This window comes from Ruegeria sp. YTSC192 (assembly GCF_059609705.1).
Map to the genome: position 1 here is coordinate 1 of NZ_JBXWMG010000013.1, position 54,358 is coordinate 54,358.

Below are 54,358 nucleotides of genomic sequence, written 5' to 3' on the forward strand. Positions count from 1 at the left end.
GAGCCGTCTGCTTCCAGACCAAAGACACCGGCCACCACGCCTTTGACTTCGCCGTTTTCGCCGTAGACCAGCTCGGAGCAGGCCATGCCGGGGAAGATTTCCACGCCCAGCTCTTCGGCTTGCTCGGCCATCCAACGGCAGACATTGCCCATCGAGACGATGTAGTTGCCGTGGTTGTTCATCAGTGGCGGCATGGGTGCATTAGGAATGCGCAGCTTTCCGGCCTCACCCAGCATGTAGAAGTTATCTTCGTTCACCGGCGTGTTCAGCGGTGCGCCTTTGTCTTTCCAGTCCGGGATCAGAGCATCCAGACCGCAGGGGTCCAGCACCGCGCCCGACAGAATATGCGCGCCCACTTCCGAGCCCTTTTCCAGAACCACGACATTCAGGTCGGCATCCAGCTGTTTCAGACGAATGGCCGCCGACAGGCCCGCAGGGCCAGCGCCCACGATCACCACATCGTATTCCATCGCTTCGCGTTCAATCTCGGCCATCGCGGGCTCCTTAGCTAACTTTCCGAATTGGCGCTTTTCTCGTGCGGTCCGCGCAATTTTGTTTCCCGGCTGATTACATGGTGAGAAAGACTCAGGTCAATCGAAACACGGCGTAACTATGCCGCTATTCGACACTTCACGCGTTTGGCGAGTCGCCCATAAGGTATCTGGGACCGCTACCATGTGACTTGGCGCGGTCATCAGGGTTGTAAAGGGCGCATTTCGGCAGGCTGAGGCACCCACACCCGATGCAGCCGTCCAGATTGTCGCGCAATCGCGTCAGCGTATTGATTCGCTGGTCCAGATGAGTGCGCAACGTGACGCTAATGTCTTTCCAGTCTTGCGGCGTCGGGGTTCGGTTGCCGGGCAGGCCCGATAGCACTTCACGGATCTCGGGCAGGGTCAGGCCGAATTGCTGGGCGATCATCACAAAGCTCAACCGCCTGATATCGGCCCGCTGATACCGCCGCTGCCCGCCTGCATTGCGCCAGGGCGAGATCAACCCCTGCGCCTCATAATACCGGATCGCCGACACCGCCAACCCGGTACGCCGCGCCAAAGCGCCAATTGCCAGACCTTCGGAAGCTGCCATTTCACCCTCGCAAAAAATACCTTGACCTAAAGTTAGGTTTAGAAATTACGCTGAGTCGTGACAAGCCAGAAAAACGAAAGGACCTGCCATGATGGCCACGCTTGAACACACCAATTTCACCGTCAATGACCCCAAAGCCTCGGCCGCCTGGATGCACGAGGTTTTTGATTGGGACATCCGCTGGGAAGGGGCCGCGATGGCGGGCGGCTATACCGTGCATGTGGGCACCAAACACACCTATCTTGCCCTTTACCGCCCCGAACACCCCGAGCCATCGAACGAAAGCAGCTATGACGTGGTCGGCGGCCTGAACCATGTGGGCGTTCTGGTCGAGGATATCGCAGCGACCGAGGCCAAAGTGCGCGCCGCAGGCTTCACTCCGCATAACCACGCCGACTATGAGCCGGGCAAAAGGTTCTATTTCGACGATGACAACGGGATCGAGTTCGAGGTGGTACAATATGATTGAGATGTTGTGGCTCTGCACCCCGTCCCAGCGGTGGCGCAGAGACAATCCCCCGGATCACCGCCACAGGCGCGAACCGCCCCGGCGGAACGGCGTTAAGTCGCAAATCGACGTGTGACGTCCTCTTGGCCTCTTGCAATTCACGCTCCATTTGGGTCAGGTATTGAACGACCCATCATTCGCCCCGACGCTTTCCCCGCGGCGGGGCGGCTCAATTTATGCGTGGACAACTAGATTATGGAAAAGATTCCAATGACGCCCGCGGGCAATGCCGCGCTCGAGGCGGAGCTGAAAAACCTCAAATCCGTCGAGCGCCCGGCGATCATCGAAGCCATCGCTTCGGCCCGCGAACTGGGCGATTTGAAGGAAAACGCCGAATACCACTCGGCCCGGGAAAAGCAGGGCTTCATCGAAGGCCGCATCAAAGAGCTTGAAGGCATCCTGTCGCTGGCTGACGTGATTGATCCGGCCAAACTGTCGGGTGCGATCAAGTTCGGCGCCAAGGTCACGCTGGTCGATGAAGACACCGACGAGGAAAAGACCTGGCAGATCGTGGGTGAGTACGAGGCCAATATCGAAAAAGGCCTGCTGAACATCAAATCGCCCATGGCCCGTGCCCTGATCGGCAAGGACGAAGGCGACAGTGTCGAGGTGCGCACCCCCGGTGGTGTCCGCTCTTACGAAGTTCTCAACATCGAATTCGCCTGACCCGGAGGGTCTGTCATGTCGGGGCCACAACCTGACCAGGAAAGCGAACGGCCAACTTCGCTGGGCATCTATGATCGCCCTCAGCGCCCGTCTGTAACCTCGATCGAGATTGCCGCCGGGGTGCTGAGTGTCATCTGGCTGGTGGTCTCGGTCCTGTTCCTTGTGCTGCCCGACCAGACACAAGGCGGCGGGTTCATTGTGACCCTGTTGGCGGTTTTCCTTCCGGTGGCCATGATCTGGGTTGCCGCAACGGCGATGCGCGCCAGCCGCGTCATGCGCGAGGAAAGCGCCCGGTTGCAAACCGCGATTGACGCGATCCGTCAGGCCTATGTCGTTCAGCAACAGCGCGCCGCCAGCTCGTATGAGCCGACAGTGTCCAGGAAGCTGGACGAAATCGCCGCTGTGACGAAAAAGGCCGAGGACGCTCTGGCCACTTTCTCCAGCAAGCGACGTGAACCCATGCAGGCCAACCCACCTGCGCCCGGCGGTCAGACCTCACTGGCGCTTGGCACCACCGCCGAAGAGATCACGCCGCCGCTGACCACCGATACTTTCATCCGCGCGCTGAACTTCCCCGAGACCGAGAAAGATATCGAAGGGTTCACCGCGCTGCGGATGGCGTTGAAGGATCGAAAAGCCTCCAAACTGGTGCAGGCCTCGCAGGATGTTCTGACCCTGCTCAGCCAAGAGGGCATCTATATGGATGACCTCCGCCCCGATATGGCACGCCCCGAAATCTGGCGTCAGTTTGCGCAGGGCGCACGTGGACGCTCGGTCGCGACTTTGGGAGGGATTCGGGATCGTTCGTCGCTGGCGCTGACGGCGGCGCGGATGAAACAGGACCCAATCTTCCGGGATGCCGCACACCATTTCCTGCGCCGGTTCGACAATATGATCGTCGAATTCGAAGCCAATGCCAGCGACGCGGAACTGACCGCCCTTGGCGACACAAGGACCGCGCGGGCCTTCATGCTGTTGGGACGTGTAGCCGGTACCTTTGACTAGGTAGCAGGCACAGGCCAGCGCATCTTGGTGGCGCGGCTGAAGCCGAACAGGTGCCGGAACGGGCCGGTCTTCTCGACACCCACGGGTTTGAACCCCTCGCGTTCGTATAGGGCCTGTGCGCGGGGGTTGGTGTCAATCACATCCAGTTGCACCTCGGCCATACCACGGCGCTGCGCCTCGGCCTTGATGGCAGAAAGCAACGTTGTGCCTATGCCCTGCCCTCGGGCCTCAGCCGCGACAAAGATGCCGTCCATCTGGAACACACCGGGCTGCAGATCACGTTCCAACACGCTCAGAACCACTCCGCGCCAGAGCGCCCCAAACCAGCCATAGACGCTTGCGAGGTCTGACAGGCTGCCGCCCGCCAAGCCGCCTTTGTTGGTCTTGAAGCCCGCAAGGCCCAGCATCCGGCCATCGGTGTCGCGCGCAACCAGCGCGAATTCCGGGTCGAGGGCCGTTTCAAAGAAGGCCAGCCCTTTTTCATCGGGGCCCATCACCTTGTGCAGCTTGGCCGCAAAGGCCTGCCAGAACAGGGCTGCGGCTTGGGGCCTTTCAACCTCGCTAAAGCCTTTGGAGACCGTGACCGTCACAGCCCAAAACTGCCGTAAGGGATGAAGCGTACCGGATCACCCGGTTGAATGTGGCGCGCGCCGTCTTCGATCTCGACCAGCCCCTCGGCCCAGCTTAGCCCGCTGATCCGGCCCGAACCTTCCGAGTGGAAAACCTCGACCCGTCCATCGCGTATACGGGCGCGCAGATATTCGCGGCGGCCGGGTTTCTTGCGTTTCTCGAACGCGGCAGGCACTTCGTATCCCTGCGGTTCTGCCCATCCCTGCCCCGACATCTGGCACAAGGCCGGGCGTGCGAAGATCAAGGTACAGACCATTGCGGCCACCGGGTTGCCGGGCAGGCCAAAGACCGGCGTGCCCGACCACATGCCCAACGCCAGAGGGCGACCGGGTTTGAGCGCGATCCGCCATTCCTGCATCGCGCCCGCCGCGCGCAGCAGGGCTGAGACATGGTCCTCATCCCCGGCCGAAGCGCCGCCACTGGTCAGGATCACATCGGCCTGCGTTGAGGCCTCATCCAACCTCGCCCGCAGGGTTTCGCGGTCATCGGCAACACGCCCCAGGTCGACCGGCACAAATCCCATGCGGTTGATCAAAGAAAGAAGCATGGGCCGGTTCGCGTCATATATCTGCCCGATGCCAGCTGTCTCGCCGGGCTCTATAAGTTCATCTCCGGTGGACAGAACGGCCACGCGCAGAGGTTTGCGCACGGCCACCTCGGAAATACCGACCGCCGACAAAAGCGCCATGTCGGCCGGTGTCAGCTTGCGACCGGCTGTCAGGGCCACCTCACCCGCTGCAATATCCTCACCCGCACGGCGCGTATTTGCGCCCTGTTTCAACGGGCCGTGAAAGGCTATGTGGCCGTCCTGAACCGTCACGTCCTCTTCCAAGATGACCGTGTCCACGCCTTCGGGCAGGGCCGCGCCGGTCAGGATGCGCAACGCGCGGCCAGCAGGCACCGTGCCATCGAACGGAATACCCGCCGCGGCGCGCCCTTCGGTCAGCGGCATCACCTGCGCGCCTTCGGCCACGGGGCCTGCGAACCCATAGCCGTCCACTGCCGTGTTGGGCTGCGGCGGGTTCGAACGCTGCGCTACCACGTCCTCGGCCAGAACGCGGCCCATCGACTGCGCAAGCGGCACAACCTCGGCCCCAGTGACAGGGCGCAACCGGTCCCGCAGCAACGCGAGCGCGTCATCTACGGGCGTCCAGTTCACCCCGGCGGGCAAGGCAAAACAATCGTTTCGCAATGGCGGAGGCGATATGTTCGGTTTGTCCTGCGCTACACCCAAGATCCACCCCTCCTCTGAGGCTGAAACGTTCAACTGTCTGTCCAATTCCTGATCCGTCATCCGCGGCAGAGTCAAGGCAACCTGTTCGACCTGCCACGCATCCTTGATCCGATCCGGCGGCGCTGCACCAAGGTTGAGCGAGGGCCAGATCTCGACAAACGCCACCGGCTTGTCCAGCGGCTGAAAGGGCCAAATGGCGATTTTGCCCGCGAAGGCGTGGCGTAGCCGGTTCAACACGGGCAGGCCCATCATCACCTGCCCACCGACGGCCCCCGCCCCGGCCATTTGCCAGCAGGTAAAGCTGCCTTTGGCCAAATCTTCGACCGCGCGTCGATCCGGAAAGGGGTTGTAATAGTCCTGTTTCGTGCGCGGCAGACCAATGATGTCGCGCCGCAGGCCATTCATCCAGAACGGGCCTTTACCGCCAAAGCCCGAATTGATCCGACCGGCGAGGTCAAAGCGGTTGTTGGAGCTCGGAGAGTCCTCAATCCGATCTTCAAACCAGTCCCACAGCGCAAGCGGATCATGTGTTCCGGTGATCGCCTTGGCAAAGCCTGCAGGATAGCCGAAGGGGAAATCAAACCCCAGAATCAGGCGACGACCTGCAGACAGTTCAGTGTCGATCAGACTGTGCAGCCACTCCTCGGCAACCACCCGGTTGCGGAGATAGTCCAACGCCTGCACTGCGCCGTCGCGCACCACGCAGGCCCAGATGGCATCTTTGCGAGGGCGCGGTCCAGTGTCGTTGCCACCGGACCAATCGACCATCGCAAAGCTGTCGAAAAGGCTCACAAACCGACCTCGGAGAGGATGAAATCCGCGATGGACGCCGTATCGTTCAGATCGAACACGGGTCGGTCCAACTCCAGCGGAGTATCACTGGCCACAGCGCGGATCGTGTTATCCGACGGGGCAATCAGGTCATTGCCCGGCTCGGCGCGGAAGGCTTCGACCTTGGGGTGGCGTTCGCGTTTATAGCCCTCGATCAACACCAGATCGACAGGCGAGAGGCGCGCCAGCAGAGAGGCCAGCGTAGGCTCCTGCGCGCCGCGCAGCTCCTGCATGAGGGCGACGCGTTGGCCCGAGGCAAGCAGAACCTCGCTCGCGCCTGCCATTCTGTGACGATGACTGTCGCGGCCCGGCTGGTCGACGTCAAAGGAATGATGCGCGTGTTTGACGGTCGAGACGGTGTAGCCGCGTCCGGTGATCTCGGCGACCAGTCTCTCCATCAGCCCGGTTTTGCCTGCGTTCTTCCAGCCGGTGACGCCGTAAACCCTCATGCCTGGTCCAACAGTTTTTCAGCGCGCGCAAGGTCGTCCGGTGTGTTGACATTGAAGAACGGATCGAACGGGTCTGCAGGAAACAGCGCCTCGCGCCCATCATGCTTGTCGGTCCACAGCACAACCTTGCGCAGCCCATCGCGCAAAGCAGCGCGCAAATCATCGCGCAGCGCCACAGGCCAGAGGCCGAATGTCGGGTGTCGGTTGACCCGTTTGCCGCCTGACTTCAAAGCCTCGTCCCCGGTGCGGGACGTCGTGGCAAGGACCAAAGGGTGCGTTTGACCCTGAGCCGCCTCGGTCAGCCGCGCCACCAGATCACGCGGGAAGAACGGCGTGTCTGCGGCGGCGGTGACGATACTGTCAGCCCCCTGCTCTGCCGCCCAATCCAGCCCGGCCAGAACACCGGCCAGGGGGCCTGCAAACCCCTCAATCGAATCCGGCAGAACGGGCAGATTCAATTCCGCAAACCGCGCGGTGTCTCCGTTGGCGTTCAACGCGAGGTCATCCACCTGCGGGCCGAGCCGGCCGATGACATGAGACAACAAGCTCTGCCCGCCGATCCGCAAAAGCCCTTTGTCGCCACCGCCCATCCGGGTCGCAAGGCCACCTGCAAGGATCACTCCGAGGGGTTTGGTCATAGAGTATCCTCAATTGCTGGCCATTTTTTGAACTTCTCTACTGGAAGAAAAACCAATGCGCAGGAGCAAAGGCCAAACAGAATGTACCACACGCTTGTCGATATCCCTGTACGTTCAGCCAGATCGCTGCTCAAGCTAAGATAGGCTGGCAAAAAAACTACGAGGACACCAACAACAGAAAAGGCGCAAAAGTAACGCCGAAATCTACGCGCCGAAATTCGCGTCTCTTCGGGTAACTCTAAAGCGTCAGGCAATCCTCGGATCAATACGCGCTGAAGGTCCTGCATTTGGCCCTGGTAGTCATGTCCAACAGATTGCCATCCCGGCAACCACACCGCAAACGTTTCCCAAGCTCGAACATATCTACGACTTTGCCAACCCAAAGCCTCCAGCGTTTTTCCATCCTGTGCCCCCACGCTTTCGACCAGTTTTTTCTTGCAATCTTCATATCTGCCATGGATGCGGAACATGAGCCAAAGGAACCCAACTGAGAGGACAAAAGGTGGGATGAAAAGAAGATAAGAAACCGCACTCATCCCGCGCTCTTCCTGCGATGTTTCTTATCCTCGACCGCCACACTTGCCGGGTCCACGTCGCGCAGTAGGCGATCCTCGCCGGACAGGCACACAAAGCGCTGCCCGCGCATGCGGCCGATCAGGGTCAGGCCGACCTCGCGCGCGATCTCGACGCCCCAGGCGGTGAAGCCGGACCTGGAGGCCAGAACCGGAATGCCCATCATCGCCGTCTTGATCACCATTTCCGAGGTCAGCCGCCCCGTGGTGTAAAGGATCTTGTCCTCTGCCGTCTCATTCTCGGACAGCATCCAGCCGGCGATTTTGTCGACGGCGTTATGGCGACCTACGTCTTCCATATACACAAGCGGTCGGTTTTCACGGCACAGAACCGTGCCATGGATCGCACCGGCCTCAAGGTACAAAGACGGCGTGCGGTTGATCTTGGCCGCCAGATCATAGAGCCACGAGGTCCGGACCGACACCTGCGGCAAGCGCACGTCCTCCAACCCCTCCATCATGTCCCCAAAAACCGTGCCAACGGCGCAACCGCTGGTGCGGGTCTTTTTCTTCAGCTTGTCCTCATACGAGGTCTCGCGCGCCGTCCGCACCACCACGGTTTCAAGGTCATCGTCATAGTCGACCCGCGTGATCTGGTCATCCACCAGCAACATGCCCTGATTGCGCAGGAAGCCCAGCGCCAGATACTCGGGATAGTCGCCGATGGTCATCGCGGTCACGATTTCCTGGGAATTGAGGAAGATCGTCAGCGGCCGCTCCTCGACCACCGAAATCTGGCTGACTTCGCCATTCTGGTCCACGCCTTCGACGGCGCGGGTCAGACGGGTCGCGCCAGGATCGGGGGCGATAATGTAGTCCGAGACATCCAATTCTCTCACCAATTGCAACCCCTTCCCAAGACCGCTACTGCTGCTGTGAATACCATAGGATTTAGCCATGGCAGACGCCACATCCAAGTCATACTTCTGGAAAGGGTTTCGCGACGGGACACCCTTCGTTTTTGTCGCAATCCCCTTTGGCACGCTGTTCGGGGTATTCGCCACCGAGGCCGGGCTGGATATCGTTCAGGTCGTCGCCTTCTCGGCCACGGTTTTCGCGGGGGCCGCGCAATTCACCGCATTGCAATTGCTGCAGGAGAACGCGCCGACAGCCATCGTTCTGGCCTCGGCCCTTGCGGTGAATTTGCGGGTGGCGATGTATTCGGCCTCGCTGACGCCATATCTTGGGGCCGCCCCAATGTGGCAGAGGGCCTGCGCCGCCTATCTGACAGTTGATCAATCCTATGCCTGCTCGATCGTGCAGTTCGAGAAAGAGCCAAGGATGACCGTGCCGCAGCGCATGGCCTATTTCGTCGGCTCGGTCACACCGATCACGCCCTGCTGGATTCTGGCGACCTATCTTGGCGCTGTTCTGGGCACTCGAATTCCCGAAAGCTGGGCTTTGGATTTCGCCCTGCCGATTACCTTTCTGGCCATGCTGGGGCCGATGATGCGGACGCTGCCCCATGTGATCGCGGCCTTTGTGGCGCTGGTCGTGTCGTTGCTGGCCGTGAGCGTGCCGTTCAATCTGGGCCTGCTGATCGCCGGAACCGCGGGCATGATCGCGGGCGCTCAGACCGAGGTGATCCTGGATCGCAGAAAGGCACGCGCATGACCCAGATCGACCCCACCACCATGTGGACTGTCATTATCGGTCTGGCCATCGGCAGCTTTGCCCTGCGCTTTGTGTTCATCGGCTTTGTCGGAGACCGCCCGATGCCACCCTGGCTGCTGCGCCACCTGCGCTACACCGCCGTGGCCATCCTGCCCGCGCTGATCGCGCCGCTGGTCGTCTGGCCAGCAGCGACCGAAGGCCAGCCGGACGTGGCCCGAATGGCAGCTGCGGCGGTGGCGCTGTCTGTTGGAGTGTTCACCAAAAACGTACTGGCCGCGATCTTTTCAGGCGCGGCCACACTTTACGGTCTGCTGTATTTACTGGGTTGAAACTGCATCCAGCTGGTTCAGGGTAGCATTGTTGGCCGCCAGACCTTTTTGCAGATCCGCATCGTCATTCTCGCGATACTCTTCGGTGACAACCCCCGGCAATTCGGCGAACTGCTCGGACAGTTTGACCGGAAAGAATGTCACGTCGATCTGCTCCAGCCCCGGAACCTGCTGCAACAGCCGCGAGGTCGAATTCGCGCAATAGGCCCCGGCCACCGGACCCGTCTGCTTGGCCAGTTGCAGCGCGATCTCGGCCTGTTGCGGCGTCACCTGAATGGTCTGGATACGGGCATAATGCGTCTCGCGCGCATGAGAGCTGCGATAGGCACGCTCAACCGCCGGAGTGATGCCATAGAGAACATCATCTCGCATCGGAACAACATCCGCCCTGAACGAACCTGCAGGGTCAAAGATCACCCGCTCACTGCCGCTGATCATCAACGAAGTGTGCGCGCCCGATCCGGTGCGCGTGCTGATCATCGTATAGAGCGTCAGGGTCGATGGCCCCGGATCACGGTAGGACCGCGATACGATCTCGGCCTGATCTGCCTGGGGGCGTTTTGATACCGCGCAGCCAGCCACTGTTGCCGCCAGCAGGCAGGCGATCAAAATTCTGAACAAAATCGACCCCGAAAGATTTAGGACGCGTAAAGCGCCAGCAGGAACGCCAGTATTGCGATAGCGATGCAGCACCAGACAGTGGCCTTGATAAAGCCGTCAAAGGTTTTGGTTTGAACGGTGATGTCCATTTCGCCGTGCTTGTGTTCAGCCATGAGTCTCAGATTCCCAATTCGCGTGTTTATCCGCTGGATAATCGAAATTTGCGGGCCTGTCACCACGTCATTCCAGCGCAGGGGCCCTGTCACCCAACACAAAACACCCCGGATAGCCAAATCCCCACCGCCACGGAAGGCCGCTGCACGGGCCGCCACCGAATCGGACCGCACCGTAGAGGGCATCCGAAGTCAGCGAATGGACCGAGCGGATCTGATCCGGCGTCATGTCATAGCGTTCCGCGTAGGCCTGCGCGTAGGTCTCGCCATGAGTTTCGACACAGGCCTGCAAAGCCTGATCGGCGGCGAGGCGCGCGTCATAGCTGTCGGAGGCCGTCTGCGCACCACCAGCGTCGTGATAGGCGCGGTCATGGGTCACGCAGCAATACTCCCAAGGCGGGTGTTCTTGATACAACTCACCGATCTGTGGGAACGTATCGGCCACCCAGCGCCAGCTTGCCGACAACCCGCCCGAGCATCCGTCAGTTTCGAACGGGATCAGATCGGCATCGCCGCGTTGTGCGATCAGGGCACGGTGCGAGGGCATCTCGACCGCGCGCATCAGGTCTTGAGCCATGGCGGGGCTGGCCAGCAAGAACAGGCCCAAAGCCAGTTTACGGGCTGTCATCGCGCATCGCCTCGGTATCGACGGTCATGCCAAAGGTGGTGGCCAGCCACAGCAGCACGCGTTCCGCCGGGCCCATCTCGGCGCGGACGCGCAGAACCTCGCGTGCCATGGCCGGGCGGTCCGTGATCAGCCCGTCTACCCCCATCGAGGCCATCGCCGACATCTGCAGCGGGTCATTCACCGTCCAGACATAGATCTCCTTACCCGCCGTGTGGACCGAGCGGATCAGACCCGGGGACACGGTTGCCGCGTTCACCGCAACAAAATCGCCCTCAAGCCCCGCCAGATTGCCCACCGCCGTCGCCGCCAACACACCCGCGCGCCAATCCGGGCGCAGCGCCTTCATCTTTTGCACGGCCGGATACTTCAGCGACATGGTGGCGATGTCGTCCTGCATTTCGAACTCTTCGACCAACGCTGCGACCCGGTTTTCCAGATCGACGTCATGGCCATAGTATTTCAGTTCGATGATGACTTTGGATTTGCCTTTGGCGGCCTCCAGCACATCCCGCAGGGTTGGAGTGCGTTGATCGGCATATTCAGGGCCAAACCAGCTGCCTATGTCGATGGTTTCCACATCCTCCATCGTGGCGTCCCAGACCTTGGTCGGCACTCCGGCCAATTTCATGAAATCACTGTCATGGGCCACGATGACAACATCGTCAGCCGTTTCCTGCACGTCGATCTCAACCCAATCGGCACCATCTTCGATCGCTTTCAGAACCGAGGCCATAGTGTTTTCGGGCCGCAGCGCCGCAGCCCCCCGGTGGCCGATAACATCCGCATGATCCGGGGCCTGAACCCGTTCCAGTAAGGTGTGACCAAACCAACCGCCCAGTAGAAGGGCAACCACAGCAAGACCAACTGTCGCAAACAATGGGGCTTGAAGGCGGCGCGGCTCGGGGTGGGGCGGCTCATCCGTCTGAGGTTCAAAGAACTTGTCCAGCAGAACCGCCAATGCGCCCAGCGCAGAAGCCGCCAGAACCAGCCCGGCCAGAGACCACAGCCCTGCGATGGCAAGGCTATAGGTCAGCGCCAATTTCAGGTTACTGCTGCCTTGCAACGGCACCAGTCCAAACAAAAGCCCGGCCAACCATGCAATCGCCGCCGCAATTGCAAGGCGCATCGCCAGCCATGCGACCAAAGCCAGCTTCAGGCGCCCGCGTTTGCCCTCCATCCGGGAGGCGCTGATGTTGAACACATGCGCCGGGTGGACGTTTTCGAACAGCACCAGATGAAGCGACAGCGCCCAGGCCGACAGCTTGCGGATCAACACCCACGCCATGGCCAAAGCCATCACGCCGATCAGGGCCACAGCCACCAAAAAGGCGGGTGGGTGGAAGGTCAGGTAGTAGTTGATGTCGTATTCGGTCAGCGTCCACCATGCGATCAAGGCGGCGACCGCCAGAAATGGCAGCGCCAACAGCAAAACCCGCAGAATGAACCGAGCCGCAAAGCCAAACAGCGATGGCAGGCGCGACAGGACCAAACCGATCGCCGCGCTGCCCGCGCGCCACGGATCGGCCCCTCCCATCCTCAAAGAGGTTGCCATGACCGCGAAAACAAACACCTCGGCCAATAGAAACAGGCTTAGCACCACGATGGCCGCGATGAACCCGGCGGGTGAGAGGATGAAGGCCGCGATATCCTGATCCGTCAGCGCGGTCTGATTGGACAGCGAAACCGCCAGATTGACCGCCAGAGCGACGCCGGGCGCGACCAGCGCGATCAGCAGCAGCCGTACCGCCAGATAGATAGGCATAAAGACCCAGCGTCTTGCCCAGGCCCCGGAATAGGCATTTGTAACGGTTGAGAAAATGGACATGCGAAAACCCTTGAATGACGCACGCATTCAAGGGTGTGCAGGCGTGAATTGCAAGTCAGCTGTCTTCGAGATCTGCGGCCAGACGAAATCCGATGCGATTGGCGGGCTTGTCCTCGACCGATTTGGGCAAGGCGCGCAGCATCACGTTCAACTGGCTGACATGCTGTACCAGCTGCGTGCGCGCACCCGATCCGTCCGAGCCGAAGAAGGTGATGATATCGGGGTCGAAATAGCCCATCCCCTGAATACGCATCACGCCCGCGTCTCCGCCGGTAAAGCCCATTGCAACCTCGTGATCGCCGTCCAGCGTTTTCTCGAAGTTCTGGATATAGAGGATCAGGCGTTCATACGCCCATTGCGCAGCGCTTTTGGTCTCAACCGGTTTTTGCAGCTGCCCCGGCAAGGGTTGAGCGCCGGATTCGGATTCTGAATCCGCGTGAACTTCATAGCACCGCGGCAAGGCATCCGCTTCGGCGGCCTCGGCCGAGGTTTCGATCTTGTCCTGCATTCATCACCCTTTACGCTGAAACGTCCACGCCCCGTCCGCGCGTCGCGTCCGGATCACGGTTCCACTGTGATGAAGATGGTTCATATGTGCAACCGCTTCGACCAGCGCCAGCCCGTATTCGCCTTCGCGAATGGTGCGTTTGAATAGCGGGGCAAAGCACTCGGCGGCGGCTTTGGGTTGGTCCAAATCGGCCAGCAGACGATCCAGCGCGCCGTGGTGGTTCTCGATCAGTTGCCGCATGCGCAGCGGCAGACCGGTGAAGGGCAGCTTGTGGCCTCCCAGAACCAGATGGTCCGGGCGGGCTAGCTTTTGCAGACGCTCGCAGGCTTCGATCCAGTCCGAGACCGGATCGGCCATGGGTTCGGTCGCATAGACCCCCAGATTGGGGCTGATCGAGCTGAGGATTTGATCGCCACTCAGCACCAGATGATCGTCGCGGCTCCAGAGTGTTACATGTTCGGGCGCGTGACCATTGCCCATATGCACGTCCCAGTCGCGTCCACCGATGCGGATCACGTCACCCTGTTTGACCCGCGTGAAGCCAAGCGGCATGGGATAGACCGTATCAGCAAAGTTGAACGGACGATCGGCCTTGCGCTTTTCCAGAAAGGCAGGGTCCATCCCGGCGCTTTGATAGAAATCCAGCGTCTCCTGCGGCCAGTTTTCCTGCACATCCAGCGTCAGCATGCGCGAAAACAGCCATGCGGTGCGGCTGGTCACCAGTTCGACCCCATGTTCGGTTTGAAACCAGCCGGCATTGCCCACGTGGTCGGGGTGGTGATGGGTGACAACAGCGCGCCGAATGGGTTTTCCAGCCAGAGGGCCCGACATCAGCTCAGCCCAGATGCGGCGGGTTTTATTCGATGACATCCCGGTATCAATCACCGTCCACCCGTCACCGTCATCCAACGCATAGATATTCACATGGTCCAGCGCCATCGGCAGGGGCAGGCGCATCCACAAGACGCCCTCGGCTATCTCGATGGCTTCACCGGGGGCGGGCGGATCGGGCCAGGGGTATCTGATGCCCGACGGCTCTATACCGTCCATCACGCGCCCAGATCCTCGGCGCTGAGGGCAAAGAGGTCATCCGCCCCGCTCTGCGCCTGCGCCAGCAGACCGAGATATTCGGGCAGCAAGGCGTTGATGTAGTAGCGCGCCAGTCGCGCCCGTGGGCCGTCCGGGTCGGCAAGGGCTGCGGCCAGATGGTAGTGCCCACCCAAAACCCGCGCAAAGGCGCGCAGATAAGCCGCCGCACCGGCAAAGCGCGCATTCATATTGTCCTGCGCCACCATCCATTCGGTCGCTTCGCGCAGGGATTCCGTGGCCTCCCAGACCGGACCGGCGAGATCGGGCATGCTGGAACGGGCCTGTTCGGCGTGATCTTCGATCTCATCCAGCAGGCTGGCGGCTGCGTCTCCGCCGTCCATCATCTTGCGGGCGACCAGATCCATTGCCTGAATGCCGTTGGTGCCCTCATAGATCGCGGTCACGCGGACATCGCGATAGTACTGCGCCGCCCCTGTTTCTTCGACGAAGCCCATGCCGCCATGAACCTGTACACCGGTCTCGGCGACGCGCATCCCGGTTTGTGTGCCAAAGGCCTTGCCAATCGGGGTCAGCAGAGCAGCCCGCGCGGCCCAGTCGGCATCTCCGGTCGCGTGCGCCATATCAATCGCTGCAGCATTCGCCAGCATGATCGCCCGCGCCGCAAACACATCTGCCCGCATTTCGGTCAGCATCCGGCGCACATCCGCATGGTCGATAATGGTACCCGAGGGCGTCTTGCCCTGTTTCCGCTCCATCGCGTAGGCCAGCGCGTGCTGATACGCACCCTCGGCCGCACCGATGCCCTGACCTCCAACACCCAGACGTGCGTTGTTCATCATGGTGAACATGGCCGCCATACCGCCATGCTCCTGCCCGACCAGCCAGCCCGTGGCCCCGTCATACTGCATCACACAGGTCGGAGAGCCATGGAGGCCCAACTTGTGTTCCAGTGACACGACGCTCAGGTCATTAGCCGCGCCGGGGTTGCCCTGTGCGTCGGGCAGGTATTTCGGCACCAGAAACAGCGAAATCCCCTTGGTGCCCGGCACCGCGTCAGGCAGGCGGGCCAGAACCAGATGGCAGATATTCTCGCAGAAATCATTGTCGCCCCACGAGATATAGATCTTCTGCCCGGTGACCGCATAGGTGCCATCCCCATTGGGTTCTGCCCGCGTCGTCAAGGCACCTACATCCGATCCAGCCTGCGGCTCGGTCAGGTTCATCGTGCCTGAATAAGCGCCAGACATCAGCTTGGGCAGGTACAGAGCCTTGAGCGCGTCACTGGCATGCGCCTCAAGCGCTTCGATCTGTCCCTGTGACATCAAAGGGGCCACCTGCAGTGACAGGCAGGCCGCTCCCATCATCTCATTGACCGCCGAAGTGACGGCCATGGGCAGACCCATGCCGCCATAGTCGGGGCTACCGCTCATCCCGATCCAGCCGCCTTCGGCGATGGCTTTCCAACCCTCAGAATATCCGGGTGAGGTGCGAATGACGCCATTTTCAAGACGCGCCGGTTCAAGATCACCGGGGCGTTGCAGCGGGGCAAGAACCTCTTCGCACATTTTTCCCGCTTCCGTCAGGATCGCGCTGACCACATCGGGGGTCGCATCAGCGAATCTCTCGGTGGCCGTGATCTGATCAAGACCCACCACATGGCGGAACAGGAATTCATAGTCAGAAACTGGGGCGCGGTATGGCATGGCTTCCCTTGCGGTCTGTCGGCACGGCCGCACTTGGAATCTGCGACCAGCGCCGGTATGCATCTTTGCGTATTGGGATTACCTACTCTTCCCCATGTTGCAAGCAACCAAAACGCGGCGTCACCAGATATGATCCCCACCACCCTTGAGCTGACAGCCGACCCCAACGGCATCGCCCGCGCGGCTGATCTTTTGCGTCAGGGCCTTCTGGTCGCCTTCCCGACCGAGACGGTCTATGGCCTGGGAGGAGATGCCAGAGACGGTGAGGCCGTCGCAGGGATTTACGAGGCCAAGGGGCGACCCAGTTTCAATCCGCTGATCGCGCATGTCGCCTCGGTCGAGGCCGCACAGCGATTTGTGCAATGGTCGGATCAGGCCGAGCAATTGGCGAATGCGTTCTGGCCCGGCCCTTTGACGTTGGTTCTGCCGCTCAAACCCGGGCACGGGGTGTCGTCGCTGGTCACAGCAGGGTTGGATACTCTGGCGGTGCGCGTTCCTGCGCATCCGACGGCGCGCGCTTTGCTGGCGGCGGTTGACGGGCCGGTTGCGGCACCCTCGGCCAATCCCTCGGGTCAGATCAGCCCCACGACAGCGGCCCATGTGCATGCGGGCTTGGGCGGTCGGATCGCCGCCGTTCTGGATGACGGCCCCTGTGGTGTCGGGTTGGAATCCACCATCGTCGGACTGGCCGGAGAGCCCAGCCTGCTGCGCCCAGGTGGTGTTGCGTTGGAACAGATCGAGACCGCCCTGAACACCCGCCTTCATCTGCACAAAGCGGGGGATATACTGACCGCGCCGGGGCAGCTGCAATCGCACTACGCGCCGGATGCTCCGGTCCGGCTGAATGCCGCAACCGTGCAGGGGGACGAGGTTTTGCTGGGATTCGGCCCGGTCGCCTGTGACATGAACCTGTCTGAAACAAGCAACCTGACCGAGGCAGCAGCCAATCTGTTCGCCGCGCTGCACAGTTTGAATGAAACAGGGCGTCCGATCGCCGTCTCTCCGATCCCCGATCATGGGCTGGGGGCTGCGATCAATGACCGTCTGCGCCGCGCCGCCGCGCCGCGCGACAGTTAACTAGGCGCGCCCCGCGCTGGCCGATAGGGTCAGCGGGTCAACACCCAGCGTCGCCAAGGCCTTTTCCCATTTGTCGTCATCGGGCACATCGAACACCAATTCCGACGATGCATCCGCTGTCAGCCAGCCATTCATCGCGATCTCATCCTCCAGTTGACCGGGACCCCAGCCGGAATAGCCCAGCGTCAACATCGCATTCAGCGGGCCACGCCCTGCGGCCATATCCTCCAACACGTCCAGCGTGGCCGTCATGCTGAAGTCATCCGTAATCTGCATCGAGTGCAGGTTGGCGTCATAGTCGGAGCTATGCAGAACAAAGCCCCGCGACATCTCGACCGGGCCTCCGAAATGCACCAGACGCTCGCCTATGATGGGAATGCGGCACGGGATGTTGAGCTGCCCCAGCAGGGTTTTGAACCGCAGATCAGAGGGTTTGTTGATGATCAATCCCATCGCGCCATCGTCGCCGTAGCTGCAGATATACACGACCGAGTGATCAAAGCGCGGATCGCCCATTCCCGGCATCGCAATCAACAGTTTTCCGGTCAGATCCATGCGAGGTTTCTCTTGCTCGTTACCCTTCAACAATGACCCTGAGGCACTGGTATTGGCAAGGGAGCAAAGCTGATTTCAGCAGATTTCACATGGGTGACCCGAACGTGACTTGGATTTCAGGGCCGCACAGCGCATGTAATGGGGTATGATGACTCGTATGAAATCCTCGGTTGCCCTTCTGATCGCTTGTCTGGGCCTGTCCGCACCTGCCTCGGCGCAGGGTTTGGATGGGGTTGTTGCACTGGATGTTCTGGACGGAGGGCGCACGGCCAATGGGGCCTATCTGGGCGCGCTGCGCCTGACCCTGAAAGAGGGGTGGAAGACCTATTGGCGCGCGCCGGGCGACGCAGGAATCCCGCCGCAATTCGATTGGAGCGGGTCCGGAAATGTGGGCGACGTACGCATCACCTGGCCCGCGCCCGAGATTTTTGACCAGAACGGCCTGAAATCCATCGGGTACGAGGATCAACTTGTGCTGCCGGTTGAGATTACGCCCAAGAACCCCGCCAAACCTGTGCGCCTGCGCGGCGAGATGGATCTGGGGGTCTGCAAAGACGTCTGCATCCCGCAGCGTCTGGATTTCGACCACAAGGTCGACACAGGTGCCGGGCGCAATCCCGCAATTGCGGCTGCTTTGGCACAGCGTCCTTATTCGGCCCGCGAAGCCCGAGTGGCTAAGGCCAGCTGCCACCTGAGCCCGACCTCAGACGGTATGCAGATCGAAGCGCGGGTGACCATGCCCTCGGCCGGAGGGCAAGAGGTTGCGGTGATCGAGCCGGGGAACCCTGTCCTTTGGGCCTCGCAGCCCGAAACGCAACGGCAGGGCGATACACTGATCGCAAGGTCCGAGGTGATCAGCGCCTCGGGCGCACCCTTTGCGCTGGATCGGTCCGAGATTCGGATCACGGTTCTGGGCGCCAACCACGCTGTGGACATTCAGGGATGCTCTGCAGGCTGACCCTATGACGCAATCCCCCAAGATCGGTGCGCTGGCCGTTGTCCTGCATCAGGAAAACGTTCTGCTAGTGCAACGCAGCAAGGAACCGGATCGAGGCCTGTGGGGGTTTCCCGGCGGCCATGTGGAATGGGGTGAAACCGTCCTTCAGGCCGCAGAACGGGAATTGCTAGAGGAAACATCGGTCACGGCTGAACCGCTGCACTATCTGGACAATCTGGACCTGCTGCGGCGGGATGCGAATGGGCAGGTTCTGTCGCACTATCTGCTGGTCGGGGTGGCCTGTCGGTACCAATCGGGCACGCCTTTGGCCGGGGATGACGCGCTGGACGCGCAATGGTTTCCGATCGAACAGATTCTTAAAGGCGATCTGCCGATGAGCAACCGCGTGGCCAGCCTGTTGCAGCTTGCGCTGAAGGCAGGTTAGGCCCCGACCCGGTTCTTGAACCGGGCATAGAACATCCCGGACAGCAGCACGCTCAGGATCACGATGGGGATGGCGCCAGCCACAAACGCCCCTAGCCCCATGCGCAGAATCTCGGGGGCCTCCGCGCCTCCGTAGAGACCGGCCAGAGGGGCCGCTGGCACACCTGAGACCATCGGCCAGATCAGCGTCAAAGCAAACCAGAACAGCAACGCCAAAGCCGTCGCGCCCAGCGCGGCCTGCACCATGCGGTCCCGCGCATAGATCGCCCGGCGCATCGCAGTCATTGGGCGCGCGAAATCGTTCAGGATCGCCAGCAGCGCGGGCACCAAAACCAGCACCAGCAGCATCCCGAAGCCCAGCCCATAGACCAGCGTGATCACCGTTGGCTTGAGGAACTGCGCCTGTTGCGAGCCTTCATAGAGCAGCGGCGTCAGCCCCAGCACCGTCGTCAGTGTGGTCAGCATCACAGGTCGCAACCGGTCGGCTGTACCTTCGATTATCGAGGGCACCAACCCCCTCTCCTGCTGGTAGCCATCAATGGTGGTCACAAGGACTATCGAGTCGTTGACGATTATACCTGTCATGCCCAACAGGCCGACAACGGTGAACATACTCAGCGGCACGTCCCAGATGTAGTGCCCCCAGATTGCGCCCACCAATCCGAACGGAATGATCGACATCACCACCAGAGGTCGCGACCAGCTGGCGAACACCCAGGCCAGAACAAGATAGATACCGGTCAGGCACAGGATCAGGCCGGTACGCGCTTCAGATAGGAACTCGTCCTCTTGTTCGCTCAGGCCTGCCATGCGCCAGTCGACCTGATATTCACCCGCAATGCGCGGCAGAATCTCTTCGCTCATTGCGCCCCCGATTTCGGCGGCGCGGGCGGGATCATCCTCGGAGATGTCGCCATTCACCGATATCACCCGCAACCCGTTCTCGCGTCGGACGGTCGAGAAGCCTGATTTGCGCTCGACCGAGACGATGTCTGCCAGCGGGACATAGACCCCGTCGGGCGTGCGCATAAGGGTGCGCTCCAGGAAATCTGCGGTCAGCTCGCCCTCGGGCAGTTCCACCCTGATCTCGGCGCTGCGGGGACCATCGGGGAAGGTCGCGGCCTCGATCCCGTTCAACCGATTGCGCAGCACCCGACCCAGTGTTTCGATGCGGAAGCCCAGCGCCTGACCCTGCGCCGTCAGGTCGAGGATGTATTCCTCTTTGTCATAGGCCAGATTGTCCTCAAGCGCCGAGACCTCAGGGTATTTCGACAGTTCGGTCTGCAGCGCTTCGGAGGCGGTTTTCAGCGTGTCTACATCCGCGCCATAGAACTGCACGTCAATCGCATCCCCACCGGGACCCGAGCGCCAACCCCGAAAGCTCAGCAGCTCAACCTTGGGATGGCGGGGGACGAAATCCTGCAACTCACCCACAAATTCGAAGCTGGAATAGGGGCGCAGGTCGGCGTCTATCAGCTCGATCGAGATACCGCCCAGAAGGTCGTCATCCTTGCCCTCGGCGGCGGATAAGCCGAACCCTGCACTGCCGCCAACCTCGGCCAGAACATATTCCAGAGGATTGCGCCCGTGGCGGTCCTCGTAGATCTGGCCCAGCTCTTCGGTGGCGCGCTGCAATTCGCGCATCATGGCGAGAGTATCAGAACGGGTTGCCCCTTCGGCCATGATGAAATTGCCGGTGACCGAGCCGCGTTCGGGCGCGTTGAAAAACCGCCATTTCACATCGCCGCGAATGAACAGGGCGGCCTGGGTCGCCAGGATCACCAGCATCAGTGCAACCACGACATAGCGCGCCCAGATGACCCAGCCGATAAGCGGGCGAAACAGGGTGTCCCGCACCCAACGAAAGCCCCGGTTCACCACCCGGTTGGGCAGGTCATACCAGTGTTCCTTGGCCGAATGCGCAATGGCGTGGGACATATGGTTGGGTAGGATCAGGAAGCATTCGATGAGTGAGGCCGCCAGCACCGCGATCACCGTAAAGGGGATATCACGGATCAACTCTCCGAAACGGCCACCTACGAGGGTCAGGCCAAAAAAGGCGATCACGGTGGTGATCGTGGCAGCAAAAACCGGCATGGCCATGCGGCGGGCGGCGCGTTCAGCGGCCACGATTGGCGGCTCGCCCAGACGCCGGGCGCGGAAATCGGCGTGTTCACCCACGACGATGGCGTCATCCACCACGATCCCCAGCGTGATAATCAGACCGAACAGAGACACCATGTTCAGCGACAGACCACCGATATACATCAACGCAATCGCCGCCGACATCGCAACCGGAATACCCGCTGCAACCCAGAAAGCAATGCGCGCGTTCAGGAACAGGAACAGTAGACACACGACAAGGCCAAGACCAACCAGCCCATTGTCGATCAGAATATCCAGACGATCGGTGATGGCCTGCGCGCGGGTACGGATCATTTCGACCGAGACACCTTCGGGCAGGCTGGCCTGCATCTCGGTCACCACGTCCTCGACCGTGTGCTGGATCGCGATGGCATCCCCCAGATTGGACCGGTCCACCCGAATCGACATGGCCGGGTGTTCGTCTACAAAGTAGCTGCGGTTGCGATTGACCCCTTCGACACTGATCTGCGCCACGTCGCCGACAAACAGTTTCGATCCGTCCGCAAATGTCCGCAGAGCGATGGTCTCGATCTCTTCCGGAGTGCGCTTTTCCGCACCGGTCCGGATGCGTGCATTGGCACCTGTTACATCCCCCGCAGGGCTGGCATTGACCTCAGCCGAAATGGCCGAGGCGATGTCGGCCAAAGCCACATCATTGGCAATCAGCTGCGCGGTCGGCACCTCGACCACCACACGCGGGGCGGCGAGACCGCGGATTGTGGTGCGGGTCACGCCAGCGGCAAACAGGCGGTTGATCAGTTCATCGGTGAACTTGGCCAGCTGGTCCGGATCAACCGGGCCGGTGACGACTACATCTGTCACCCGATCGCGCCAAGCCCCCCTTCGGATCGTGGGTTCTTCGGCATCTTCGGGCAGGCTGGTGACGCTGTCGACGGCGGTGCGCACCTCTTCCACGGCGCGGGACATGTCCCAGTTCGGCTCGAACTCCAGCCGGATTCTGGCAGAGCCCTCGCGAGAGGTCGCCGTGGTGCTTGCCACACCTTCAACGGCCAGCAATTCAGGTTCGAGAAGTTGGACGATACCATTGTCGACATCTTCGGGGCCGGCGCCTTCCCATTCGACATTCACGTCGACCCGTTCCAGAACCACATCCGGAAAGAACTGTGCCCGCATATTCGGAATGGCCGCCGCGCCCAAAACCAGCATCACCAGTAATAGCAGATTGGCCACGGTTCTGTGCCGGGTGAAATAGCTCAGGATACCACCGGCGGCGCTAGGGATGTCGCGCATCATGGCGCTTAGCCCCCGGCCCGGTTTTCAATGCGACGCACCAGCGAGGCCGGAACTTTCGCCTCCTCCAACTGGCCGAGCATGCGTGTTTTCTCGGCCTCGGGCATATCCTCGCTGGCCTCGACATGAGTGATCAGTTCAGCCCGTTTCGCATCGGTCAATTCAACCAGATCGGGATCAGCGCTGGCCTCGGCACGCAAGGGGCGCACGCGAACCCCGGACCCCAGTAGCGGCGTGCGGCCTATCACAACCTCGCGCCCTTCCAGCCCTTCGCCGCGCAGCAGCACCTCATCGCCCTGACGGCGGATCAACTGCACAGGCAGGGCCTCAAGACGATCATCCGCACCCAGCACCAGAACCGTTCCGGCAGCACCCAGAACCGAGGAGGGCAGGCGAACGACCTGCGCCAGGGGCTGTTCCTGAACCGTCACTGTCACGAAGTCGCCGGGCTTGAACCCCGATGCATCCTCGAGCCGCGCATAGATCAACCGCCCGGTCTGCCCCTCACCCGCCGAGCCGCTGTCGCGGCTGATCCGGCCCGTCGCGGTCAGGTCAGTTCCCGTGACCTCAAGTGAGATGGTGACGGGGGCGCTGATCAGCTCTCCGTCCTCGTCCAACAAGCGCACAAATTGCGCGGTTGAAACGCGAAAAGCGACCTCTAACGCGTTGGGGTCCACCAGTTCGGCCAGCTTTTCATTTGCAGAAACCAAACGCCCTTCGACCAGTGTGACATCTGTCAAAGTGCCTCCGAACCGGGCGCGGATGGTCATGTCCTGCAAGTCACGCTCGGCGGCTTCCTGCGCGATCCGCGCGCGGGCCAGCAGGGTCGTGGCCTGATCCACCCGCGATTCTGCCTGCGCCAGCGCAATGCGGCGGGCCAGAACCGATTGCTGAGCGGCAGCGGCAGTCAATTCGGCCTCTTCCACACTGGCGGTTGCCCCAACGCCACGAGATTCAAGATCGCGCTGGCGCTGCAGGGCCCTTTCGCGCAGCTCTGCCTGCGCCTCGGCCGATTTCAATTCATCCTGCGCCAGCAGCAATGACCGTTCGGCGTCGCGTTCTTCGAATTGGGCATCCAAAACGTCCGATTTGGCACGATCCAGCGCCGATTGCGCATCCGCCGGATCAAGCTCGACCAAAACCTCACCAGTGGTAACAGTGCCGCCATCCTCGAAATCATCCGCCAATGCGATCACGCGTCCGCCCAGCGCTGCGCGCAACTCAAGACGGCGACGGCTTTGCACCTCGCCGAAGGCTTCGAGGTTGGGCGTGACGGTCTCAAAAACAGCCGGACGAACGGTCACCGCAAAGACCCGCTCACGCGCTTTGGGTTGCTCATTCTCGCGGGTCAGAACCTCTTGCACGGCCCCCGTGACGATCTGAATGGCGACAAACAGCAAGGCCAGCGTCAGCGACGCCAGAAACACACCGACCAGACTCTGCCTTAAGAAACGCATCTATTATTCATCCCGGTTGCAAATGGGCTGCCCTGCGGAAAATGTAGCGGAGGCACGAAATATGCCAAGCCACAAAGCGGTTATAAGGTGTTGAACGTGCGACCAGTCTACTTCCGTCGCAGATGTTCGTCCAATCTGGGCATTATTTCCACGAAATTGCAGGGTCGGTGGCGATAGTCGAGCTGTTTCTCGAGAATACCGTCCCAAGCGTCCTTACACGCCCCGGGGCTGCCCGGAAGTGCAAACAGGTAGGTTCCGCCCGCCACGCCGCCTGTGGCGCGCGACTGCACAGCCGAGGTTCCGATTTTTTCCATCGAGATGATGGTGAAAACGGTCCCGAAGGCGTCGATCTCTTTTTCATAGACGTCGCGATGCGCCTCGACCGTCACGTCCCGCCCGGTCAGCCCGGTGCCACCGGTCGAGATCACCACGTCGATCCCGTCATCCGCAACCCAAGCGCGCAGTTGATCGGCGATCTGGGCGCGTTCGTCCCGAATGATCTTGCGATCTGCAACCACGTGCCCCGCCTTTTCGATGCGGTCCACCAATGTCTGGCCCGAACGATCCTCATCAACCGAACGCGTATCCGAGACGGTCAGAACCGCGATGCGGATGGGAATGAACTCAATCGTTTCGTCGATACGTGACATCAGGTGTCAGGCCCTTTCCATGATAGCAAGCCGCAGCGCGAGCGCGGAGAAAATCCCGCCTGTCACCCATCCCATGATGCGCGAGGCACGCGGGTTTCCGATCAGCAACCGACCGGCCCCTCCGGCGAACACGCCGACCAATCCGTTCACGACAAAACCACCCAAAGCGATGATCACGCCAAAGATCAGAAATTGCCCAAGGATCTGGCCCGCAGCGGGATCAACAAACTGAGGGATAAAGGCCAGAACGAACAGGATGACTTTGGGGTTTGTCAGATTCACCACCATCCCATCCCGAAACGCCATGCGCGCTGGCCTTGCTGGTCCTTCGGTCGAGACCGATCCGTTGCGGATCGCGCTCCAGGCCAGGTACAGCAGATAAGCAACACCCAACCAGCGGATGACATCAAACAGCCATGGCATCGAATTGACCAAGGCCCCAAGGCCCAGCCCTGCCAGCAGGACATGCACCATCAGACCCAGCGATATCCCAGCGCTTGCCACCAGAGCAGGTCGGGGTCCGGATTTCAGGCCTTGACCAAAGCAGAACATCATATCCGCGCCGGGTGTGAAGTTCAGCACCATCGCGGCAGGGATAAAGGCCAGCAAGGTAACGGCTTCGATCATATCGCGACCTCAAACCAATTTGCCCTGGGGCCAAGATTGGCGATTTCTGAACGACCCAATGAACCGCGATAGCCCCAGCTATCGTGGATATGCCCACAAAAGACCAGTTCCGGCTGAAGCCGTTCCACCGCATCGCGCACGGCGACCGATCCGACGGACATACCCAGTGACGTGGTATCGCCAAACCCTTTGGGCGGAGAGTGAACGACCAGCACATCCGCCCCATCGCAACGGTCCAGCATCTCAGTTGCTTCGGCCTCGCTCAGGTCGCAGGACCAGTCGCCAAACGGTGTGACCGGCACGCCGTAGCCCAAGCCAAACAGGCGCAGCCCGTCGACCGTCATCCCGGTTCCGTGCAGCACATGGACCCCCTCGGAGGCCGCGTCCGTCAATTCAGCCGCGCTTTCGGCATTGCCGGGGACCAGAACCACCGGTGCGGCAATACCCGAGAGCATCTGCATCGCCTCATCCAGCCCCTGCCGCATGTTGCAATAGTCTCCGGCCCCAACCACCAAATCCGCATCGGCGCTGGCGGCCACAAGATCAGCCGCCCGGTTGCGTGCCATGTGCAGGTCCGAGAACGCCAGGATACGCATCACCCGGCCCCCAGTCGTGCCTTCAGGTCGAGCAAATCCGCCCAGGCCTGCCGTTTCATCAGTGGCTGACGCAGCAGGTAGGCGGGGTGGAACATCGGGATGACGGGCAGGTCCAGCGCCTGATCCCAGTTCCCGCGCAGGCGCGTGATGCCGCGTTTGCCCAAAACCGCCTGACAACTGATATTGCCCATCACCACCAGCACCTCGGGCTTGGCCAGCGCCACGTGACGCTCCAGAAACGGCTTCAGCATGCCGATCTCTTCTGGTTTGGGGTCACGGTTCTGCGGAGGACGCCAGGGCAGAACATTGGTGATGTAGACATCCCTTGCCCGGTCCAGATCAATCGCCGCCAACATCCGGTCCAATAGTTGCCCGGCCCGACCCACAAAGGGTTTGCCTTCGCGATCCTCATCCCGGCCCGGAGCCTCGCCAATGATCATCACCCGCGCGCCCGGAGTGCCATCGGCAAAGACCAACTGGCGCGCGCCGCGCTTCAACTCACAATGATCGAACGCCTCCATCACCGCGCGCAGCTGGTCGAGGGATCCGGCGCCTTGGGCGGCAGCTTTGGCAATCGCCACCGGATCAACCTGTTTGGGCTTTTCCGGCGCGGCTTGCGGCGTTGCGGGCTTCTTCGCCTTGGGCGTCGTATCCGGCAAGGCATAGCGATCAACCGGCGCGTCCCCGATCGCCTCGGTCGCGCCCAGTTCGATCTGCCATTCCAGCAGCGCCTTTGCGGTATGATAGTCCAAGCCCGATTCCATGCCCCTCAATCTAACCAGCTTTTGCCTGAGGGAAAGCGAATAGACCTTGCCTAAGCACCGGGACAGACCGACCATGCGGGCGTGATGCTGTCTTTTCTGCGATTCCTTCTGGTTGGTCTGGTGTTTGCCCTTTGTGCCGAACCGGCCTCGGCCCAGTTGCTTGGCGGGACGGATCAATGCCGCGCGGGTCAGTTCGCCTGCGGCAGCCGGTGCTGCTCGGGCGGGCAGAGGTGCAGCTTTGATGGTCACTGCATCCCTTTGGGCGGAACCTATTGCGGCGGCGGGCGCAGCTGTGGCGCGTTCGAGCGCTGCGTCGCCGGTGGCACACGATGTGCGCCTGCTGGGGCAAACGCCTGCACCTCAAGCCTCGATTGTCCCTCAGGCAGCTTTTGCAGTGCGCGTGGCCAATGTGAAAAAACCATACCAGACCTGAACCCCAGCTTGCCCGAGGCCCTTGACCCGCCGCAGATATGCGATGATGGCCTGACCTGCGCGCGCGGGTCGTCGTGCCTGCCGGGGGGCGGGTGCTCGCGCCCCGGATGGTTCTTGTGCGAGGAAACCGGATCGCAATGCCGCCCCGGCTTCAAATGCTCGGAACATCAGGGGTGCGTTCCGATCAAGGCCATCGATTGTGGTTATGGCAAGTGGTGCAAACCCGGCGAGCAATGCCTGCCCGAAGGCGGGTGCGAAAAACTGCCCTCAGGATCAGAACCATAGAGCGTTTCGCGTTTAACTTGAGACACGAATACCCTGCCACGCCTGCGGCGTTCGGGGGCACATTCGTGTCGCAGAGTAATTCAGATAAAACCCGAAACGCTTTAGGTTGCCTCTGCGCGCGCGGCTTTCTATAAGCGGCTCGATTGTCAGACAGGAGCCCGCCATGCGTTTTGCCCATCGTCACCTTCTTGGCATCGAGCATCTGTCGCAATCCGATATCACCGCCATTCTGGATCTGGCCGAAAAATACGTCGACCTGAACCGGCAATCGACCAAGCATTCGGACGTGCTGTCGGGGCTGACGCAGATCAACATGTTCTTCGAAAACTCAACCCGCACGCAGGCCAGTTTCGAACTGGCGGGCAAGCGATTGGGCGCGGACGTGATGAATATGGCGATGCAGGCCAGCTCGATCAAAAAGGGCGAGACGCTGATCGACACCGCCATGACGCTGAACGCGATGCATCCCGATCTGCTGGTGGTGCGGCATCCGCATTCCGGGGCCGTGGATCTACTGGCGCAAAAAGTGAATTGCGCGGTTCTGAACGCAGGCGACGGGCGGCACGAACACCCGACACAGGCCTTGCTGGACGCGCTGACGATCCGCCGGGCCAAGGGCCGGTTGCATCGCCTGAACATCGCGATCTGCGGCGACGTTGCACATTCCCGCGTGGCGCGATCGAACCTGATCCTGCTGGGCAAGATGGAGAACCGCATCCGCCTGATCGGCCCGCCCACTCTGGTCCCCTCGCAATTTGCCGAGTTCGGCGCCGAGATTTATGACGACATGAACGAGGGCCTAAAAGACGTCGACGTGGTCATGATGCTGCGCCTTCAGAAAGAGCGGATGGATGGCGGCTTCATCCCCTCAGAGCGTGAATATTATCACCGCTACGGGCTGGACATCGCCAAACTGGCGCAGGCCAAGCCCGATGCCATCGTCATGCACCCCGGACCGATGAACCGCGGGGTTGAGATCGACGGTACGCTGGCCGACGACATCAACCGATCCGTCATTCAGGAACAGGTTGAAATGGGCGTCGCCGTCCGCATGGCCGCGATGGAGCTTCTGGCCCGCAACCTGCGCGAGGTCGCATGAGCGAACTGACCGTCGCCCCCCATGAACACGGCGTGATCCGCCTGTTCGCACTGGACATGCGCCCGGAAGAAGCGAAGTTCCTGCGCGAACCCGGCGCGGCCAATCAGGTTCTGGGTGTCGATGGTCTGGACCCCGATCAGATCGATATTTTCCCGGTCTCCGACCTCGAAGACCTGGGGCTTTATGGCTATCTGCATGAGGGCGGTGGGGTGTCCGAGGACCAATTGGATCGCGCGATGCTGGACGCCGTCGAAGGCTGGGTCATGGTCGTGCGCAGCGCGGCCTTTGGTGGGCGCGCGGCACAGCTGAACCCCGATCCTCGCCTGCATTTGCTGGGTCTGTTCACCGAAGAGGCCACGAACTGGACCGGCGGTGCGATTGAAACAGAAAGCGCCAAGCCTTTCTCGGCCCCGCAGACACCCCCCGACAATGATGCCCCTCGCCGTGTCGGATCGGCCCTGATGGCGATAATCGCCCTGCTCGTTATCGGAGGTGCCCTATGGCTGATCCTGTAACCTTCACCCCGGACAAACGCGCCTATATCCAGACCAACCTGATCCTCGCCGCTATTGCGATGGCGGGTGCGATGCTGGTGCTGTGGTTGATCGGCAACCCCTATGTCTGGACCGGCGCGCCAGCCGGGCTGGCCGCCATCGGGTTTCGCGCCTGGTATCTGGCCTCGGAAGAGCTGAACAATACGTGGGAATTGTCTGACACCACCCTCACTGGCCCCGGCCCTCGGGTCGTCGCGCTGACCCAGATCGAAGCCGTCAATACAATGGGCAGCTTTGTTCAGGTTGTGACACGGGGCGGTGACAAGCACCTTATCAAATATCAGGCGAACCCCGCTGCCACCAAGGCCGCCATCGAAAGGGCCGCGGGATGAGCGGCCGGTGGTGGCGAACCCATATCCCCGAGGGCGAAGAGGTCCTTTGGACCGGGCAACCGGATCAGGGGTATTTCCCGCCTCATGCAGGATGGGCCTACCGGCTTCTGATCCTGAGCCTCGGTCTGGCATGGCTGGCCAGCCCGTGGTTCGCCGATACGCTGCGCGACTATTGGGAACTGATCGGGTGCACGGGTTTCGTTGCATTCATCATGTGGTACGACCACCTGTTGCGCACGTGTCGGATCTATGTGGTGACCACCCGCAACGCATGGTGGATCAGCAAGATCTTCAAGCCCAAACACGTCCCTATCGACCACGCTTTGAACTACCATCGCAGCGGTCAGAACGTGGTGTTTTCACGCCGCCTGTTTCTTGTCTTCGAATACCTGTCCGACCCCGATGCCGCTTTGGCGGCTTTGAACCAAGCCCGAGAGGCCTCAGCATGACTTCTGTCGTTTTCACCAATGCCCGCTTGATCAACCCGGAAACCGGCACGGATAGTCTGGGCTGGCTACACGCCGAGAACGGGCGCATTGTGGCGCTTGGGGATGGGGACGCCCCGGCCATCGAAGGGGAGGCCATCGACTGCGACGGAAATTGCCTGGCCCCCGGTATCGTCGATATCGGCGTCAAGGTTTGCGAACCGGGTGAGCGGCACAAGGAAAGCTACAAATCCGCCGGGCTGGCGGCTGCGGCGGGTGGGGTGACCACCATGGTCACACGCCCCGATACAACACCCGCCATCGACACACCGGAAAGTCTTGAATTTGTCACCCGTCGCGCGCAGGCCGATACGCCGGTCAACGTTCTGCCCATGGCCGCCCTCACCAAGGGGCGTGAGGCACGCGAGATGACCGAGATCGGATTTCTGCAGGACGCGGGCGCGGTCGCCTTCACCGATTGCGATCACGTCATTACCAACACCAAGGTGTTTTCGCGCGCGCTGACCTACGCCAAATCCTGCGGCGCGCTGGTCATCGCGCACCCTCAGGAACCGGGGCTGAGCCACGGGGCCGCCGCCACCAGCGGCAAGTTTGCTGCTTTGCGCGGGTTGCCCGCCGTTTCACCCATGGCGGAACGGATGGGGCTGGACCGCGACATCGCCCTGCTGGAAATGACCGGAGCCGCCTATCACGCCGACCAGATCACCACCTCCCGCGCCCTGCCTGCGCTAGAGCGTGCCAAACGCAACGGACTGGACATCTCGGCCGGGACCTCGATCCACCATCTGACCCTGAATGAGCTGGACGTGGCCGACTATCGCACTTTCTTCAAAGTCAAACCGCCCCTGCGGTCCGAGGACGACCGGCAGGCCGTGATCGAAGCGGTGCGCACTGGCCTGATCGACATCATCAGTTCGATGCACACGCCGCAGGACGAAGAAAGCAAACGCCTGCCGTTTGAAGAGGCGGCCTCGGGCGCGGTTGCTCTGGAAACCTTCCTGCCCGCCGCCCTGCGCCTCTATCATGCGGGGCAACTGGACCTGCCGACCCTGTTCCGGGCCATGGCGCTGAACCCGGCGAAGCGGTTGGGGCTGGAAAGCGGTCGTCTGGCGCAGGGCGCGCCTGCGGATCTGGTCCTGTTCGACCCGGATGTGCCTTTTGTGCTGGACCGGTTTGCCCTGAAATCGAAATCGCAGAACACACCATTTGACGGCCAGCGTATGCAGGGTAAGGTCCTTGCAACCTATGTGGCCGGCAAAGACGTATACCGGAGAACCTGATGCCCGAGTTCGACAGCTCAATGAACGTACTCGCCCTGTGGGCGGCCTTGGGATACCTGATCGGCTCGGTCCCTTTTGGCCTGATCATCGCGCGCGTCATGGGGTTGGGCAATCTGCGGCAGATCGGATCGGGCAATATCGGCGCAACAAATGTTCTGCGCACCGGCAGCAAACCCGCCGCCGCACTGACCCTGCTGCTGGATGGCGGCAAAGGGGCGCTGGCGGTCCTTTTGGCGCGCGCCTACGCAGGTGAGGACGCCGCGCAGATTGCCGCCCTGATGGCCTTTCTCGGCCACTGCCTGCCTGTTTGGCTTGCCTTCAAGGGCGGTAAGGGCGTTGCAACCTTCATCGGCCTTTGGCTGGCGCTGGACTGGCGCGTCGGCGTCGCTTGCTGTCTGACCTGGCTGGTCTCCGTCGCGATCTGGCGGATGTCCTCGGCCGGAGCGCTGGCCGCTGCCGCCTTGTCGACCACCTGGATCATTACTCTGACGGACGGCACGACATTCATCCTCGGAATTGCCCTGACCTTCCTGATCTATTGGCGCCACAAGGACAACGTGGCGCGCATCAAATCCCGGACCGAGCCGAAAATCGGGAAATCGTGACCGTCACAGACGACTTTCTGACAGCATTTTTCGCACTGCCCACCGGTACCTTCACTGGCCGGGCGGACGCCAGACGCTATGTCGTGTCGCGGCAGGTTCTGGCCGGGGGTAAATCTCACAAACTGGTCGCGCATGAACTGGGCGGGACGGATTACATCAGCCTGAACCTCTATCAGACGCGGAACAGCGGCGCATTGCTGCGCCCCTGTGAAATGCCCGCCCGCAAGGTGGTTGATTTCGTGTTGGCGCTGATCCCGGATATCTGACTGATATTCCGCATATTTGCACAGCACCTCTGCGCCTCAGCACAATCACAATTCATTGTTTTGAACGTGATCATGTCACCTCCCATCTGCATTCCGTGGCGGCCAATTACCGGTCTCACTAGACAAACTCTCGGGTCCGCAAATCGCAATTCAGGCGAGGTCGCAAGGCCCTTTCACGAAAGGTGAAGCTATGAACACGTTTAAATCCCTTATCAGCGGCGTTGCCCTGTCTGTTGCTCTGGCCACTTCGACCCTGGCGGCTGGTGTTGAACTCAACGCAAGCTCGACCGGTCTGGCGATGCAAGGTTACGACCCGGTTGCTTATTTCTCTGCTGGCGAAGCGACCAAAGGCGACTACCGCATTACCGCTCTGCACAATGAAGCGCTGTACCGCTTCTCGTCGGAAGAAAACAAAGTGGCATTTGAAGCCAACCCCGAGGCCTACCTGCCCGCATATGGCGGCTACTGCGCCTTCGGTGCGGCCATGGGCTTCAAGTTCGACGGTGACCCGAACCACTGGAAAATCGTTGACAACAAACTGTACCTGAACCTGTCGCAGGACATTCAGGAACGTTGGGAAGGCGACATCCCTGGCTTCATCGAACAAGCCAGCACCAACTGGGAAACCATCGCAGAAAAAAGCCCGGCTGAACTGCAGCAATAATCCGCTGAAATTGACAGCACGCGTCGGCGGCAGAGTGATCTGCCGCCGCATTTTATTTGAAGCTTTGAAAACACTAACTATCTTATTGAGACAAGCCCGGATTTAACGGGCGAACACCGGGCCAAACGGCCTGAACGATCCAAGACCTAGTACGGAATATGCCACAAACGATGATCCGGTCCTAAGGCAGGGCCGTATTTGAGTATGCATATGCGCAGCCAACCCCACAGATTGGCGCGCGATTATTTGGAGTGAAAGGATCAAGACATGATAGGCAGATTGGCACTTGTGACAGCGGCTTCTACCCTTGCAGCTGGGGCCGCCACGGCCCAATCCTCGGGCAACTGGACAGGGTTCTATGGCGGCCTCCAGTTGGGCTATATCGACGTGGATACCAATGTTTCTGGTATTGATGGCGATGCTGCAATTGGTGGTATCATCCTTGGATACGACTATGACTTGGGCGACTGGGTCGTAGGCGGCGGCTTTGACTATGACTGGACCAATGTCGACCTCGGCCCCGCAACGGTCGAGGATGTCTGGCGCATCAAAGCGCGCGCGGGCTACAAGGTGAACCCTCAGGGTCTTCTTTACGGTGTTGGCGGCTATGCGGATGCGGGCACCGACAATCTGGGTAGCGACAACGGCTGGTTCATCGGCGCAGGCTATGAACAGATCATCGCCCCAAATGTCAGCCTCGCAGGCGAGCTGCTGTATCACGAGTTTGACAACTTCAACTCGTCCAGTGTGGATGTTGATGCTACAACCCTGCAGATCCGGGCGGCCTACCGCTTCTGATCTTTCTGTTTTTTTCTAGGATAGACCCGGCGTCCTGCGCCGGGTCTTCGCGTTCATAGGTCCAGAATTGTGCTGCCGGTGGTTTGCCGCGCCTCTAGCACGCGGTGCGCCTCGGCAATCTGATCGAGAGGGAAGCGCTGGTCGATATGGATCTTGACCTCTCCGCCCCGCACCTTGCCAAACAACCGCCGCGCCATCGCCTGACAGACCGCGTGATCAGCAATATGCGTGAACAGCGTCGGCCGGGTGATCTTGAGCGAGCCTTTCTGCCCGAGAATGCCGATATTCACCGGCGGCACCGGCCCGGATGCATTGCCGAAGGATATCATCATCCCCAAAGGCTTCAGGCAGTCCAATGAGCCGTCAAACGTATCGGCCCCAACGGAATCCATGACCACATCGACACCTTTGCCGCCGGTCAGTTCGGCCACGCGTTCGGCGAAGTTCTCGGTCCGGTAGTTGATGCAATGGGCCGCGCCGTTGAATTGCGCCAGGCTGCATTTCTCATCCGTTCCCGCGGTTCCGATCAGCTTGATGCCCTCGGATTTCGCCCATTGGCAGGCGATCAGCCCGACACCGCCTGCAGCGGCGTGAAACAGAACCGTGTCGCCGCGTTTCAAAGGGGTGGTGCGATGGAACAGGTATTCGACCGTCAGACCTTTTAACATCATCCCGGCGGCAATTTCCGAGGGGATGCCATCCGGCAGCGGGCATACCTGCGCCGCGGGCATCACCCGCGCCTCGCAATAGGCGCCGGACGGGGCGCTGGCATAGGCTGCGCGTTGGCCCGGCTGCAAATGCGTCACGCCTTCGCCGACAGCCTCGATCACGCCCGCAGCCTCCATGCCCAACGCATGCGGCAATTCAAGAGGATAGAGGCCCGTTCGTTGATAGACATCAATGAAATTCAAGCCACACGCCTCATGGCGAATGCGAACCTCACCGGGACCGGGTTCGCCCAAAGGCTGGTCCTTGATCTGCAGGACCTCAGGCCCGCCGAATTCCTCAATGACGATTGTACGCGCAGTTTGCTGCATTCTGACCTCCTCTTGCCTAAAGCGTTTCGGGTTTTACCTGAAACATCACGTGACACGAATGTCCCGAGAACGCTGAAAGCGTGGCAGGGTATTCGTGTCTCAGGATTAACCCGAAACGCTATGAGCCCAAGCTAACACGCCTGCGCGGCAAGACAATCCGGGCGATGCGGTGGCGGCAATTCGGGAATCTCCAGAACTGTGCTATACTGAACGCAGGCGTTGCCGGCTGATCCGGCCACGGGCAACCCTCAGCCGGATCCATTCTGCGGCGCACCACTCGCCAAGGAAGGGAACAAAATGGCAAAAACTATCGGTAATCCGATCAGCTGGGCGGCCCAAAGCCTTGGAGCAACCAGCGATCACGTCTCGGAAAGCGTCTCGCGCTTGGGCAGTTCGGACGTGCGCCACCTGCCCATGGTGCAGACACTCACATTCAATGATCTGAAATACTGCCTGAGGGCCGGATACGCCGACTTTCTGGAAACCCGCGCGGATGCGATCTTTATCGTGCTGATCTACCCCATCTCCGGGCTGTTGATGGTGGGCTTTGCAATGAACATGGATATGGTGCCGTTGCTGGCCCCCCTTATCGCAGGCTTTGCCCTGATCGGCCCAATCGCAGCCGTTGGTCTTTATGAAATCAGCCGCAAGCGCGAACAAGGCGGAGAGGTCCATTGGCTGGACGCGTTCGGCGTATTCCGATCGCCCTCCTTCGGGTCCATCCTGGCGCTTGGGTTCTATCTGGTCCTGCTGCTACTTGTCTGGCTGATGGTCGCGCAAAGCGTCTATGCGCAGACGCTCGGCCCCGAACCGCCCGCCTCGCTGGGCGCATTTGCGACCGAGGTTCTGACAACCGGTGCGGGGTGGATAATGGTCATCTTCGGTACCGCTGCGGGGTTCTTTTTCGCGCTGATTGCGCTGGCAGTCAGCGTAGTCAGCTTCCCGCTTCTGCTGGATCGCAAGGTAGGGCTGCCCGTGGCCGTTGTGACATCCGTTCGGGTGCTGCGCCACAATCCGGGTGTCATCATGGGTTGGGGATTTATCGTCGCGACCCTGCTGGTGCTGGGCGCGATCCCGATGATGCTGGGGCTGATCATCGTAATGCCCGTCTTGGGCCACGCAACATGGCACCTATACCGGCGCGCCGTTGCGTGACCCAAAAGGGCGTTTAGCCCGCAACGTTCAGGACGATCTTGCCAATATGCTGCGAGCTTTCCATGAGCGCGTGCGCCGCCGCAGCCTCGGCCAGAGGGAATTCGCTGTGCATCACCGGCGCGACCTTGCCTGCAGAGAGCAGCGGCCAGACGGCCTCGTGCAGGTCCTGAGCGATCTTTGCCTTGGCCAGATCGCTTTGCGGCCGCAGGGTGCTGCCGGTCAGCGTCAGGCGTTTTACCATCATCAGGGCAAAGTTCAGCTCGGCCACGGGACCTTGCAAAAAGGCAATCTGGACAAGACGTCCATCCTCGGCCAGCGCTTTCACGTTGCGCGGGATATAGTCGCCACCAACCATATCGAGGATCAGGTTCGCGCCCCCTTCGGCCCGCATGACCCCGACAAAATCCTCATCCCGGTAGTTGATCGCTTTTTCGGCCCCCAAGTTCACGCAGGCCTCGCATTTCTCAGCCGAGCCCGCCGTCGCAAAGACGCGCGCGCCAAACGCGTTCGCCAGTTGAATCGCCGTCGTCCCGATACCGCTGGAGCCACCATGGACAAGGAACCGCTCACCCGCTTTCAGACCTCCGCGTGTGAAGACATTCGACCATACGGTGAAAAAGGTCTCGGGCAGGCAGGCGGCCTGTTTCATGTCCATGCCATCGGGGACGGGCAGGCAATGCGCCGCGGGCGTGGCGACATATTCAGCATATCCGCCGCCCGGAAGCAGCGCGCAGACTTTGTCACCGATCGAGAGCCCCTCAACACCCGCGCCAAGGGCAACCACTTCGCCCGACGCCTCAAGCCCCGGCAGATCGCTTGCACCGGGAGGCGGATCATAGGCCCCCGCGCGCTGCAGTGCATCCGGTCGGTTCACGCCAGCATAGGCCACTTTCAACACGACCTGACCGGCCGCCGGTTCGGGCATCGGTCGTTCGGTCAGTTGCAGGACATCAGGGCCGCCGGGTTCGGTGATTTCGATGGCACGCATTGTCTGGGTCTCGGGCGAAGTCATGGGCAAATCTCCTTTGCCCAATGCCTAGCAGGCCAAAAAGCAAAGGCCCAGATGCTTACTTGCGCGGGTTCAGCATCCCCGGCAAATCAGCCCGCATCTTCATCGGAGGTTTCACCTGAGCTGCAAACCAATTGGGAACGGCCAGCAAGGGCTTGAACAGCGGGTTGCCGTTCACCTGCGCTTTGAGCTTTTCGAACTGCATCACGTTTTCGATCCGGCGGTCCAGAAACGCCCAACTGTTCTGGTGATCCGGCGAATCATCCCCCAGCCAGAACAGCAGCGTCGATGAATAGACCCCCGACAGGGTGGCGCGCTTGGTGTACCAGTTCACATCATCAGACGTATCACCCAGCGCGTCCCAAATCAGATCGCAAGTGCCCCAAACGGCCTTGGCCCCGTCTGCTGCGTGGCTGGGTAGTGAAAACAGGGTCATACCCCGGCGCACCAGTTCCTTGTCCTCGACCGCCTCAAGCCGGAACCGCACGGCAGCAGCAACCTTTTCGCGGAACTTCAGCTCGCTCATGTCAGTGGACTTGATCCTGTCCAGCATGACCTGATCGCCCCGCGCGTGATAGGCCAGCGCCAGATCGACCGCGCCGCGCGGGCAGATCGCACGGGCCAGACCGTCATCCAGATCGCAATCTACAACGGCCGCGCGAAAACTGGCCTCGGACCAGCCATCGAACGGAACATGCATCAATATCGCGTCCAACAGCTGTTGTTTGGTGTCTTCATAAGTGACGGTCATGGCGGTTCTCCGGTGCTTGGGCACAGTACTAGACAAGATAGAGCGGCTTTGCTATACGGCCAACTCCTGCAATTTCCTTGCAACTCTATCTAGAAAGGTGGTGACAACCACATGCAGGTTAGTGTTCGCGACAATAACGTCGATCAGGCGCTTCGTGCCCTGAAGAAAAAGCTGCAGCGCGAAGGCGTGTTCCGTGAAATGAAGCTGAAGCAACATTTCGAGAAACCGTCCGAGAAAAAAGCGCGCGAGAAAGCTGAAGCGATCCGCCGTGCCCGTAAACTGGCACGTAAGAAAGCACAGCGCGAAGGTTTGCTCTAAGCGCAGCCCGAAAAGTGGGAACCGGTTTTCGGGCCAAGCTGCGCGAAATCCAGAACCCCGCTCGTCCAGCTTTGGATGACACTATTTGACGACCCCCGAGGCATCGCCCGGGGGTTTGTCGTTTCTAAGTGCGTTTTTTGCCTGCGCCCCGGATCGCTTTGCGTTTGTATTGAATCGAAATACGCTGCCTCACCCTGCGGGCGAACGCGTTTTTCGAAAATTTCGCCACCAATGAAAACGCAAAACGCCTTACACAACCAGTGCGATAACTCGCCGAGCCTTAGTCTCGCCTCTTTCTCGGCGTTTTCCAGCGCAGCGAATCTGCGTCCGACTGCACCGACCCGCCGAAAAGCGCCGATTTTCATCGCCTCTCTGTTCATGTCTTTGATGGCCCCGATAACTGGGTCCGTCCACTCAGACAAAACATAAAACGGAGGCAAAAATGTCTACAGCAAGTGAAGTAGAACGAGAGATGCTGGCGCTCATCAACCAAGAGCGCACATCCCGCGGTCTGGACCCCCTGCAACTTGAAAGACAGCTTAACGAGTCATCAGAAGACCACAGCGCCTGGATGCTGAACACGGACCGGTTCAGCCACACCGGATCGGGCGGCTCCAGCGCGACCCAGCGCATGCAGTCGGCCGGTTTCGATCTGGAAGGCAGCTGGCGCACGGGCGAGAATATCGCCTGGCAATCCGAGCGCGGCGCCCCAGGCATCAGCGATGATGTCGCGCAACTGCATGAGAACCTGATGAACAGCCCTGGCCACCGAGCCAACATTCTGAACCCCGATTTCAAGTATATCGGGATCGGCGTTGAAACCGGCGACATGCAGGGCTTTGACGCGGTCATGGTGACACAGAACTTTGCCACCACTGAGGCAGAAGTCATGCTAGACAGCGACGACACCGCGCAGACGCCTCCCCCGGCTGAGGATCCGGTGCCCGAGGAACCGGAAACAGATGTGACCGAAACCGAAGACCCGACTCCGGAACAACCGGTAACCGACGTCACCGAAACCGAAGACCCGGAACCCGAGCAGCCCGAAACCGTCGTCACCGAAACCGAGGACCCGGAACCCGAGCAGCCCGAAACCGACGTCACCGAAACCGAAGACCCGGAACCCGAGCAGCCCGAAACCGACGTCACCGAAACCGAAGACCCGGAACCCGAGCAGCCCGACACCGATGTCACCGAAACCGAAGACCCGGAACCGGAACAGCCCGAAACAGACGTTGCCGAGACCGAGGACCCTGATAGCGGTTGTTTCGACGTCGCAGCTTTCCTCGCCGAAATTGAGGCCTTCATTCAACAGCTACAGACGCAGTTGGATCAATTCGCCTGGAATGACGATGCCATGACACCAGACGAACCCGAGGATGACATGGACCTGGTGATGGTCGACGATATGGACCCAACCCCGGATGACACGTCCTGTCCCGACATGGCATCAGACGATTCCGGAGACGTCTTCTTCGTCAACTTCTTCAATTTCGATTGCATGATGGACGTCGCCTGACGGCCTATCCTGATGCGAGGCAGTCCGCTGCCTCGCATCTTCACAGAGCAATCAGTAGATCTTGGGCACGTGCAGCTCGTCGGGCAGAACGCGGCGTTCGTAGTCCGGATTGTAGCGGCGATCGGGCAGATTAACCCTCTCATGCGGAACATCCGTATAGGGGATCTTGGTCAGAAGATGCTCGATACAGTTCAGACGCTCGCGTTTCTTGTCATTGCCTTCGACAATGTACCACGGCGCCTCGGGGATATTGGTGCGGAAGAACATGTCCTCCTTCGCCTTGGTGTAGGATTCCCAGCGGATGCGGGATTCCAGGTCCATAGGCGACAGCTTCCACTGTTTCATCGGATCATGGATGCGCATGAGGAATCGCAACTGCTGTTCTTCATCCGTGATCGAGAACCAGTATTTCAGCAAGATGATCCCCGAGCGCGCCAACATACGTTCGAATTCCGGAACGTCCTGAAAGAACTGTTCGACCTGATCCTCGGTCGCAAAGCCCATCACCCGTTCCACGCCTGCACGGTTGTACCAGGAGCGATCGAACAGAACGATCTCACCGGCCGCAGGCAGGTGCGGCACGTAGCGCTGGAAATACCACTGGCTTTGTTCCCGGCGGCTGGGGGCTGGCAGAGCCACCACCCGCGCCACGCGCGGATTGAGGCGCTGAGTGATCCGCTTGATCACGCCACCCTTGCCCGCACTGTCGCGGCCTTCGAACAGGATACAAACCTTGGCACCGGTGTGCTGAACCCAGTCCTGTACCTTGATCAACTCGGCCTGAAGACGCAGCAGGTTTCGGAAATAGACCTTTCGGTCCAGCATGTCCGGATGCTGTTCCCGATAGATTTTGCGAACTTCCATCGACAGCATCGGCTCGCTGAATTCGATCTCGAAATCCTCATCCAGCGTATCTTCCAGCTCAGCCTCCAACCAGTCTTTGGGGGCGCCATCGTTTTCGTAGGCCAAGGTCAACTCCTTACTATTCTTCGGGTTCCCACCCTGGCAGGTTTGTGTAACCGCCTGATGTCATCAGATGAATTGATGACATCGCGCTGCCGGGATCATGGGGAGGTGCAGCGCGAGGGTCTCGTCGTCTCAATTTTGGACGCCCCGCCCCGGGGATACAAGCCGTAGAATTGACGCAAGGCAGTCCTTTGCCTTTCTGCGCGCAGAAAATAGGCGCCGTTCAAACCGGTAGAGCGGTTGTTTTGAACACCGTGCGCAACGCGAAAGAGCTTTGCATCTGCGCCACCTTGGGCAGCCGTGACAGGTATTGACGGTGGATCCGGGCGAAATCCTCGGTATCTTCGGCCACCACTTTCAGGATGTAGTCGGCGGTTCCGGCCATCAGGTGGCATTCCAGAACGTCCGGGATGCGCGAAACCGCCTTTTCGAACGCGTCCAGAACCTCTTCGGCCTGACCTTGCAATGTGATCTCGACAAAGACAGTAGTTGGCACATTCATCTTGCGCGCATCCAGCAAAGCCACGTAGTTGCGAATATAGCCGTCGGCCTCAAGCCGTTGCACCCGGCGATGGCAGGCCGAGGGGGACAGATTCACCTGCTCTGACAGTTCGGCATTAGACATCCGACCGTTGCGCTGCAAGGCTGAAAGAATCTTACGATCTGTCGTATCGAGGGTCATTGCTGCAAATCCTTTGCGAGGTTTTGTCAGTTTATGCGAGATTCTTCGAACATAAAACACAAAGCCCCACCTAGTTTCACAAATATTGCGCCCATAATTGCACATAATTTGAGCAGTTTATGAACGGAGACGGTACAGATGAAAATCGGTTGCCCCAAGGAAATCAAACCCCAGGAATTCCGCGTCGGGATGACGCCAAACGCCGCGCAGGAAGCGGTTGCACGTGGCCACGAAGTGCTGATCGAATCTGGTGCCGGCATTGGCGCAGGTTTTGACGATGCCGCCTATATCGCTGCTGGCGCGGGCATCGTGGACACCGCAGAAGAGGTCTTTGCAACGGCCGACATGATCGTGAAGGTCAAGGAACCTCAGGCCGGTGAGCGCAAGATGCTGCGCGAGAACCAATTGCTGTTCACCTACCTGCACCTGGCTCCGGACCCGGACCAGACCAACGACCTGCTGGAATCAGGCTGCACCGCAATCGCCTATGAAACTGTCACGGACGCAAACGGCGGTCTGCCTCTGCTGGCACCGATGTCCGAGGTTGCGGGCCGTTTGGCACCTCAGGTCGGGTCTTGGACCCTGCAGAAGGCCAACGGTGGCCGAGGCGTGCTGATGGGCGGCGTTCCTGGCGTTGGACCGGCCAAGGTCGTCGTAATTGGCGGCGGGGTCGTTGGGACCCACGCAGCCAAGATCGCTGCTGGTATGGGCGCCGATGTGACGGTGCTTGACCGCTCACTGCCGCGGCTGCGCTATCTGGACGACGTGTTCGGCGGCCAGTTCAAGAACCAGTACTCGACTGCAGGTGCAACGGCTGAACTAATCCAGGACGCCGATATGGTGATCGGCGCGGTTCTGATCCCCGGCGCGGCAGCCCCCAAACTGATCACGCGCGAGCAGCTGTCGACCATGAAACCCGGTGCGGTGCTGGTGGACGTGGCCATTGATCAGGGCGGCTGCTTTGAAACCTCGCGCGCGACAACCCATGCCGACCCGATCTACGAAGTCGACGGCGTGATGCACTATTGCGTGGCCAACATGCCGGGTGCCGTGGCACGGACCTCGACCATCGCCTTGGGCAACGCGACGATGCCGTTCATGCTGGCACTGGCCGACAAAGGTTGGAAACAAGCCTGTCAGGACGACCCGCACCTGTTGGCAGGTCTGAACGTTCACGCCGGACAACTGACTTACTACGCCGTTGGCAAAGCGCTTGGCATCGACGTCGTCTCGCCCAACGTGGTGATCAAGTCGTAAGAACTCCCGCCCCTGAAAGCGCCCTTTATCAAAAGGCGCTTTACAGCGTTGGGCATGGCGCCGCGCCTGTCGGCGCGGCGCGGTTGGCCCTTGAAATACCCTATCCACCAAAACGAAAGCGCCGCACGAATGTGCGGCGCTTGGCCCAACGGGAGGAGGGCATTTCCAATGCCCAATCGACGGGCGGGAGTGTTCAGCCTTGCTTCTGGATCTCTACCGAATGCGGATAGGGGATCGAAACACCCTTCGCATCGAACGCTTCTTTCACGGCTTTGGTCAGTTCGAACTTCACATCCCAATAGTCCGCCGCTGCGCACCATAGACGCGCCGTCAGATCGACCGAACTGTCGCCCAGGTTTGTCACACGTACCCAGGGTTCCGGGTCTTTGTGAATACGCGCATCCGCGTTCGCCACGTCCAGAATGATCTTCATCGCTTCATCTGCGCTGTCGCCGTAATCGATCCCGAACACCAGATCCACGCGGCGCGTGTCATGCGCCGAGTAGTTGGTGATGATCGAACCCCAGGACTGCCCGTTTGGCACGATGATCTGTACATTGTCCGGCGTCACCAACTCGGTCGTGAACAGATTCAGGTCTTTCACTGTCCCTGCTGTCCCACCGATATCGACGAACTGACCCAGTTTATACGGCCGAAATACCACCAGCATCACACCAGCCGCCAGATCACTGAGCGTCCCCTGCAGTGCCAGACCAATCGCCAGCGAAGCCGCGCCCAGAATGGCAACGATGCTTGTCGCCTCAATCCCGAAAATCCCGAGAACAGCGACCAGAACTATCGCCAGGATCACCCATTTTACAAGGCTGGCCACGAAATTTCCCAGTGTCGGGTCGATCTGCGGGGTCGAGTTGATGCGGCGCCGCACCATGCCACCGATTGCTCCGGCGACGATCCACCCCAAAATCAGCACGATCAGCGCCTTTACTGCGCTCATGATCAGGGGCGCATAAGCACCCACCTGCGTTGCAACTTCATCCACGCGCGTATCCTTTCTTAATCACCAATCCCGCGGCTTTCGCGCGGGACTCGCTGAATTGTGAGTGAAAAACGCAATTCGGTCTAGGTGCGAGTTGCGGCGGTTTTCCCCATTGTTCGCCAGCAAACAACCGATGACCTACACCGCACAGCTTGGGGGGCTGACAAATACACGACTCCATGCCTAACTCGAACGGAACCGCCCGAACAGGAGCTTTCGCATGCTGGACACTGCCTCATTCCCGATCATGGCCAAATGGCCGCCGCAACACCCCGATCGCCTTCAGCTTTATTCTTTCCCGACACCCAACGGGGTCAAAGCCTCGATCATGTTGGAAGAAACCGGCCTGCCTTATGAGGCACACAAGGTCACCCTTGCCGATGCCGATGTCAAAAGCCCCGAATTTCTGTCGTTGAACCCCAACAACAAGATCCCCGCGATCATTGACCCCAATGGCCCGGATGGCACCCCTATTGGCGTGTTCGAAAGCGGCGCGATCCTGCTCTATCTAGCCGAGAAAACCGGGCAGTTCATCGGCCAATCCGCCACTGACAAGCATCGCATCACCCAATGGCTGATGTTCCAGATGGGGGGCCTTGGGCCGATGCTTGGACAATTGGGCTTTTTCTACAAATTCGCCGGCAGCGAGATCGAAGACCCCCGCCCGCGCGAGCGCTATATCAACGAAGCCAAGCGCCTGCTCAACGTCCTGAACCAGGAACTCGAGGGTCAGGACTGGATCGCCGGAGACTACTCGATCGCCGATATGGCCATCGCGCCCTGGCTGCGCGGGCTGGATTTCTATGGCGCCAAAGAGGTCGTCGGCTGGGATGATCACGCCAATCTTACGGCCTATCTGGATCGGTTCCTTGACCGCCCCGCCGTTCAAAAAGGTCTGGTGACACCTGCCCGCGACTAACCCGATAGGGGCTTGCGACTATCTAGGCGTGCAAGCCCTTTTCGCAACCTAGCCCGGTAGCGCGCCAGTCAGAACATAGCGCAGGATTTCCACCACCTGGCGTGGGTCCTCCGCGACGGCCAGCGCGGCGGCATCAACCTCTTTCAACGCGTGCTGATGATCGGGGCCGTGCAGTACAATGATCGACTTGCCCAACGCAGCCGCATAGCCCGCGTCAAAGGCCGCGTTCCACTGCTTGTATTTGTCACCAAACCGGACAACCACCACATCCGCATCCGAAATCCCCTTGCGCGTCCGGATCGCATTCACCATCGCACCCTTGTGGTCGTGCCAGTACTTGTTCGGCTCTGCGCCCAAAACAGCCACACCGCAATCATCACTGGCCGCGTGATCGGTTACCGGGCTGCTGAATGAAACATCCAATCCCTCAGCCCCTGAAATGATCTGCTCCCGCCAATCGGTGTGAATTTCACCAGACAAATAGACTTTCAACATCTTGCGTTTCCTCCCATGAAAAAGGGGCGCATTCGCCCCTTCATCTTTCTAAAAATCTTCTGACCGAGGGTGGATCATCCTTAGCCGCGCAAAACGCCGCCTGTGGCTTTCGAAACCTTGGCAATGATCTTCTCAGCCACCGCCTCGATATCCTTTTCCTTCAACGTCGCATCTTTTGGCTGCAAACGCACGGTAATGGCCAGAGATTTCTTGCCCTCACCAAGGCTGCCGCCGATGAACTCATCAAACACGCGAACGTCTTCGATCAGGGCCTTGTCGGCCCCTGCCGCAGCATTCACCAAGGTCAGAGCTTCGACGGTGTCATCGACCACAAAGGCAAAGTCACGCTCGACCGCTTGCAGATCGCGCAGTTCCAGCGCGGCGCGGGTTGCGCCAGATTTGCGCGGCAGCGGCACCTCATCCGGCCAGATGGTGAACGCCATCGCCGGACCTTTGATATCCATCGCCTGCAGGATGCGTGGGTGCAACTCCCCGAACACGCCCAGAACCTTTTTCGGGCCGAGGCAGATCTTGCCGTGACGACCCGGATGCCACCAGGCGTCACCGTCGCGCAAAATCTGAACCTTGGCGGGTGCGCCGATTGCGGCCAGAACCGCCTCGGCATCCGCTTTGGCATCAAAAAGATCAACCGGCCGGGACGCTCCGTGGACGTCTTTAGGACCGTTGCGGCCAACCAGCAGGCCGGAAATCTGGGTTTTCTGATCGCCGGGCTCACCGTCATGGAAAACCGGGCCGACCTCAAACAGGGCCACGTCAGCATAGCCGCGCGCCTGATTGCGCGCCGCCGCTTGCAGCAGGCTGGGCAGCAGATCCGGGCGCATATGGCTCATCTCGGACGAGATCGGGTTTTCCAGACGCGTTGCATCGTCACCGCCGCCAAACAGCGCAGCCGAGGCCTGATCAATAAAGGTATATGAGACGCATTCGTTGTAGCCCAACGCCGCACAGGTACGCCGCGCCATCGACTGACGACGCTGTGTCGGGGTCATTACGGGTTTCGGGATACCATCGGTCACGCGCGGCAAGGGCTTGCCCTGCAACTTGGTCAAGGATGCGATCCGCGCGACCTCTTCCACCAGATCGGCTTCACCCATGACATCGGGACGCCAGCTAGGCACATGCGCCATCTCGCCTTCCAGCCGGAAGCCCAGACGCGTCAGAGTCTGGCGCTGCTCGCTTTCGGGAATATCCATCCCGACCAGAGACTGCACGCGTGCCGCATCCAGTTTGTAGGCGCGCGCATGGTTCGGAGCCTTGCCGGCCTCAACCACTTTGGACACCTCACCGCCGCAGAGATCGAGGATCATCTGCGTCGCCTGTTCCAACCCTTCCAGCGTGTATTCCGGGTCGATCCCACGTTCGAACCGATAACGTGCGTCCGAGTTGATCTTGAGCGCACGACCGGTCAGCGCGATCTGTACGTGATCCCAGAACGCACTCTCGAGGAAAACGTTCACAGTCTCCTCAGTGCAGCCGGTTTCCTCACCGCCCATGATACCGGCAATGGACTCAGGCCCTTTGTCGTCCGAGATCACCATCATGCCGGGCTGCAGCGTGTATTCTTTTTCATCCAGCGCCACCAGCTTCTCGCCACCCTTGGCGCGGTGAACGCGCAGGTTGCCCTGCACCTTGTCCGCGTCAAACACGTGCAGCGGGCGGTTCTGGTCATAGGTCATGTAGTTGGTGATATCCACCAAGGCCGAGATCGGACGCAGCCCGATTGCCTTCAGCTGATCCTGCAACCACTGCGGGCTGGGGCCATTCTTGACACCCTTGATCAGACGGCCGGTGAAATGCGGCGCGCCGTCCAGCGTATCCTCATCAATCGTCACCTTGATCGGGCTGTCGAAATCACCCGGCACCGGTGTGTAGGCGCGCTCTTTCAACGTACCAACGCCGCGCGCAGCCAGATCGCGTGCAATACCTGCAACGCCCAGCGCATCCGGGCGGTTGGGGGTGATCGCGATCTCGATCATCGGGTCGATCTTGGACGGGTCATTCTCGGCCAGCCAGTCTACGAACTGATCACCAACCTCACCCGAAGGCAGCTCGATGATGCCGTCATGCTCGTCCGACAGCTCCAGCTCACGCTCGGAGGCCATCATGCCAAAGCTCTCGACGCCGCGGATCTTACCGACGCTGATGGTGATATCCAGACCGGGGATATACATGCCCGGCTTGCAGAACACGACGGTGATGCCTTCGCGCGCGTTGGGGGCGCCGCAGATGATCTGCAGATCGCCCTCATCCGTCGCCACCGTGCAGACGCGCAGCTTGTCGGCGTCGGGGTGTTTCTCGGCATGTTTCACATGGCCCAGGGTAAAGCCCGCCAGACGGTCTGCCGGGTTCACGACCTCTTCGACCTCAAGGCCAAGATCGGTCAGCGCCTCAGTGATCTCATCAACCGACGCATCGGTGTCGAGGTGGTCTTTCAGCCAGGACAGAGTGAATTTCATTGCTCGGGGCCTTTTTTGGCAAACATCCAGTCGGCACAGGCAATGACAAAGAATGCGCCAAGGTGCAAGCGCTGCGGGTCACGGATAGGTGGGGGTGCGGCCCAAAAGCTCGTCCAATTGCCGTCCGATCCAGCCATGGGGGATGAAATGCCCGCCGGGATGGGTATCCAGCACCACCTGCCCCTGCGCGCAATCGGTCCATTCCACCCGGCTGAGGGTCAGGATCGGCACCACGCTCCAATCCCCGCGCGGGGTGGCATTGTGGCAGTCGTATTTCGCGCGCCAAAGGGCCACTGGATAGGTCGTGTCGCCATTCGCGCCATAGGGAAAATCCATCACCGTATCGCTGAGGCCGTGGACATGGCGCGCCTCGCGCGGGGCTTCGGGGCAATCCTCGGTCTGGCGAATGCTACCGGCGACGGCCAGCAGGGCGGCGATATCATTGCCCGACTGGCACACATAGCGCCACGCCATCGCGCCTCCGAAGGAATAGCCCGAGACATAGATACGCTGCGGATCAACCGGATAGCGCTTGGCGACATCCTCCAACACCCGGTCGGCAAAGGGCACATCACCCGTGCCCGAGGTCCAGAAATCCCAGCTTTTGCCCAGCCCGTTCGGGGCCACCAGCAAAACGCCGCGCAGCTTGGTCGCCCCGGCGATGCGTTCATGGTTCACCACCACAGTCCCCTGCCGCGCCCAACCGTGGAAATGCAGCAACACAGGCAGAGGGGTCTCGCCATCCCACCCCTCAGGTTCCAACACATGGTACGAGCGGTCACCGACCTCACAGGCCGTATCGCCGTGGCAGGTATCCACGGCAGCGGCTTGGGTGGCGGTCAGCAACAGAAGGCAAAGCAGTCGATAAATCATGCGCGCGAGACTACCCAGCCCGCGCCCGAAGTCACTTAACAACCCCGTGGGAGATTGTGACAAGCCGCGCTATCGCCAGACCGCGGTGTGGCGATGCAACGGTTATGTTGGGCACTTTATGCCAGCCAAATCCGTGTGCTGTTCAGACGGAGCGCTTGCGGAGACAAATCGCCAGCCCCTGCGGGCGGTCTGGCGATAGCACGGCGGCCTATCGGCCTTTGCTCCGCGCGTCTATTTCCGAAAGCCTTTCAAGAGCTTTTTTGTTTTCCGAAGCTGCTCATACTCATCTTGACGGCGAGTCATGTTCTTTAACCAAACATCCCCAGCGATTTGCAAAAAGTGGAGAATGGGTAGTACGAAGACAGCACTAAACAAATAGCCGACCAATTCCCCGCCAAACGCGAAAGCCAGAAGCATTAAGACAAATGAGAGTGTGAACAGTCCGATGATTTGCCACAACCGAATGTCTTTGGCGCGCCTATTGCACCAATCCACGTAGCGAGCCAGATATACGCCCATCGGGTACAACTACCGACTCAAACCACCATGCAGGTTCGGCATATCCAGCGCTGCAAACCCGTAGTGCCGCAACCAGCGCAGGTCGGAATCAAAGAACGCCCGCAAATCCGGAATGCCGTATTTCAGCATCGCCAGACGGTCGATGCCGATGCCGAACGCAAAGCCCTGATAAACCTCGGGATCAATCCCACCGGCAGCGATCACCTTGGGGTGGACCATGCCGGAGCCCAGAATCTCCATCCAGTCGTCGCCCTCGCCGATCTTCAGCTGGCCGTTATCCCAGGAACAGCGGATATCAACCTCGGCCGACGGCTCGGTGAAGGGGAAGTGCGAGGCGCGGAAGCGCAGCTCGACATCGTCGACCTCAAAGAAGGCTTTCACGAACTCTTCCAGAACCCATTTCAGGTTCGCCATCGAGATGTCCTTGTCGATGGCCAGCCCCTCGACCTGATGGAACATCGGCGTGTGGGTCTGGTCATAGTCGGCACGGTAGACACCGCCCGGACAGATCACGCGGATCGGCGCGCCCTGTTTCTCCATTGAGCGGATCTGCACCGGAGACGTATGCGTGCGCAGCACATGCGGCGGGCGATCATCGCCCTCGGCGCGATGCATGTAGAACGTGTCCATCTCGGCCCGCGCGGGGTGGTGGCCGGGGATGTTCAGGGCGTCAAAATTGTACCAGTCGGTCTCAACCCGAGGCCCCTCGGCCACGGCAAAACCCAGTTCGGCAAAGATCGCAGTCAGTTCCTCGGTCGCCTGGCTGATCGGGTGGATTGAGCCCTCACGGCGTGCGCGGGTCGGCAGGGTGACGTCCAACCATTCGGTGCGCAGACGCTCATCCAGCGCAGCATCAGCAAGGGCTGCCTTTTTGGCAGAGAGCGCCGAGTTGATCTCATCCTTCAGGGCGTTCAGCGCGGGGCCTGCGACCTGACGTTCCTCGGGGGTCATCTTGCCTAGCTCGCGCATCTTCAGCGCGACCTCGCCTTTTTTGCCCACGGCCGCGACGCGGATCGCCTCAAGCGCGTTCTCGTCGCCGGCTTCGGCGATTTGGCCCAGATATTTTGCCTTAAGATCGTCCATGACGCCCTCTGAATTTGGTCGCCAACCTGCTATCGGGCCAGCCCCGCGAATGCAAGCGGGACCGGGCGGATCAATAGCTGTATTCGGGGAAAATCCGGGTCAGGTCGCCGTTCCAGTCGCCATTGTAGTGTTCCAGCAACTCATCAGCGGGCACCTTGCCGGTATCGATGCTTTCCTTCAACGCGTTCAGGAAATGCGTCTCATCCGGGACCAGACCACCGGCACCGGGGAAGGCGCGGGCTTTCAGACCAGCCTCTGAGATCGCCACGACCTCACGCGCCAGATCGTGCATGTTGACGTCACCGACCTGGGCTTGCAGACCATTGACCGCAGCCTGAACGCGCAGTTCCTCTCGGGTCTCGGCATCCCAGCCTTTGACCAGATCCCACGCCGCATCCAGCGCGGTCTGGTCATAGGTCAGGCCGACCCAGAATGCAGGCAGTGCGCACAGACGACGCCACGGGCCACCATCGGCGCCGCGCATTTCCATGAATTTCTTGATCCGCGCTTCGGGGAAGGCCGTGGTCAGATGATCGGCCCAGTCCGACAGGGTGGGCGTTTCGCCCGGCAATGCGGGAAGCTCACCCTTCAGGAAGTCACGGAAGGACATGCCCAGCGCGTTGATATACTGGCCGTCGCGATAGACGAAATACATCGGCACATCGAGCGCATATTGAACGTAACGCTCGAACCCGAAGCCCTCTTCGAAAACAAAAGGCAGCATGCCGGTGCGCGCATCGTCCAGATGCCGCCAGATATGGCTGCGCCAGCTTTTCTGGCCGTTTGGCTTGCCCTCGAAGAACGGAGAGTTCGCAAACAGCGCCGTCGCCACCGGCTGCAACGCCAGCGCCACGCGCAGTTTCTGCACCATGTCGGCCTCGGACCCGAAGTCGATATTGACCTGAACGGTACATGTCCGGCGCATCATGGCGCGGCCCATGCTGCCGACCTTTTCCATATAGTCGTTCATCAGCCGATAGCGCCCTTTGGGCATCAGCGGCATTTCCTCGTGGGTCCAGATGGGAGCAGCCCCCAGACCGATGAAGCCTACACCAATTTCATCCGCGATTTCCTTGACCTCGCGCAGGTGGGTGTTCACCTCGTCACAGGTTTCGTGGATGGTTTCCAGTGGAGCACCCGACAGCTCCAACGCGCCGCCCGGTTCCAGGCTGACATTTGCACCGTCTTTCTCAAGCCCGATCAGATGGCCCGCTTCGCGCACCTCGGCCCAGCCGTGGCGGTCGCGCAGCCCTTCGAGCACCGCAACGATGGAACGTTTGCCTTCAAAAGGCAGCGGTTTGAGGGTGTCTTTGCAATAGCCGAACTTCTCATGTTCGGTCCCGATACGCCAATCGGTCTTGGGCTTGCAGCCCGATTCCAGATATTCGGCCAATTGCTCGTGGCGTTCGATCGGACCGCCGCCGGACTGAGGGATGGACATGAACCGTTCTCCGATCCTGATGTGTCTGTCTTGACGATCAGTCCTGAGCGCAAACCGCGCCAGTGTCAATGCAGCCGAAGGTGGGCCGGGCGCGAGGAGGTTTTTTCCCAGATCACCACCGGATGGCGCGACCCGCCGTGAAGTTCGGCCAGCATCTGTTGGGTTTTCAAACCTGGCAGCGCCGAAAACACATCGAACAGCGCCTCGGCCCCTTCTGCATTCACGGGAATGTGAAGCGTCGGTTGCCCCGGCTGGTCCAACACCCAATGCGCCGGGCTTGAGGTCGGATCAAGCGCGAGTCGCTCGATCTCGCGCGTTGCCACCATGCCGCCATCCAGCGGGCCGAGATAGGTTATCTGCCCTTCATCAACGCTGACGACGCCCTGCCCGCCTGCGCCGGTGCGAAACCGGGCGCGCTGCACTCCGATGACTGTCAGCGCAACCGAGACAGCCACCAGCACCCACCCCAGAACGCCCAGCAGACCGCCGGGTCCACTGACCCAGCTGAGGCCCAGAACCAGAACAAAACCGGCCGCGACAACCTCGCGCCAACGCCAGAGGGCCAATTTGGCTTCGGGTCGAATGAAACTCATATCGGTGTTCCTGTTTCAGCGCTTGGACATGATAGGCGATCCCCACCCCCCTCAAAATCGGGCCGAGTGGCGCAGAGTTCAAGAGGGGGTTTCGTATCTCGGATTAGTCCCGGAAGGCGCGGTCTTTGACGCGGATCACAGGTTTCGTCAGATACTCCAGCACCGTCTTCGGCTCAGACAGCATATCGACTTGCGCGACCATGCCCGGGATCACGTCCAGTTTCTGCCCGTCCGCATCGGTCAGAGAGCCGTCCAACTGTATCTCGACAACATAGACCGAGGTTTCCCCATCCGGGGCCAGAATCGTATCCGCCCCGATTCGCGTCACCCGCCCATCCAGCGCACCATAGCGCGAGGCATCATAGGCGGTGATACGCACTTTCACGTCCTGATCAGGTCGGATGAAGGCGATGTCATCGGGGGCCACATAGGCCTCGACCGTGACGGTGTCGCCGAAAGGCACGATCTCAGCCACGGTCTGGCCTTGCTGCGCAACACCACCCAGCGTCGAGATCAGCACCTGATTGACCACCCCACGCGCCGGGGCACGGATTTCCGCCCGCGCCAAACGGGCCTGAAGGGCGGGAATACGGGTTTCAAGCGCGGCCAGCCCGGCCTGCGTTTCGGTCAATTCCCGGTTCGCGATCGATCGGAACTCGCGCTTGCGGGCAACGATCTGGCTGTCGATCTCGGTCAGTGCGGCCTGCGCCATCAGGATACGGTTCCCGGCATCGCTCAGCTGCCCGTTCTGACGGCTGAGTTCCCGGCGCAGGTCGATCATGGCGATGGGGCTTTCGATCCGACGCTCGACCAGAGGTTGGATCACGTCGATTTCTTCCTCGAGCAGGCCGATGGTCTCGTTGTTCACAGCTTTGCTGATCCGGGCGGCCTCAATCTCGGCCAGCTTGATCTCGCGACGGGCGTCCAGAACCTCAAGATCGGCTGTCAGATGCGCGGCCATGGCCGTGAACAGATCCCGTTCCGCATCAAGCAGTTTCCCCTCGACGCCCTCGCGATCAGGCATGTCAAAGGACTCTCCGGCAATCTGCGCCTCAAGCCGGGCGCGGCGCAGGCGCAGGGCGGTGGCCTCGGATACGGCGGTGTCCAGCTCGGCCCGCAGCAGAACAGGGTCGAACCGCATCAGGACGTCCCCGGCCTGAACCGTATCGCCAACGCGGATGTTGATCTCGGTGATGGTGCCGGTTTCGGCCGCCTGAACCACCTGCACAAGCTGCGAGGGCACCACGCGCGCCTCGGCCCGCGTCACATCGTCGATCTCGGTGAAATACGCCCAGGTCAGCACAACGGCCAGTAAGGTCACAACCGACAACAGGATCAGGCCACCGGCGGCACCACGCCTGCCGCGCAGCTCTCGTGCTGTTGCTGTGAAATCCGCCCCGGCCATTCCTACGCCTCCTTCACGGCGCGTGCCGCCGGGCGGTTGCGGACCAGCATATCGTCCTTGCTGCCGTCAAAGGTGACCTTGCCGCCGTTCAGAACAATCACCCGGTCCACCAATTGCAACAGACTGGTTCTGTGCGTCACCAGCACCAAGGTCCGGTCATCCGATAGCCAGCCTTTCAGGTTCTCGATCACCTGCGATTCCGTCTGCACATCCATGCCCGAGGTCGGCTCGTCCATCACAAGCGTCGGCGGATCGCCGATCAGCGCCCGCGCAATGGCCACCGCCTGACGCTGCCCTCCAGACACACCTGCCCCACCTTCATGCACCTGCATGTCATAGCCATGCGGATGTGCCGAAGTAGTGCGATCGGCCAGCGAGATGGCGGCCTTTTTGTGAACCTCATCATCCGTCACACCAAACCGCCCGGCGATGATGTTTTCGCGCAGCGTGCCCGAGAACAGCCAACAATCCTGCAACACCGCGCCGATATTGCGTGTCTTGTCCGCGGGATCCACGGCGCGGGCATCCAGACCGTCCAGCAACACCGCGCCGTCATCGGGTTCGTAGAGACCCAGTATTAGGCGCGCCAGAGTGCTCTTGCCCGACCCGACAGGGCCGAGAATGGCAACTTTCTCACCGGGTTTGATCGACAGGTCGATATCCTTGAGGATCGAGCCCAACGCCTCATCATAGGCAAAGCTGACGCCCTTGAATTCGATTTGCCCCGAAATCGTGCGGCGCGACAGATAGCGGCGACCGGCTTCGCGCTCGACCTCCTGCTGCATCAACGCGTCGATCTGGCCATAGGCGACCCGCGCCTGATTCAACCGCGTCAGCACCTGCGCCAATTGCGACAGCGGGGCCAGTGTCTTGCCGGTCAGGATCACACAGGCAATCAGCGCACCCATCGAGATCACCCCGTCGCGGATCAGGAAAACGCCGTAAAACACAATGGCGACCTGCGCGATCTGCTGCACCAGAAGTGTCAGATTCACCGTGCCCTGAGACAACATGCGCGTCTTGCCGGAACTGTCCGCCTGTGCCCGTATCGTATCGTCCCAGCGGGCCCGCATGACCGGTTCCGCGCCTGTCGTCTTAAGGGTTTCCATCCCGGTCAGAGTTTCCATCAGAACCGATTGTTTGGTCTGCCCATCAACACTGGATTCGCGCGCATAGCGGCTGAGGAACGGCTGTGCCAGCAGGCCGGAAAGTAACGTGATCGGCACGGCAATCGCCGGAACCAGCGCCAAAGGCCCGCCAATGGCCCAGATCACGCCGATGAACACCAGCAGGAAGGGCAGATCAACCAGCGCCACCAAAGAGGCCGAGGTAAAGAAATCCCGTACCACCTCAAAATCCCGCAGGATCGAGGCCATGCGTCCGTTCTGCCCGCCCCGCGCCTTCATCTTCAGCGCCATGAGCTGATTGAACAGACGTTCGGCAATCTTCATATCCGCGCGCTTGCCCGCCGTGTCGATAAAGCGTGACCGCAGGTTCTTGATCATAAAGTCAAACAGCAGCGCGAACCCGACCCCGGCGACCAGCGCCA

The 54,358-nt window shown here is 60.6% G+C and carries 60 protein-coding genes (1 of these 60 cut by a window edge); 24 read left to right on the forward strand and 36 right to left on the reverse strand.

What is annotated here, in order from left to right; genetic code table 11:
* Both AC2FD8_RS16845 and soxR read right to left on the reverse strand, forming a co-directional pair.
* Positions 1-494: NAD(P)/FAD-dependent oxidoreductase (locus tag AC2FD8_RS16845; RefSeq protein ID WP_496858030.1), on the reverse strand; the 494-nt coding region annotated here is incomplete at its 3' end.
* A gap of 136 nt (positions 495-630) precedes the next feature.
* Positions 631-1,086: a redox-sensitive transcriptional activator SoxR gene (gene soxR / locus AC2FD8_RS16850; RefSeq protein ID WP_496858032.1), complete on the reverse strand. Its 456-nt coding sequence runs from the start codon at positions 1,084-1,086 to the stop codon at positions 631-633.
* An 88-nt stretch (positions 1,087-1,174) separates the two neighbouring features.
* On the opposite strand from soxR, the gene AC2FD8_RS16855 reads away from it, so the two are divergent.
* The 3 genes from AC2FD8_RS16855 to AC2FD8_RS16865 all read left to right on the forward strand — a co-directional run bounded on the left by AC2FD8_RS16855 (position 1,175) and on the right by AC2FD8_RS16865 (position 3,265).
* Entirely contained in the window at positions 1,175-1,555 is a 381-nt protein-coding gene (locus tag AC2FD8_RS16855; protein ID WP_496858034.1) for a VOC family protein, read from the forward strand.
* A 234-nt stretch (positions 1,556-1,789) separates the two neighbouring features.
* Positions 1,790-2,260: a transcription elongation factor GreA gene (gene greA, locus AC2FD8_RS16860; RefSeq protein ID WP_170379061.1), complete on the forward strand. Its 471-nt coding sequence runs from the start codon at positions 1,790-1,792 to the stop codon at positions 2,258-2,260.
* 15 nt (positions 2,261-2,275) lie between these two features.
* On the forward strand, positions 2,276-3,265 hold the full coding sequence (locus tag AC2FD8_RS16865) for a hypothetical protein (RefSeq protein WP_496858036.1): 990 nt from the start codon (positions 2,276-2,278) through the stop codon (positions 3,263-3,265).
* On the opposite strand, the gene AC2FD8_RS16870 is transcribed toward AC2FD8_RS16865, so the two are convergent.
* The 6 genes from AC2FD8_RS16870 to AC2FD8_RS16895 are packed head-to-tail and all read right to left on the reverse strand — an operon-like array spanning position 3,262 to position 8,518.
* Positions 3,262-3,855, reverse strand: a complete 594-nt coding sequence (locus tag AC2FD8_RS16870; protein ID WP_496858038.1) for a GNAT family N-acetyltransferase — start codon at positions 3,853-3,855, stop codon at positions 3,262-3,264. The genes AC2FD8_RS16865 and AC2FD8_RS16870 overlap by 4 nt on opposite strands.
* Complete coding sequence (locus AC2FD8_RS16875; RefSeq protein WP_496858243.1) at positions 3,852-5,897, reverse strand: molybdopterin-binding protein; 2,046 nt, start codon at positions 5,895-5,897, stop codon at positions 3,852-3,854. Before AC2FD8_RS16875 ends, AC2FD8_RS16870 begins: the two co-directional genes overlap by 4 nt.
* Positions 5,898-5,917: 20 nt before the next feature.
* Positions 5,918-6,409, reverse strand: a complete 492-nt coding sequence (gene mobB / locus AC2FD8_RS16880) for a molybdopterin-guanine dinucleotide biosynthesis protein B (RefSeq protein WP_496858040.1) — start codon at positions 6,407-6,409, stop codon at positions 5,918-5,920.
* On the reverse strand, positions 6,406-7,047 hold the full coding sequence (mobA, locus tag AC2FD8_RS16885) for a molybdenum cofactor guanylyltransferase MobA (RefSeq protein WP_496858042.1): 642 nt from the start codon (positions 7,045-7,047) through the stop codon (positions 6,406-6,408). Before mobA ends, mobB begins: the two co-directional genes overlap by 4 nt.
* The gene (locus tag AC2FD8_RS16890) at positions 7,044-7,583 is read right to left on the reverse strand and encodes a hypothetical protein (RefSeq protein ID WP_496858044.1); all 540 of its coding nucleotides are present in this window, start codon (positions 7,581-7,583) and stop codon (positions 7,044-7,046) included. The genes mobA and AC2FD8_RS16890 overlap by 4 nt, the downstream gene beginning before the upstream one ends.
* Positions 7,580-8,518, reverse strand: coding sequence for a formate dehydrogenase accessory sulfurtransferase FdhD (locus tag AC2FD8_RS16895; protein WP_496858046.1), 939 nt, complete (start codon positions 8,516-8,518; stop codon positions 7,580-7,582). Before AC2FD8_RS16895 ends, AC2FD8_RS16890 begins: the two co-directional genes overlap by 4 nt.
* Here AC2FD8_RS16895 and AC2FD8_RS16900 point away from each other — a divergent pair.
* Together AC2FD8_RS16900 and AC2FD8_RS16905 are read left to right on the forward strand one after the other, a co-directional pair.
* Complete coding sequence (locus tag AC2FD8_RS16900) at positions 8,517-9,233, forward strand: AzlC family ABC transporter permease (RefSeq protein ID WP_496858048.1); 717 nt, start codon at positions 8,517-8,519, stop codon at positions 9,231-9,233. The two genes, AC2FD8_RS16895 and AC2FD8_RS16900, sit on opposite strands and share 2 nt — an antisense overlap.
* Complete coding sequence (locus tag AC2FD8_RS16905) at positions 9,230-9,562, forward strand: AzlD domain-containing protein (protein WP_496858050.1); 333 nt, start codon at positions 9,230-9,232, stop codon at positions 9,560-9,562. The genes AC2FD8_RS16900 and AC2FD8_RS16905 overlap by 4 nt, the downstream gene beginning before the upstream one ends.
* Here AC2FD8_RS16905 and AC2FD8_RS16910 read toward each other — a convergent pair.
* The 7 genes from AC2FD8_RS16910 to AC2FD8_RS16940 form a co-directional block, all read right to left on the reverse strand.
* On the reverse strand, positions 9,551-10,183 hold the full coding sequence (locus tag AC2FD8_RS16910) for a hypothetical protein (protein WP_496858052.1): 633 nt from the start codon (positions 10,181-10,183) through the stop codon (positions 9,551-9,553). The two genes, AC2FD8_RS16905 and AC2FD8_RS16910, sit on opposite strands and share 12 nt — an antisense overlap.
* 17 nt (positions 10,184-10,200) lie before the next feature.
* Positions 10,201-10,335 carry an aa3-type cytochrome c oxidase subunit IV gene (locus AC2FD8_RS16915; protein WP_496858053.1) on the reverse strand — a complete coding sequence of 45 codons (135 nt, stop codon included), beginning with the start codon at positions 10,333-10,335 and terminating at the stop codon, positions 10,201-10,203.
* Positions 10,336-10,402: 67 nt separating this feature from the next.
* Positions 10,403-10,963, reverse strand: a complete 561-nt coding sequence (locus AC2FD8_RS16920; RefSeq protein ID WP_496858055.1) for a hypothetical protein — start codon at positions 10,961-10,963, stop codon at positions 10,403-10,405.
* Positions 10,950-12,788, reverse strand: coding sequence for a glycerophosphodiester phosphodiesterase family protein (locus AC2FD8_RS16925; RefSeq protein ID WP_496858057.1), 1,839 nt, complete (start codon positions 12,786-12,788; stop codon positions 10,950-10,952). Before AC2FD8_RS16925 ends, AC2FD8_RS16920 begins: the two co-directional genes overlap by 14 nt.
* A 55-nt stretch (positions 12,789-12,843) precedes the next feature.
* Positions 12,844-13,296: a DUF6173 family protein gene (locus tag AC2FD8_RS16930; RefSeq protein WP_496858059.1), complete on the reverse strand. Its 453-nt coding sequence runs from the start codon at positions 13,294-13,296 to the stop codon at positions 12,844-12,846.
* A gap of 3 nt (positions 13,297-13,299) precedes the next feature.
* Positions 13,300-14,346, reverse strand: coding sequence for an MBL fold metallo-hydrolase (locus AC2FD8_RS16935; protein ID WP_496858060.1), 1,047 nt, complete (start codon positions 14,344-14,346; stop codon positions 13,300-13,302).
* The gene (locus tag AC2FD8_RS16940) at positions 14,346-16,049 is read right to left on the reverse strand and encodes an acyl-CoA dehydrogenase (protein WP_496858062.1); all 1,704 of its coding nucleotides are present in this window, start codon (positions 16,047-16,049) and stop codon (positions 14,346-14,348) included. Before AC2FD8_RS16940 ends, AC2FD8_RS16935 begins: the two co-directional genes overlap by 1 nt.
* A 129-nt stretch (positions 16,050-16,178) precedes the next feature.
* Between AC2FD8_RS16940 and AC2FD8_RS16945 the strand changes: the two genes are divergently transcribed.
* Positions 16,179-17,126 carry an L-threonylcarbamoyladenylate synthase gene (locus AC2FD8_RS16945; protein ID WP_496858064.1) on the forward strand — a complete coding sequence of 316 codons (948 nt, stop codon included), beginning with the start codon at positions 16,179-16,181 and terminating at the stop codon, positions 17,124-17,126.
* Here AC2FD8_RS16945 and AC2FD8_RS16950 read toward each other — a convergent pair whose 3' ends face one another.
* Complete coding sequence (locus AC2FD8_RS16950) at positions 17,127-17,681, reverse strand: YqgE/AlgH family protein (RefSeq protein ID WP_496858066.1); 555 nt, start codon at positions 17,679-17,681, stop codon at positions 17,127-17,129.
* Positions 17,682-17,826: 145 nt separating this feature from the next.
* On the opposite strand from AC2FD8_RS16950, the gene AC2FD8_RS16955 reads away from it, so the two are divergent.
* Positions 17,827-18,639 (forward strand): protein-disulfide reductase DsbD domain-containing protein, encoded by an 813-nt coding sequence (locus AC2FD8_RS16955; RefSeq protein ID WP_496858068.1) that lies wholly within the window; start codon positions 17,827-17,829, stop codon positions 18,637-18,639.
* 4 nt (positions 18,640-18,643) lie between these two features.
* Positions 18,644-19,063, forward strand: coding sequence for an NUDIX hydrolase (locus AC2FD8_RS16960; RefSeq protein ID WP_496858069.1), 420 nt, complete (start codon positions 18,644-18,646; stop codon positions 19,061-19,063).
* Here AC2FD8_RS16960 and AC2FD8_RS16965 read toward each other — a convergent pair.
* From AC2FD8_RS16965 to AC2FD8_RS16990, 6 genes are all read right to left on the reverse strand, one after another.
* Complete coding sequence (locus tag AC2FD8_RS16965; protein WP_496858070.1) at positions 19,060-22,461, reverse strand: efflux RND transporter permease subunit; 3,402 nt, start codon at positions 22,459-22,461, stop codon at positions 19,060-19,062. The genes AC2FD8_RS16960 and AC2FD8_RS16965 overlap by 4 nt on opposite strands.
* 5 nt (positions 22,462-22,466) lie before the next feature.
* A complete protein-coding gene (locus AC2FD8_RS16970) occupies positions 22,467-23,915 on the reverse strand; it encodes an efflux RND transporter periplasmic adaptor subunit (protein WP_496858071.1) in 1,449 nt (482 codons plus the stop codon).
* 107 nt (positions 23,916-24,022) lie between these two features.
* Positions 24,023-24,565, reverse strand: a complete 543-nt coding sequence (gene moaB, locus AC2FD8_RS16975; protein WP_496858072.1) for a molybdenum cofactor biosynthesis protein B — start codon at positions 24,563-24,565, stop codon at positions 24,023-24,025.
* A gap of 6 nt (positions 24,566-24,571) precedes the next feature.
* Positions 24,572-25,192: a LysE family translocator gene (locus AC2FD8_RS16980; RefSeq protein ID WP_496858073.1), complete on the reverse strand. Its 621-nt coding sequence runs from the start codon at positions 25,190-25,192 to the stop codon at positions 24,572-24,574.
* Complete coding sequence (locus tag AC2FD8_RS16985) at positions 25,189-25,788, reverse strand: metallophosphoesterase family protein (RefSeq protein ID WP_496858074.1); 600 nt, start codon at positions 25,786-25,788, stop codon at positions 25,189-25,191. Before AC2FD8_RS16985 ends, AC2FD8_RS16980 begins: the two co-directional genes overlap by 4 nt.
* Positions 25,788-26,552, reverse strand: coding sequence for a uracil-DNA glycosylase (locus AC2FD8_RS16990; protein ID WP_496858245.1), 765 nt, complete (start codon positions 26,550-26,552; stop codon positions 25,788-25,790). The genes AC2FD8_RS16985 and AC2FD8_RS16990 overlap by 1 nt, the downstream gene beginning before the upstream one ends.
* A 241-nt stretch (positions 26,553-26,793) precedes the next feature.
* Here AC2FD8_RS16990 and AC2FD8_RS16995 point away from each other — a divergent pair, with 241 nt between their 5' ends.
* The 11 genes from AC2FD8_RS16995 to AC2FD8_RS17045 all read left to right on the forward strand — a co-directional run bounded on the left by AC2FD8_RS16995 (position 26,794) and on the right by AC2FD8_RS17045 (position 33,313).
* Entirely contained in the window at positions 26,794-26,985 is a 192-nt protein-coding gene (locus AC2FD8_RS16995; protein WP_496858075.1) for a hypothetical protein, read from the forward strand.
* 8 nt (positions 26,986-26,993) lie between these two features.
* A complete protein-coding gene (locus AC2FD8_RS17000; protein WP_496858076.1) occupies positions 26,994-27,269 on the forward strand; it encodes a hypothetical protein in 276 nt (91 codons plus the stop codon).
* 163 nt (positions 27,270-27,432) lie between these two features.
* Positions 27,433-28,368: an aspartate carbamoyltransferase catalytic subunit gene (locus tag AC2FD8_RS17005; RefSeq protein WP_496858077.1), complete on the forward strand. Its 936-nt coding sequence runs from the start codon at positions 27,433-27,435 to the stop codon at positions 28,366-28,368.
* Positions 28,365-28,883: a hypothetical protein gene (locus AC2FD8_RS17010; RefSeq protein WP_496858079.1), complete on the forward strand. Its 519-nt coding sequence runs from the start codon at positions 28,365-28,367 to the stop codon at positions 28,881-28,883. Before AC2FD8_RS17005 ends, AC2FD8_RS17010 begins: the two co-directional genes overlap by 4 nt.
* Entirely contained in the window at positions 28,868-29,254 is a 387-nt protein-coding gene (locus AC2FD8_RS17015) for a hypothetical protein (protein WP_496858081.1), read from the forward strand. The genes AC2FD8_RS17010 and AC2FD8_RS17015 overlap by 16 nt, the downstream gene beginning before the upstream one ends.
* Positions 29,251-29,703, forward strand: a complete 453-nt coding sequence (locus tag AC2FD8_RS17020; protein ID WP_496858083.1) for a hypothetical protein — start codon at positions 29,251-29,253, stop codon at positions 29,701-29,703. Before AC2FD8_RS17015 ends, AC2FD8_RS17020 begins: the two co-directional genes overlap by 4 nt.
* Positions 29,700-30,980: a dihydroorotase gene (pyrC, locus tag AC2FD8_RS17025; RefSeq protein WP_496858085.1), complete on the forward strand. Its 1,281-nt coding sequence runs from the start codon at positions 29,700-29,702 to the stop codon at positions 30,978-30,980. The genes AC2FD8_RS17020 and pyrC overlap by 4 nt, the downstream gene beginning before the upstream one ends.
* A complete protein-coding gene (plsY, locus tag AC2FD8_RS17030; protein WP_496858086.1) occupies positions 30,980-31,585 on the forward strand; it encodes a glycerol-3-phosphate 1-O-acyltransferase PlsY in 606 nt (201 codons plus the stop codon). Before pyrC ends, plsY begins: the two co-directional genes overlap by 1 nt.
* The gene (locus AC2FD8_RS17035; RefSeq protein ID WP_496858088.1) at positions 31,582-31,851 is read left to right on the forward strand and encodes a hypothetical protein; all 270 of its coding nucleotides are present in this window, start codon (positions 31,582-31,584) and stop codon (positions 31,849-31,851) included. The genes plsY and AC2FD8_RS17035 overlap by 4 nt, the downstream gene beginning before the upstream one ends.
* Positions 31,852-32,041: 190 nt before the next feature.
* Entirely contained in the window at positions 32,042-32,515 is a 474-nt protein-coding gene (locus AC2FD8_RS17040) for a YHS domain-containing (seleno)protein (protein ID WP_496858090.1), read from the forward strand.
* 267 nt (positions 32,516-32,782) lie between these two features.
* Positions 32,783-33,313 (forward strand): outer membrane protein, encoded by a 531-nt coding sequence (locus AC2FD8_RS17045; RefSeq protein ID WP_496858092.1) that lies wholly within the window; start codon positions 32,783-32,785, stop codon positions 33,311-33,313.
* Between the two features lie 53 nt (positions 33,314-33,366).
* On the opposite strand, the gene AC2FD8_RS17050 is transcribed toward AC2FD8_RS17045, so the two are convergent.
* Positions 33,367-34,350, reverse strand: coding sequence for a quinone oxidoreductase family protein (locus tag AC2FD8_RS17050; RefSeq protein WP_496858094.1), 984 nt, complete (start codon positions 34,348-34,350; stop codon positions 33,367-33,369).
* Between the two features lie 297 nt (positions 34,351-34,647).
* Here AC2FD8_RS17050 and AC2FD8_RS17055 point away from each other — a divergent pair, with 297 nt between their 5' ends.
* On the forward strand, positions 34,648-35,505 hold the full coding sequence (locus AC2FD8_RS17055; protein WP_496858096.1) for a DUF2189 domain-containing protein: 858 nt from the start codon (positions 34,648-34,650) through the stop codon (positions 35,503-35,505).
* A 13-nt stretch (positions 35,506-35,518) separates the two neighbouring features.
* Here AC2FD8_RS17055 and AC2FD8_RS17060 read toward each other — a convergent pair whose 3' ends face one another.
* Positions 35,519-36,517, reverse strand: a complete 999-nt coding sequence (locus AC2FD8_RS17060) for an NAD(P)H-quinone oxidoreductase (protein ID WP_496858098.1) — start codon at positions 36,515-36,517, stop codon at positions 35,519-35,521.
* Between the two features lie 55 nt (positions 36,518-36,572).
* Positions 36,573-37,265 (reverse strand): COQ9 family protein, encoded by a 693-nt coding sequence (locus AC2FD8_RS17065; protein WP_496858100.1) that lies wholly within the window; start codon positions 37,263-37,265, stop codon positions 36,573-36,575.
* Positions 37,266-37,376: 111 nt separating this feature from the next.
* Here AC2FD8_RS17065 and rpsU point away from each other — a divergent pair, with 111 nt between their 5' ends.
* Both rpsU and AC2FD8_RS17075 read left to right on the forward strand, forming a co-directional pair.
* Complete coding sequence (rpsU, locus tag AC2FD8_RS17070; protein WP_005614280.1) at positions 37,377-37,583, forward strand: 30S ribosomal protein S21; 207 nt, start codon at positions 37,377-37,379, stop codon at positions 37,581-37,583.
* Between the two features lie 442 nt (positions 37,584-38,025).
* Positions 38,026-39,102, forward strand: coding sequence for a CAP domain-containing protein (locus AC2FD8_RS17075; RefSeq protein WP_496858102.1), 1,077 nt, complete (start codon positions 38,026-38,028; stop codon positions 39,100-39,102).
* Positions 39,103-39,153: 51 nt separating this feature from the next.
* Here AC2FD8_RS17075 and ppk2 read toward each other — a convergent pair whose 3' ends face one another.
* A complete protein-coding gene (gene ppk2 / locus AC2FD8_RS17080; RefSeq protein ID WP_496858104.1) occupies positions 39,154-40,071 on the reverse strand; it encodes a polyphosphate kinase 2 in 918 nt (305 codons plus the stop codon).
* Between the two features lie 220 nt (positions 40,072-40,291).
* On the reverse strand, positions 40,292-40,750 hold the full coding sequence (locus AC2FD8_RS17085) for an Lrp/AsnC family transcriptional regulator (RefSeq protein WP_496858106.1): 459 nt from the start codon (positions 40,748-40,750) through the stop codon (positions 40,292-40,294).
* Positions 40,751-40,888: 138 nt separating this feature from the next.
* Here AC2FD8_RS17085 and ald point away from each other — a divergent pair, with 138 nt between their 5' ends.
* Entirely contained in the window at positions 40,889-42,007 is a 1,119-nt protein-coding gene (gene ald, locus AC2FD8_RS17090; protein WP_496858108.1) for an alanine dehydrogenase, read from the forward strand.
* Positions 42,008-42,200: 193 nt separating this feature from the next.
* Here ald and AC2FD8_RS17095 read toward each other — a convergent pair whose 3' ends face one another.
* Complete coding sequence (locus AC2FD8_RS17095; RefSeq protein WP_496858247.1) at positions 42,201-42,962, reverse strand: mechanosensitive ion channel family protein; 762 nt, start codon at positions 42,960-42,962, stop codon at positions 42,201-42,203.
* A 262-nt stretch (positions 42,963-43,224) separates the two neighbouring features.
* Here AC2FD8_RS17095 and AC2FD8_RS17100 point away from each other — a divergent pair, with 262 nt between their 5' ends.
* Complete coding sequence (locus AC2FD8_RS17100) at positions 43,225-43,923, forward strand: glutathione S-transferase family protein (protein WP_170553782.1); 699 nt, start codon at positions 43,225-43,227, stop codon at positions 43,921-43,923.
* Positions 43,924-43,971: 48 nt separating this feature from the next.
* On the opposite strand, the gene AC2FD8_RS17105 is transcribed toward AC2FD8_RS17100, so the two are convergent.
* From AC2FD8_RS17105 to AC2FD8_RS17140, 8 genes are all read right to left on the reverse strand, one after another.
* Positions 43,972-44,418 carry a YtoQ family protein gene (locus AC2FD8_RS17105; RefSeq protein ID WP_496858110.1) on the reverse strand — a complete coding sequence of 149 codons (447 nt, stop codon included), beginning with the start codon at positions 44,416-44,418 and terminating at the stop codon, positions 43,972-43,974.
* An 80-nt stretch (positions 44,419-44,498) separates the two neighbouring features.
* The gene (gene pheT / locus AC2FD8_RS17110; RefSeq protein WP_496858112.1) at positions 44,499-46,895 is read right to left on the reverse strand and encodes a phenylalanine--tRNA ligase subunit beta; all 2,397 of its coding nucleotides are present in this window, start codon (positions 46,893-46,895) and stop codon (positions 44,499-44,501) included.
* Between the two features lie 78 nt (positions 46,896-46,973).
* Positions 46,974-47,768 (reverse strand): CE1 family esterase, encoded by a 795-nt coding sequence (locus tag AC2FD8_RS17115; protein ID WP_496858114.1) that lies wholly within the window; start codon positions 47,766-47,768, stop codon positions 46,974-46,976.
* A 528-nt stretch (positions 47,769-48,296) separates the two neighbouring features.
* Positions 48,297-49,370: a phenylalanine--tRNA ligase subunit alpha gene (gene pheS, locus AC2FD8_RS17120; protein ID WP_496858116.1), complete on the reverse strand. Its 1,074-nt coding sequence runs from the start codon at positions 49,368-49,370 to the stop codon at positions 48,297-48,299.
* A 70-nt stretch (positions 49,371-49,440) separates the two neighbouring features.
* On the reverse strand, positions 49,441-50,811 hold the full coding sequence (locus AC2FD8_RS17125) for a glutamate--cysteine ligase (protein WP_496858118.1): 1,371 nt from the start codon (positions 50,809-50,811) through the stop codon (positions 49,441-49,443).
* Positions 50,812-50,876: 65 nt separating this feature from the next.
* The gene (locus AC2FD8_RS17130) at positions 50,877-51,404 is read right to left on the reverse strand and encodes a hypothetical protein (protein ID WP_496858120.1); all 528 of its coding nucleotides are present in this window, start codon (positions 51,402-51,404) and stop codon (positions 50,877-50,879) included.
* Between the two features lie 103 nt (positions 51,405-51,507).
* Complete coding sequence (locus AC2FD8_RS17135) at positions 51,508-52,809, reverse strand: HlyD family type I secretion periplasmic adaptor subunit (RefSeq protein ID WP_496858122.1); 1,302 nt, start codon at positions 52,807-52,809, stop codon at positions 51,508-51,510.
* A 2-nt stretch (positions 52,810-52,811) separates the two neighbouring features.
* Positions 52,812-54,358, reverse strand: partial view of a type I secretion system permease/ATPase gene (locus AC2FD8_RS17140; protein WP_496858124.1) — the 3' portion only. 574 nt of this gene lie beyond the right edge of the window; 1,547 of the gene's 2,121 nt are visible here — the last part of the coding sequence; the start codon falls outside the window, past its right edge; the stop codon is at positions 52,812-52,814.

What these genes read in the sequence shown, in the direction of transcription:
- soxR (WP_496858032.1), bottom strand. Translation starts at nt 1,086, where the DNA reads ATGGCAGCTTCCGAAGGTCTGGCAATTGGCGCTTTGGCGCGGCGTACC.
- AC2FD8_RS16855 (WP_496858034.1), top strand. Translation starts at nt 1,175, where the DNA reads ATGATGGCCACGCTTGAACACACCAATTTCACCGTCAATGACCCCAAA.
- greA (WP_170379061.1), top strand. Translation starts at nt 1,790, where the DNA reads ATGGAAAAGATTCCAATGACGCCCGCGGGCAATGCCGCGCTCGAGGCG.
- AC2FD8_RS16865 (WP_496858036.1), top strand. Translation starts at nt 2,276, where the DNA reads ATGTCGGGGCCACAACCTGACCAGGAAAGCGAACGGCCAACTTCGCTG.
- AC2FD8_RS16875 (WP_496858243.1), bottom strand. Translation starts at nt 5,897, where the DNA reads ATGGTCGATTGGTCCGGTGGCAACGACACTGGACCGCGCCCTCGCAAA.
- mobB (WP_496858040.1), bottom strand. Translation starts at nt 6,409, where the DNA reads ATGAGGGTTTACGGCGTCACCGGCTGGAAGAACGCAGGCAAAACCGGG.
- mobA (WP_496858042.1), bottom strand. Translation starts at nt 7,047, where the DNA reads ATGACCAAACCCCTCGGAGTGATCCTTGCAGGTGGCCTTGCGACCCGG.
- AC2FD8_RS16890 (WP_496858044.1), bottom strand. Translation starts at nt 7,583, where the DNA reads ATGAGTGCGGTTTCTTATCTTCTTTTCATCCCACCTTTTGTCCTCTCA.
- AC2FD8_RS16900 (WP_496858048.1), top strand. Translation starts at nt 8,517, where the DNA reads ATGGCAGACGCCACATCCAAGTCATACTTCTGGAAAGGGTTTCGCGAC.
- AC2FD8_RS16895 (WP_496858046.1), bottom strand. Translation starts at nt 8,518, where the DNA reads ATGGCTAAATCCTATGGTATTCACAGCAGCAGTAGCGGTCTTGGGAAG.
- AC2FD8_RS16905 (WP_496858050.1), top strand. Translation starts at nt 9,230, where the DNA reads ATGACCCAGATCGACCCCACCACCATGTGGACTGTCATTATCGGTCTG.
- AC2FD8_RS16915 (WP_496858053.1), bottom strand. Translation starts at nt 10,335, where the DNA reads ATGGCTGAACACAAGCACGGCGAAATGGACATCACCGTTCAAACCAAA.
- AC2FD8_RS16920 (WP_496858055.1), bottom strand. Translation starts at nt 10,963, where the DNA reads ATGACAGCCCGTAAACTGGCTTTGGGCCTGTTCTTGCTGGCCAGCCCC.
- AC2FD8_RS16925 (WP_496858057.1), bottom strand. Translation starts at nt 12,788, where the DNA reads ATGTCCATTTTCTCAACCGTTACAAATGCCTATTCCGGGGCCTGGGCA.
- AC2FD8_RS16930 (WP_496858059.1), bottom strand. Translation starts at nt 13,296, where the DNA reads ATGCAGGACAAGATCGAAACCTCGGCCGAGGCCGCCGAAGCGGATGCC.
- AC2FD8_RS16935 (WP_496858060.1), bottom strand. Translation starts at nt 14,346, where the DNA reads ATGGACGGTATAGAGCCGTCGGGCATCAGATACCCCTGGCCCGATCCG.
- AC2FD8_RS16940 (WP_496858062.1), bottom strand. Translation starts at nt 16,049, where the DNA reads ATGCCATACCGCGCCCCAGTTTCTGACTATGAATTCCTGTTCCGCCAT.
- AC2FD8_RS16945 (WP_496858064.1), top strand. Translation starts at nt 16,179, where the DNA reads ATGATCCCCACCACCCTTGAGCTGACAGCCGACCCCAACGGCATCGCC.
- AC2FD8_RS16950 (WP_496858066.1), bottom strand. Translation starts at nt 17,681, where the DNA reads ATGGATCTGACCGGAAAACTGTTGATTGCGATGCCGGGAATGGGCGAT.
- AC2FD8_RS16955 (WP_496858068.1), top strand. Translation starts at nt 17,827, where the DNA reads ATGATGACTCGTATGAAATCCTCGGTTGCCCTTCTGATCGCTTGTCTG.
- AC2FD8_RS16960 (WP_496858069.1), top strand. Translation starts at nt 18,644, where the DNA reads ATGACGCAATCCCCCAAGATCGGTGCGCTGGCCGTTGTCCTGCATCAG.
- AC2FD8_RS16965 (WP_496858070.1), bottom strand. Translation starts at nt 22,461, where the DNA reads ATGATGCGCGACATCCCTAGCGCCGCCGGTGGTATCCTGAGCTATTTC.
- AC2FD8_RS16970 (WP_496858071.1), bottom strand. Translation starts at nt 23,915, where the DNA reads ATGCGTTTCTTAAGGCAGAGTCTGGTCGGTGTGTTTCTGGCGTCGCTG.
- moaB (WP_496858072.1), bottom strand. Translation starts at nt 24,565, where the DNA reads ATGTCACGTATCGACGAAACGATTGAGTTCATTCCCATCCGCATCGCG.
- AC2FD8_RS16980 (WP_496858073.1), bottom strand. Translation starts at nt 25,192, where the DNA reads ATGATCGAAGCCGTTACCTTGCTGGCCTTTATCCCTGCCGCGATGGTG.
- AC2FD8_RS16985 (WP_496858074.1), bottom strand. Translation starts at nt 25,788, where the DNA reads ATGCGTATCCTGGCGTTCTCGGACCTGCACATGGCACGCAACCGGGCG.
- AC2FD8_RS16990 (WP_496858245.1), bottom strand. Translation starts at nt 26,552, where the DNA reads ATGGAATCGGGCTTGGACTATCATACCGCAAAGGCGCTGCTGGAATGG.
- AC2FD8_RS16995 (WP_496858075.1), top strand. Translation starts at nt 26,794, where the DNA reads ATGGTCACTGCATCCCTTTGGGCGGAACCTATTGCGGCGGCGGGCGCA.
- AC2FD8_RS17005 (WP_496858077.1), top strand. Translation starts at nt 27,433, where the DNA reads ATGCGTTTTGCCCATCGTCACCTTCTTGGCATCGAGCATCTGTCGCAA.
- AC2FD8_RS17010 (WP_496858079.1), top strand. Translation starts at nt 28,365, where the DNA reads ATGAGCGAACTGACCGTCGCCCCCCATGAACACGGCGTGATCCGCCTG.
- AC2FD8_RS17015 (WP_496858081.1), top strand. Translation starts at nt 28,868, where the DNA reads ATGGCTGATCCTGTAACCTTCACCCCGGACAAACGCGCCTATATCCAG.
- AC2FD8_RS17020 (WP_496858083.1), top strand. Translation starts at nt 29,251, where the DNA reads ATGAGCGGCCGGTGGTGGCGAACCCATATCCCCGAGGGCGAAGAGGTC.
- pyrC (WP_496858085.1), top strand. Translation starts at nt 29,700, where the DNA reads ATGACTTCTGTCGTTTTCACCAATGCCCGCTTGATCAACCCGGAAACC.
- plsY (WP_496858086.1), top strand. Translation starts at nt 30,980, where the DNA reads ATGCCCGAGTTCGACAGCTCAATGAACGTACTCGCCCTGTGGGCGGCC.
- AC2FD8_RS17040 (WP_496858090.1), top strand. Translation starts at nt 32,042, where the DNA reads ATGAACACGTTTAAATCCCTTATCAGCGGCGTTGCCCTGTCTGTTGCT.
- AC2FD8_RS17045 (WP_496858092.1), top strand. Translation starts at nt 32,783, where the DNA reads ATGATAGGCAGATTGGCACTTGTGACAGCGGCTTCTACCCTTGCAGCT.
- AC2FD8_RS17050 (WP_496858094.1), bottom strand. Translation starts at nt 34,350, where the DNA reads ATGCAGCAAACTGCGCGTACAATCGTCATTGAGGAATTCGGCGGGCCT.
- AC2FD8_RS17055 (WP_496858096.1), top strand. Translation starts at nt 34,648, where the DNA reads ATGGCAAAAACTATCGGTAATCCGATCAGCTGGGCGGCCCAAAGCCTT.
- AC2FD8_RS17060 (WP_496858098.1), bottom strand. Translation starts at nt 36,517, where the DNA reads ATGACTTCGCCCGAGACCCAGACAATGCGTGCCATCGAAATCACCGAA.
- AC2FD8_RS17065 (WP_496858100.1), bottom strand. Translation starts at nt 37,265, where the DNA reads ATGACCGTCACTTATGAAGACACCAAACAACAGCTGTTGGACGCGATA.
- rpsU (WP_005614280.1), top strand. Translation starts at nt 37,377, where the DNA reads ATGCAGGTTAGTGTTCGCGACAATAACGTCGATCAGGCGCTTCGTGCC.
- AC2FD8_RS17075 (WP_496858102.1), top strand. Translation starts at nt 38,026, where the DNA reads ATGTCTACAGCAAGTGAAGTAGAACGAGAGATGCTGGCGCTCATCAAC.
- AC2FD8_RS17085 (WP_496858106.1), bottom strand. Translation starts at nt 40,750, where the DNA reads ATGACCCTCGATACGACAGATCGTAAGATTCTTTCAGCCTTGCAGCGC.
- ald (WP_496858108.1), top strand. Translation starts at nt 40,889, where the DNA reads ATGAAAATCGGTTGCCCCAAGGAAATCAAACCCCAGGAATTCCGCGTC.
- AC2FD8_RS17095 (WP_496858247.1), bottom strand. Translation starts at nt 42,962, where the DNA reads ATGAGCGCAGTAAAGGCGCTGATCGTGCTGATTTTGGGGTGGATCGTC.
- AC2FD8_RS17100 (WP_170553782.1), top strand. Translation starts at nt 43,225, where the DNA reads ATGCTGGACACTGCCTCATTCCCGATCATGGCCAAATGGCCGCCGCAA.
- AC2FD8_RS17105 (WP_496858110.1), bottom strand. Translation starts at nt 44,418, where the DNA reads ATGTTGAAAGTCTATTTGTCTGGTGAAATTCACACCGATTGGCGGGAG.
- pheT (WP_496858112.1), bottom strand. Translation starts at nt 46,895, where the DNA reads ATGAAATTCACTCTGTCCTGGCTGAAAGACCACCTCGACACCGATGCG.
- AC2FD8_RS17115 (WP_496858114.1), bottom strand. Translation starts at nt 47,768, where the DNA reads ATGATTTATCGACTGCTTTGCCTTCTGTTGCTGACCGCCACCCAAGCC.
- pheS (WP_496858116.1), bottom strand. Translation starts at nt 49,370, where the DNA reads ATGGACGATCTTAAGGCAAAATATCTGGGCCAAATCGCCGAAGCCGGC.
- AC2FD8_RS17125 (WP_496858118.1), bottom strand. Translation starts at nt 50,811, where the DNA reads ATGTCCATCCCTCAGTCCGGCGGCGGTCCGATCGAACGCCACGAGCAA.
- AC2FD8_RS17130 (WP_496858120.1), bottom strand. Translation starts at nt 51,404, where the DNA reads ATGAGTTTCATTCGACCCGAAGCCAAATTGGCCCTCTGGCGTTGGCGC.
- AC2FD8_RS17135 (WP_496858122.1), bottom strand. Translation starts at nt 52,809, where the DNA reads ATGGCCGGGGCGGATTTCACAGCAACAGCACGAGAGCTGCGCGGCAGG.